This is a genomic window from Nocardia sp. MH4 (genome assembly GCF_019266065.1).
Lineage (GTDB): Bacteria > Actinomycetota > Actinomycetes > Mycobacteriales > Mycobacteriaceae > Nocardia > Nocardia canadensis.
In genome coordinates, this window is record NZ_LPNR01000130.1 from 1 (window position 1) to 54,911 (window position 54,911).

The window sequence follows — 54,911 nt, forward strand, 5'->3', positions numbered from 1 at the left end:
GTGCGGCGGGGACCGGGGCCTGGTGGGGTGGGCGCCACGGGGGCTGGGGCGCGGGAGGGATCGGCTGGGCCGGGTTGGGGCCGTAGCCGGGGGCGTGCGGGGGGTAGGGGCCCACGGGGGCGGGTGGGTAGAAGGCGGGCGTGTTGGCCGGGGGCCGGGGCAGGGCGGGCGGGGTGTTGGAGGTCAGGGCCTGGCGGGCGGCTTTGGCGAAGGCGGCGCACGAATCGAAGCGGGCCGCGGGGTGTTTGGCCATGGCGGCGGCGAGGACGGCGTCCAGGGCGGGGGGCAGGCCCTGGCGGCGCAGGGCCAGAGGCGGCGGGTTGAGGTAGAGGGTGCCGCGGATGATCTCGTTCGGGTCCGGCGAGTCGAACGGGGCGATGCCGGTGAACAGCCAGTAGAGAGCGCAGGCCAGGGAGTACTGGTCGGAGCGGTGGTCGAGTTCGGCGCCGGTCATCTGTTCGGGCGAGGCGTAGGCCAGGGTCGCGGTGAACATGCCCTGCTGGGTCAGGTGGGTGGAATCGGCGCGCAGGCGGGCGATACCGAAGTCGGTCAGGAACATCCGCTCGCCCTGACCGCCGCCGGAGCGGGCCAACAGGATGTTGGCCGGCTTCACGTCCCGGTGCAGCACTCCCCTGCTGTGCGCGTAATCCAGTGCGTCGGCGACCCCTTCGACGATCTGCACGGCCCGTTCCGGCGGCAGTGTCATGGGATCGACGGTCGCCGCGTCGATCCCGTCGACATACTGCATGCTGATCCACAGCTGCTCGCCCTCGGTGCCGCGGTCGAAGACGGTGACGATGCCGGGATGATCGAGCCCGGCCGCCAGATCCGCTTCCCGTTCGAAGCGGGCGCGCACCCGTTCGTCGGCGAACAGATCGCGGTTGAGCAGCTTGAGCGCGGTCAACCGGTCCAGCCGCGGATGCCGCGCCAGATACACCGTGCCCATGCCGCCCTGGCCGAGCATCCGCTCGATGGTGAACCCGGCGAACACCTCACCGATGTCGAGCACTGCGACCCCCTTCCGGCGCCTGTGGCGGACCAGCATGGCACCCGCGCAGCGGTGTGACCACGTTCATTCGAATTCTCGCCGAAAATCGGTGAAACTTGCTAACGGTCGTCCGGTATTGTCCGGGCGCGCTCGACGAGTAGTTTGCACCGCCGGAGCAGGGCGCCGACGCGCAGTGGGTGGTGGGGAGGATTCGGTGGTGAAGTCGACCGGAAAGGCGGCTGCCTGTCGCAGGCTGCTGCAGTGTGTGGTGCTGGCATCGGCCGCGCTGTCCGCCTCGTGTGCCCTGCCGGGTACCCCGACCGCCGTGAGCGCGCCCACGGTCACGGTGAACAGCGAAGACGCCTGGCACCCCGGCCTGTCCATCATGCTGCCCGATTCGCTGGCCGCGGAGTTCACCCAGCTGCAGGCGCAACTGCCGGGCCAGGTCGGCATGGCGCTGATGCCGGTCGGCGGCGGCCGGATGACGATCTACGGCGACTGGACCACCGGCATCGCCTGGTCGACGATCAAGGTCCCGTTGGCGGTAGCCGCGCTGCGCCACGATCAGGACCAGTCCATCTTCGAGATGGTGCAGGCCGCGATCACGGTGTCGGACAACGACGCCGCCGAGGGCCTGTGGCAATCCCTGGGCGACGGCGAGGAAGCCGCCGAGGCCGTGCAGGAGGTCCTCGACGAGGCGGGCGACATCTCCACCGGCAAGGAGAATCTGCGCACCGAACTCGACTACACGTCCTTCGGCGGCACCGAATGGTCGCTGGCCAATCAGGTCCGCTTCGCCTCGCGCCTGCCCTGCCTGCCGCACACCGAGCTGGTCCGGCAGCTGATGGGCGAGATCACCCCCGAGCAGGGCTGGGGGCTGGGTCAGCTCGACGGCACCGAGTTCAAGGGTGGCTGGGGCCCCGACGACGACACCGGCGTCTACACGGTGCGCCAGTTCGGGCTGGTGCCGGTCGGCAGCGGCCTGCTGGCGGTCGCTCTTGCCGCGCAAGCGGATTCGGGCACCTTCGACGACACCACCGCGCTGCTGGACCGGATGGCGCTGCTGCTGTCGCGGCACCTGCCGGAGCTGCGCGGCGGCGTCTGCCCGCGCTGAGCGCACCGGCTCAGCCGGGGACGACCAGGCCGGATTCATAGGCCAGCACCACCGCCTGCGCCCGGTCGCGCAGGCCGAGCTTCGAGAAGACCTTGGAGACATGGGTTTTCACGGTCTGCTCGGCGACGAACAGCGCCTCGGCGATCTCGGTGTTGGACAGGCCCTTGGCCACCAGCTCGAGCACTTCGCGTTCGCGCGGGGTCAGCGAGGTGAGCGCGGGGGCGGCGGGCGTGCGCACGGTGTTGCGCCTGCGGGTGACATCGGCGATCAGGCGACGGGTGATGGTCGGCGCGAGCAGCGCCTCACCGTCGGCGACGACGCGGACCGCGCGCACCAGTTCCTCGGCGGGCGCGTCCTTGAGCAGGAACCCGCTCGCGCCCAAGCTCAGCGCCTCGTAGACGTAGTCGTCGATGTCGAAGGTGGTCAGCATCAGCACCCGCACCGGCGGATCGAAGCCGGCGGCGAGGATGGCCCGGGCGGCGTCGAGACCGTTCATCTCCGGCATGCGCACATCCATGAGCACCACGTCGGGGCGCAACCGCTTGGCCTCGGCCACCGCGACCCGGCCATCCGGCGCGTCACCGATGACGCTGATGTCGGGCTGGGCGGCCAGCAGCGCGCCGAAACCCTGCCGCACCATCGCCTGGTCGTCGGCGATCAAAACGGTAATAGCCACTCGACCACCCTAATGGGCGCGCGGACGAGGCGAAGGGGCCTACGGTGTGGGCAGTTTCGCCGAGACCTCGAACCCGCCGTCCGGAGTGGGTCCGGCCGCCAGCTCGCCGCCGACCGCCTCGACCCTGGTCCGCATGCCGTCGATCCCGTGTCCGCCGCCCGCGCCGGGCCCGCCGACGGCCGCCGCGGCCGCGTTGCGCACGGTCACCATCACCATCCCGGGATCGACCGCGACGGCGACGTGCACCGGCGCGCCCGGCGCGTGCCTGGCCGAGTTCGCCATCGACTCCTGCACCACCCGGTAGACGGTCAGCCCGGTCGTCTCCGGCACCGCCGCCAGCTCACCGCGCACACTCCACTCGACCGGCAGACCCGCCCGCTGGGCCGAGGCGCACAGCTCGGGCACGTCGGCCGCACGCGGCTGCGGCGCGTGCTCGGGCAGCTGACCGTCGCTGCGCAGCACCCCGAGCAGCCCGCGGATCTCGTTGAGCGCGGTGCGCGCGGTGGCGCCGATGGACTCGAATTCCGCGCGCGCGGCCGGGTCGAGATCGTCGATCCGGTAGGGCGCGGTCTGCGCCTGCACCACCACCATGGACATGTGATGGGCGACCACGTCGTGCAGGTCACGGGCGATGCGCGCCTTCTCCTCCAGGATCGCCCTGCGCGCGCGTTCGAGCTCGGTGACCTCTTCCTGGCGCTCCAGCTTGCGGCGCGAGGCGACCACGGTGCGCAGCAGGTACCCGAACAGCGCGAGCGCGCCGAAGCCGACCACCCAGCCCCACAGCGGCCCGTCGGCGGATCCGGGCATGGTGGTGGCGAACAGCATCGACTGGGCCGCCCAGGCCACCACGATGATCGGTACCGCCGCCCGCAGCGCCACCGCGAACAGCAGCACGAACAGCACGATGACGTGCACGACCTGGAACGGCAGGTCGTTGTCGGGCAGCGGCGTCATGGCGATCGAGAACAGCAGCGCCGCGCCCGCCGAGATCGCCCAGCCCAGGGCCGGGTTGACCCGCACGAACAGGATCGGGAACACCGCCATCGCCGCCAGCAGCGGGGCCAGGCCCGCGGGCACGTCGTGGGTGACGAACAGGGTGGGCCAGGCCACGCTGTACAGGATCAGCGCGACCGCGACCGTCGCGAGGTCGAACCACGTGCGAGCGGTGATGCGGCGCGCGACGGGGCGCAGTTGTCCGGGCATGGCTCGAGCCTACGAACCGTCCGGTCAGCGGACCTCATACCCACGAACGATTTCGGACCCCCTACCCTGGTGTGACCCCGGCGCCGGGTCACCCGCCCGCGCGCCCCGAGAACCGGTCCACAGCGGGATGCCCGCCACCGGACCCGCTCCTTATCGTCGGAGGCCATGAACACCCCGCTTCGCCAGGTACCCGCCGCTCGCCGTGCCCGTACCGCCGTCTCCGCCGCCTCGTCGAACACCGGTACCCCGGCCGAAGCCGCGCATCGCCGCCGCAGCGGTGTCGCCCTGTGTACCGCGGGCCTGGCCATGGCCGCCGCCGTCGTCATGTCCGCGCCCGGCGCCATGGGCACCACGCCCGGTGGCGGCACCGAGAACGCGGCCGCGGCCGCGGTGGTGCGCGCGCTCACCGACGACGACCCCGACGCCACCGCGCTGATCCCGCGCGACTTCGGCTACAAGTTCGGCTACGACCCGGCCCAGCAGGACGGCCTGCTGGTCAACCCGAACGGTAGCTGCTCGTCCCCGGTGACGCTGCCCGCCGAGTTCGGCCCCGCCTGCAAGGCCCACGACCTGGGCTACGACATGCTGCGCTACGCCGAACGGGTCGACGAGCCGCTGGGCCCGTGGGCGCGGCGCGCGGTGGACGCGGCGCTGAACCGGCGCATCCACACGGCCTGCGAGTCGCGCGACGACGAGTTCTCCCGGGCCCGCTGCGGGGTGATGGCCGATATCGCCTTCACCGCGGTCGACGTGAACTCGCGCAGGCAGGAGTACGGCGCCCCGGTGGTGGAGAACGTCTTCGCCACGACCGACCCGGCCGACCGCCCGAACCTGTGGCCGCTGGCCCGGACCGTGCTCGGCCTGTTCGCGGTGACGGCGGCCTCGGCGGTGATCATCGACGCCCTGCGCAAGCGCAGGCGGCGGCTGGTCTGACCCGGTTGCCGAAAACTAGAACATGTCCTAGTTTTTCCGCATGGCCCTCACTATCGACGAAACGATCGAGATCGACGCCCCCGCCGAGACGGTGTGGCGGGTGCTCACCGATTTCGACCGCTACGGCGAATGGAACACCTTCTGTTACGAGGCGGCGACCACGCTGGAACCCGGCTCGCCCATCGACATGCGGGTGCAACTCGGCCCCAACCGGCGCCCGCAGCGGGAGTGGATCCGCAGCCACACCCCGGGCACCGAGTTCAGCTACACGATGAAGCCGGTGCCGCTGGGCGCCCTGCACAGCCTGCGCTCGCACACCGTGGTCGCGCTCGGCCCCAACCGCACCCGCTACGAGTCGCGGTTCACCCTGGCCGGCTGGCTCAGCCCCGTCGTCGAACTCGCCCTCGGCAAGCATCTGCGCGCCGGTTTCGCCGCGATGACCGCCGGCGTCGGCAAGCGCGCGACCGAAATCTGAAAAACGGGGTGCGCCAGGCCGATTCGGCCCAGCGCACCCGCTCGGTTCCGACGCTAGAGGCCCGCGGGCGCGGGCAGCGCGCCGCGCGCCGCCTCGTAGGCCGCGCCCACCCGGTACAGGCGATCGTCGGCCAGCGCGGGGGCCATGATCTGCAGGCCCACCGGCAGGTTGTCGTCGGCCGACAGGCCCGACGGCACCGACATGCCGCAGTGCCCGGCCAGGTTGGTCGGCAGCGTGCACAGGTCCGACAGGTACATGGCCAGCGGGTCGTCGACCTTCTCGCCCAGCTTCCACGGGGTGAACGGGCTGGTCGGCGAGACCAGCACGTCGACCTGCTCGTAGGCGGCGTCGAAGTCGCGCGCGATCATCGTGCGGACCTTGAGCGCCTGACCGTAGTAGGCGTCGTAGTAGCCGGCCGAGAGCGCGTAGGTGCCGATGATGATGCGGCGCTTCACCTCGGGACCGAAACCGGCCTCGCGGGTCAGCGACATCACCTGGTCGGCGCTGTGGCTGCCGTCGTCACCGACGCGCAGGCCGTAGCGCATGGCGTCGAAGCGCGCCAGGTTCGACGACACCTCCGACGGCATCACCAGGTAGTACGACGACAGCGCGTATTCGAAGTTCGGGCACGACACCTCGATCACCTCGGCGCCCAGTTCCTTCAGCACCGCGACCGCGGCGTCGAAGGAAGCGAGCACGCCGGGCTGGTAACTGTCGGAATGCAATTCGCGCACCACGCCGACGCGCACGCCGGTCAGGTCGCCGTTGGCGCCCTGCTCGGCCGCGGCGACCACCGGGGCCACCGGCACGTCACGGGAGGTGGAGTCACGCGGGTCGTAGCCGGCGATCACCTCGTGCAGCAGCGCGGTGTCGAGCACCGTGCGACCGCACGGACCGCCCTGGTCCAGCGACGACGCGCAGGCGACCAGGCCGTAGCGCGAGACGGTGCCGTAGGTGGGCTTCACGCCGACCGTCGCGGTGACCGCGGCGGGCTGACGGATGGAGCCGCCGGTGTCGGTGCCGATCGCCAGCGGCGCCTGGAACGAGGCCAGCGCCGCCGCCGAACCTCCGCCGGAACCACCCGGGATGCGGGTGGTGTCCCACGGGTTGCGGGTCGGGCCGTAGGCCGAGTTCTCGGTGGAGGAGCCCATCGCGAACTCGTCCATGTTGGTCTTGCCCAGGATCGGGATGCCCGCGGCGCGCAGCCGCGAGGTGACCGTCGCGTCGTAGGGCGACATCCACCCCTCCAGCACCTTCGAGGCGCAGGTGGTCGGCATGTCCGTGGTGGTGAAAACGTCCTTGAGCGCCAACGGAACTCCCGCCAGCGGCGAGGCGGGCGTCTCGCCGGCGGCCAGCGCGGCGTCGACCACGGCGGCCGCGGCCAGCGCCTCGTCCCCCGCGACGTGCAGGAACGCGTTGAGCTCACCGTCGACCGCGGCGATCCGATCCAGGTGCGCGCGGGTGACCTCGGTGGAGGACACCTCGCCGCCGTGGATCTTGGCCGCCAGCTCGGCGGCCGACAGCTGGGTCAACTCGCTCATTCGCCCTCTCCCAGGATCTGCGGGACCAGGAAACGCTGTTCTTCCACGGCGGGCGCCTGGTCCAGCGCCTGCTCGGGAGTCAGACCGGGTACGACCACATCGGGCCTGGTCACATTGGTCGTCGGGTTCGGCGACGCGGTGGCGGGGACGTCGGCGGCGACCTCGGAGATGGTCCGCACGTGGCTGAGGATCGAATCCAGCTGACCGGCGAACTGGTCGAGTTCGGCGTCGGTCAACGCCAGCCGGGACAGCCGGGCGAGGTGAGCGACCTCGTCACGGGAGATTGCGGGCACCGCGGGACCCCTTTCGGCTTAGGTATGGGAACTAGTTGCCCACAGCCTATCGAGGGCGGGTGACGGGGCCGGACGCACCCGCCTCGCGCGAAAGTTCGCGCATGTCGCGCCCAGGGGCGCATACTTCGACTCGATAGCCCGCGCTCGGGGGTGTAAGTATTGCGTCACCGGGTATTCGTGTCGAACAGCCCCGGCCGCCTAGGAAAGGAACGCACGTGTCATACCTGCTCCGCGTGCAACTTCCGGATCGACCGGGAAGCCTCGGCTCCCTGGCACTCGCCCTCGGCGGGGTCGGCGCGGACATCCTCTCGCTCGACGTCGTGGAGCGTGGCGCCGGTTTCGCCATCGACGATCTGGTGGTCGAGGTGCCCACCGGCGCGCTGCCCGACACCCTCATCACCGCCGCGGAGTCCGTGCACGACGTGAGCGTCGACTCGATCCGGCCCTACTCCGGCGTCCTGGACACCCACCGCGAGCTCGAGCTGATCGATCAGGTCGCCAGTGCGCGGGACGATCGCCTGCAGGTGCTCGTCGACGGTGTGCCGCGGGTCCTGCGGGTGGGCTGGTCCACGATCATCGGCATGAGCCCCGGCGGCGCCTACCGCGTGGTCGGCAGCCCGAGTGCCCCTGAGACGCAAGCGGGTTCGGCACCGTGGATGCCACTGGAGAAGCCGTCGTGGCTCGACGGCGAAGCCGACTGGGTACCGCAGATCTGGCGCGACATGGACACCAAGCTGGCCGCCGCCCCGCTGGGCAACACCGGCAAGTCGCTGCTGCTCGGTCGTCCGGGCGGCCCGGATTTCCGCCCGTCGGAAGTGGCGCGGCTGGGCTATCTGGCCGGCATCGTCGCGACCGTGCTCAGCTGAGCGCGAGCCGCATCACATACAGCTGCAGTCCGTCGTGGGTCGACCAATTACGTTCCGGCACACCGACGAACCCCAACCGCTCGTAGATCCGGTGCGCGTCCACCATCGTGCCCATGGTGGTCAGCGCCACCGCCTCGTAGCCGCCGGCACGCGCCTGGTCGATCACGGTGCGCACCAACGCCGTGCCCACGCCGAGGCCACGCGCGTCCTTGGCCACCGCGAGCATCCGGAACTCCAGTTCGCCCGGTAACGCGATCTCCGCGTACGGCGTGCCCGGCTTCGCGACGGTGAGCGACCCGGCGACCTTGCCGTCGTACACGGCGACCAGCACCTCGGCCTCGGCGGCCCGGTGCGCGACGTCGCCCAGCTCCCGGACGTAGCCGTCGTCCTCGTCGACGTAGCCGTCGCCCACATACACCTGCACGGTCAGCGCGGAGATAGCGGCGAATTCCTCGGGGCGGGCGGTCCGGATCCGGAGGCCGCTCCCGGGGGTCTGATGGTCGTTACCCTGCATCCGGGCATGATCCCACCCGGCCCGCTGTGATCTGAAACTCACCCATGTCTCACCGGGATGGTGAGCTCAGGACCCCAGGTAGGACCGCAGACCGGGATGCTGGGCCACCCAGTTGTCGGGGTTGCGCGGCGAGTAGACGACCAGCAGCTGGTCGCCGATCGACGGCCACTGCGCGGCGTCCCAGGCGAAGCGCCGATACACCACCACGCCGGGCACCGACGGGCCGATGAGGGTGCCGGTGATGGTCACGTAGTGCTCGCCGGTCATCGCGGGCAGCGGGCTGACTCCGGTGATGTAGAGCGAGCCCTGTTCCTGGTTCGCGCCCCCGCCGCGGCCGATCCGGTGGGCGGCCACGGCGCCGATCGTCACGACCAGCATCGTCACCATGGCCGCGGCCATCACCACTTCGAGCATGCCGCCCATGGTAGGCCCCGCGGGAATGTCACAGCGGCGTGAGCTCGCTGACGCCCTGTTCCCGGCGCAGCTGCCAGACCGCGGCCCTGGTGCGCTGCGAGCGGCCGTTGCCCCGGTCGATCAGCGCGCGCTGGGCGGTGGTGTAGATCAGTTGCGCGCCACGCGCGTTGGTCTCCGGGTTCTGGAACAGCTGCACGAGCCGGTCGGTCTCCTCCACCGGCAGGCCCGCGCCGAGATCGTCGACCGCGAGCACCTGGCCGGTGTCGAGCGCCTCGAGCATGGCGGGCAGCACCCGCAGCAGCGATCGAGTGGCAGTGGATTCGTCGGCGAGCTCGAACGGCACGTCGATGCCCTCGTGCACCAGGCTCAACCCGGCCCCGCGCCGGTCCACCATCCGCCGGTACAGCGCGTCGCGGGCAGCGCGCAGGGTGCTCAGTTCCCGTTCCAGCAGGATCGGCTCGGCGCCGCCGTGGTCGAGTCGGGCTGCCAGCGCGCCGATCTCGGCGTCGAGGTCGCGCAGATAGTCCGCGTACATCGGATCGTGTTCGGCGACGAGCAGATCCTCGATGCCCAGATCCGCTGTCCGCAACAGCATCAGCAGCCGCGCCGCGTTGTCGGGCGAGCGCGAGATGTGGCTGCCCAGATCGTGCGCGAGCTCCTCGACGCCCGCCTCGCCCTGCTGCACCCGCAGGTTCGCCGCGAACCAGCGATAGGCAGGCACCAGCGCCTCGGCGTACATCTGCCCCGCCAGGCTCAGCAGCAACGCGTTCGGCCGCACCAGCGGCACCAGCGCCGCCACGCCGTAGCGGGCCGCCTCGAACATCGGGCCGATCTTGACCTGGTCACCGTTGCGCTCGAACACGATCCGCTTGCGCGAGCGCGGATGCGTGTACAGCCACTCCGCGATCACATCGGCGTTGTCGAGCCGGAACCCGTAGGTATAGGGCACCCCCTCGGCCACGAACCCCGCCACGAATTCGGTGGGCCGGTCCGCGAATCCGAGATGCGGCCTGCGCACCGGCCCCGCGTAGGGGTCCCACCCGCTCACCGAATGCAACACCGCGTCCCGCATCTGTGCGAGCGCGTCGACCAGGCTCGTCTTCCCCGACGCCGCCACTCCGTACACCGCGGTCACCGGCACCGCGACCGGACTGCCGCCGCCTTTGCTCGACCGCAACTGCTGCGCCTCGGCCAGCGATCGGTGATTGGTCACCTGAAAACTACGCAGCAAGGGTCGTCCGCCTCTCCGAGATCCTTCGCAAGACTAGGCGACGGCGGACCCGTGCACGCGGTAGGCGTCGACGACGGCGGGTGTCGGGTCCGTGGCGGATCGGCCGTGGCCGGGCGTGTCCGGCCTGGACGCATTAGCATGCTGGGCACCGCGACCGCCCGGTCCGCGGGGCTGAGTCGGACGAGGATGGGTGCGCGGGATGGCTGTTCGGATGATGGTTCGCGGAGTTGTCGTCGCCGCGGTGACCGCGGGCGCCGTGGTGCCGGTGGTGCTGAGCGCGCCGAGCGCGGTGGCCGATCCGTGCCCGAACGGGACCGCGCGCGTGTTCCTCGGGAACGAGACGAATTCCTGTCAGGGCGCCGGGTCGGTGTCCTACACCGACGGCCCGGTGTCGAAGGTGTGCTCGATGTCGGGGACGCACGTGGCCGTCGACATCCAGACCAACATCAAGAAGCGGCCGACGCGCCATGTCGAGATCAGCAACGGGCAGTGCTCGAGCTTCGACATGAAGACCCAGATCGGCAACACCGTCACCGTCACGCCGCACTGAGCGCGGACACCGCGGTGATCCGCCGTACCGCGGCGGACCCCGAGCCGGCGGCTACTCGTCCTCGGTGAGCTCCGGCGCGGGGGTGACCGCGGCGGGTCCGAACTCGAGCAGGAGCCGGAAGCCGTCCTCGTCGAGGATGGGGACGCCGAGTTCCTCGGCCTTGGCCGCCTTCGAGCCGGGCGCCTCGCCGATCACCACGAACGCGGTCTTCTTCGAGACCGAGCCCGCCGCCTTACCGCCGCGCAGCAGGATCGCCTCCTTGGCGCCGTCGCGGGTGAAGGTTTGCAGTGAGCCGGTGACGACGATGGACAGGCCGTCGAGAGTGCGCTCGATGGAATCGTCGCGTTCGTCTTCCATCCGTACGCCGGCCGCACGCCACTTGTCGACGATGGCGCGGTGCCAGTCGACGGTGAACCATTCGACGACGGCGGCCGCGATGGTCGGGCCGACACCGTCGGTGGCCGCGAGTTCCTCCCCGGTCGCCGCTTCGATGCGGTCCAGGCTCCCGAATTCGGCGGCCAGCGCGCGGGCCGCGGTCGGGCCGACGTGCCGGATCGACAGTGCGACCAGTACTCGCCACAGCGGCGTGTCCTTGGCCCCGTTCAGATTCTCCAGCAGGCGCGCGCCGTTGGCGGACAGCGTCCCGTCCTGTTTGGTGAACAGCGGAACCCCGAGCAGGGCCTGCTCGTCGAGGGTGAACACATCGCCCTCGTCGGTGATGGCACCCGAGGTGAGCAGCGCGTTGGCGGCCTCGTAGCCGAGGGCTTCGATGTCGAAGGCGCCGCGGCCGGCCAGGTGGAAGACGCGTTCGCGCAGCTGTGCCGGGCAGTGCCGCTGATTGGGGCAGCGGATGTCGGCGTCGCCCTCCTTGGCCGGAGCGAGTTCGGTGCCGCAGGCCGGGCAGTGGGTCGGCATCACGAACTCGCGTTCGTCGCCGGTGCGGGCGTCGACGACCGGGCCGAGGACCTCGGGGATCACATCGCCGGCCTTGCGGATGGTGACGGTGTCGCCGATCAGCACGCCCTTGCGCTTCACCTCGGAGGCGTTGTGCAGGGTGGCCATGGCGACGGTCGAGCCGGCGATGGAGACCGGGGCCATCACCGCGAACGGGGTGACCCGGCCGGTGCGCCCGACGTTGACCTCGATGTCGAGCAGCGTGGTCGTGGCCTCTTCGGGCGGGTACTTGTAGGCGATGGCCCAGCGCGGGGCGCGGGAGGTGGAGCCGAGGCGGCGCTGCAACGCCGTCTCGTCGATCTTGATCACCTGGCCGTCGATCTCGTGTTCGATGTCGTGGCGGTGCTCGCCCCAGTAGGCGACCCGCTCGATGACCGCGTCGATGCCCTCGACCAGGCGGGTGTGCTCGGAGACCGGCAGACCCCAGGCCGCCAGCGCCCGATAGGCCTCGTGCTGGGACGCGGGCCGGTAGCCCTCGATGCGGCCGAAGCCGTGACAGATCATCCGCAGCCTGCGCTGCGCGGTGATCGCCGGGTTCTTCTGGCGCAGTGAGCCGGCGGCGGTGTTGCGCGGGTTCGCGTACGGCGGTTTGCCTTCGGCGACGATCTGGGCGTTGAGGGTCTCGAAATCCGCGAGCCGGAAATAGACCTCGCCGCGCACCTCCAGCAGCTCCGGGATCGGGAAGTCCGCGCTGGGGGTGAGTTCGGCGGGGATGTCCTCGATGGTGCGCGCGTTGAGCGTGACGTCCTCGCCGGTGCGGCCGTCGCCGCGGGTCGCGCCGCGCACCAGTCTGCCGTTCTCGTACACCAGGTTCAGCGCGACGCCGTCGATCTTGACCTCGCACAGGTAGTGCAGGCCGGGCCCGGTCTCGGCTTCCACCCGGCTCGCCCAGGCGCGCAGCTCGTCGTAGTCGAAGACGTTGTCGAGCGAGAGCATCCGTTCGAGATGGTCGACCGCGGTGAACTCGGTGGCGAAACCGCCGCCCACGAGCTGGGTCGGCGAATCGGGGGTGCGCAGATCGGGATGCGCGTCCTCGAGTTCCTGCAACTGCCGCAGCAGGGTGTCGAACTCACCGTCGGAGATGATCGGCGCGTCACGCACGTAGTAGCGGAACTGGTGCTCACGCACTTCGTCCGCCAGCCGCTGCCACTGCACCCGCTGCTCGGGGGTCGCGCCCACCGGCTCGGCGCCCACGGAAACCACGCTGTCACTCACCCGTCGAAGAGTAGTCGAGCCCACCGACACTTCCGGCCATCGTTCCCGCACGTCGCGGGCTCATTCCGGGGCGCTCACCGGCAGACGGACACGCGATCCCCGCGCGTGCCGGCCCGCGACTCAGTCGAGCGAGATCGACTCCGGTTCCTCGGCGAAGGCGCGGGCGACCTCACCGGTGAGGGTGAGGGCCGTGCGAGCCCAGGGCAGCGGTGCGCCGGCCAGGCCGCACGCGGGGGTGACCAGGATCTGCTCGGCCAGCACCCGCCGCGCGAAACCGAGCCGGTCGATCAAGCGGACGCCGGGTTCGGCGATAGTGCGCCAGGTGGGTGGCGCCGCCGGGGCCGTGGTCGGGGTCAGGCCCAGGGCGATCTTCTTGCCGGAGTCGAGGATCTCGCCGAGGGCGTCGAGATCGGTCGTGGTGATCGTGGCCGCGTCGAAGGAGATCGCGGCGGCGGCGGTGCGGCCCAGCGTGGTGAGAGCGGGCCGGGCGGCGCAGGTGTGCACCAGCACCGCCGCGGACTGCGCGGCGATCACCGTATCGAGGATGTGCAGCGCCTCGGGTTCGGGCAGGGCGCGGATGGTGTTGAGGATGCTGGGGCCCCGCAGGGAGCCGTCGAGCACCGTGGTGAGCCGGGGCTCGTCGAGCTGGACGACCACCTGGGCCCCGAGCCGGCGGGCGACCTCGGCGGCGTGCCGGGCCAGCCCTTCGGCAAGCGACTCCGAAAGATCACGCACCGCACCGGAATCGGTGAGGATGCGGTGCCCGCCGGGCAGCTCGACCTCGGCGGCGAGGGTGAGCGGGCCCGCCGACTGGATCTTCACCACGCGGCCCGCGCCGACCAGACCCGCTGTCTCCCAGGCCTCTTCGATGGCGTCGAGATCTTCGTGCAGCAGATCCCTGGCGCGGCGCGACACCGCGCCTGGACGGGCGGCCAGGCGATAGCCGCGGGTGGTGGAATCGAAGCGCAGGTCGACGAGCAGTGCCGAGACCCGGCCGATCATGTCGGCGCCGACCCCGCGATCGGGCAGCTCGACCAGGTGCGGGAGATCGGGGAGTTCGCCGATGATCGTCGCGGCCGCTTCGCGCGGATCGGTGCCGGGCCACGAGCCGATGGCTGTGGCGGTGCCGCCGGACAGCGGGACGACCGGCTCCGGTGCGGCGGTCTCCTGCGAGTTCTCGCTGCGCCACAATGTCACGCGCTCAACACCTTTCGATTCATCGAACGCCGTCGCCACCGAGCCGGTGCGAACATCACGCGCCACGGACCGCACCGCACCGATTCGTGCGACGCACGGACCGCCGGTCACCATCCTGCCCCGCGCCACCGCGACGACCGCTGTCGGCCCCGAGGACCCCTACTCACCGAGACGACCGCGTCCCGGCGCGGCACGCGGCGATCAGACCGAAGCGTCGGCCGCGTCCGCCGCGACACCCGCACGGTCGGTGCCGTTGATGGTGCCGCTGCCGACCACGGTGTCCCCGCCTTCGGCATCGGGTAGATACAGCACGATCGCCTGGCCCTTGGCGACACCGGTGAGCGGTTCACGCAGGCGGGCGACGAAACCGTCGCCCTCGGGGGTGACGACGGCGGGCGCGGTGCCACCGTGCGCACGCACCTGCACGACGCACTCGACCGGCGCGTCCGGCCGCACGCCGGAAGTCCAGACGGCGCGATCGGCGGTGACGACGTCCACCTGGAGGTCCGCCACCGACCCCACCCTGACCGTGCCGGAATCGGGATCGATGCCGGTGACATAGCGGGGCTTGCCGTCGGCGGCGGTGTGGGTCAGGCCCAGGCCCTTGCGCTGGCCGACGGTGAAGCCGTGCACGCCTTCGTGCTCGCCCAGGACGGTGCCGTCGGAGTCGACGAGCGCGCCCGGCCGGATGCCGATCTTGGCGCCGAGGAAGGCGCGGGTGTCGCCGGAGGGGATGAAACAGATGTCGTGGCTGTCGGGCTTGTCGGCCACGGCCAGGCCGCGCTCGGCGGCTTCCTCGCGGATCCGCGGCTTCGGGGTGTCCCCGACCGGGAACATCGCGCGCGACAGCTGTTCGGCGGTGAGGACCGCGAGCACGTAGGACTGGTCCTTGTCGGCGTCGACCGCGCGGCGCAGCACGCCGTCGTCGAGCCGGGCGTAGTGCCCGGTGACCACCGCGTCGAAGCCCAGCGCCTGCGCGCGGTCGGCCAGGGCGGAGAACTTGATCTTCTCGTTGCAGCGCAGGCACGGGTTGGGGGTCTCGCCCGCGGCGTAGGCGGCGACGAAGTCGTCGATTACGTCCTCTTTGAAGCGGTCGGCGAAGTCCCAGACGTAGAACGGGATGCCGAGCACGTCGGCGGCGCGACGCGCGTCACCGGCGTCCTCCTTGGAGCAGCAACCGCGTGATCCGGTGCGCAGCGTGCCCGGCGTCGCGGACAACGCCAGGTGCACCCCGACCACCTCGTGGCCGGCGTCGACGGCCCGCGCCGCGGCCACCGCCGAATCGACGCCACCACTCATCGCGGCGAGTACTCGCATCAGGCACCTCCTCTAGCGCCGGCCAGGCCCGCGGCTCTGGCCCGTTCGATGACCTGCGGCAGAACGGTCAACAATGTCTCGATATCGGCCCCGGTCGAGGTGTGACCGAGCGAGAACCGCAGCGAACTGCGGGCCTGCCAGGGCTCGACGCCCATCGCGATCAGCACATGACTGGGTGAGGCCACGCCCGCGTTGCAGGCCGACCCGGTGGAGCATTCGACGCCGGCGGCGTCGAGCAGCATGAGCAGCGAGTCGCCCTCGCAGCCGGGGAAGGTGAAGTGGGCGTTGCCGGGCAGGCGGCGCTCGCCGGCCGGTCCGTTGAGGACCGCCTCGGGCGCCACGTCCCGCACGCCCGCGATCAGCTGTTCGCGCAGCGCGCGCAGGTGCTCGGCGCGGGCGGGCAGCTCACCCACCGCGTCGCGCAGCGCCGCGGCCAAGCCGACCGCCGCGGCCACGTCGGAGGTGCCCGAGCGCAGGTCGCGCTCGTGGCCACCGCCGTGGACCAGTGGCACACAGGGCACCTGCCTGCCGAGCAGCAGCACGCCGATGCCGTGCGGGCCACCGACCTTGTGTCCGGCGACACTGAGCGCGGCCAGGCCGCTCGCGCCGAAATCGACGGGGATCTGGGCCACCGCCTGGATCGCGTCGCTGTGCATCGGGACGCCGAATTCCTCGGCGACAGCTGCCAATTCGGTGATCGGCTGGATCGTGCCGACCTCGTTGTTGGCCCACATGACGCTGACCAGCGCGACCTCGTCGGCGTACTCGGCGAGCACCTCGCGCAGCGCCTGCGGCGACACCACGCCCTCGGCGTCCACGGGCAGCCAGCTGACCCGCGCGCCCTCGTGCTTCTCCAGCCACTCGACCGCGTCGAGGACCGCGTGATGCTCGACGGAGCTGGTGACGATCCTGGTGCGCCGCGGATCGCCCGCCCTGCGCCCCCAGAAGATGCCCTTGAGGGCCAGATTGTCGCTCTCGGTCCCCCCGGAGGTGAAGATCACCTCGGACGGCCGGGCACCGAGCTCGGCCGCGATCGACTCGCGCGCCTCCTCCAGCGCCCGCCGCGCGGCCCGGCCCGATCCGTGCAGCGACGAGGCATTACCCACCGTCGTCAGCGCGGCCGTCATCGCCTCGACGGCGGCCGACAGCATCGGAGTGGTGGCCGCGTGGTCGAGGTAGACCGTCTTGGGCGCACCGTTGACCGGACCCGTGTAAGCCGACTTCATGACCGACAAAGCCTATACCACCGCTGACCTGGTCATCTTCGGGGTCCACCCCTGCCTTCTACGATTTTTCTACGATTTACCCAGGATTTTCAACACGTGTATCACCTATCTGATTCCCGAGTCGGCGGGTGAGAAGCCCGTGAGACGGTCGAGCCGACTCGGCTGAGAAGGATGGCAACCGGCGTAGGACCCGCAGCTCCGGACCGAGGACCAAGAGCACGAGAGACAACAGAGCATCAAAAGATCGTCGACTTCAAGGACGACCGACCACCATATGCAAGTGGCCGACCTGAGCGGACCGGAGAAGACGTCATCCGCCAGCAGCGTGGCGCGGTCGCCCGGCCACCCGGAACCCGGAAAATGGCCGCTATCGCCGCCACCATCCGGCCAACACCCGGGATCTGGCATCGTTAATCCCCCTGCCCGAACGGTACGCGGACGTTGCGTGTTCGAGATCGATGCAGTGTCCGTCATTTCACTGGAAAGGGTATGGAGCTGTCCCAGGATGTGCGCCGGTGGTCCGGAGTACCGTCATAGCCCGGGGGCACGGACGCGTCCTTTCCGGAGCGTTCGGAAACGACGACCGTTTCTCGAACGCGGGCAGGTGTGGACGACGTATAGATGCACCGTGCCGGGCGGGAGTGGCAGGATCGCGGGTATGGATCCGATTACGGCAGTGGTGGTTTCGGCGATCGCGGCGGGCGCGGTCGCGGGGGTGAGCGATACCGCGACGCAGGTGGTCAAGGATGCCTACGCTGGGTTGAAGAGTCTGCTCTCACGCAAGTACACCGATGTTGATGTCTCAGCGGTGGAGAAGAAGCCGACCTCGCAACCGAAGAAGGACTCGCTGGCCGAAGACCTCGACGAAGCCGGCGCCGCGAGCGATACCGAGCTCGGGCAGGCCGCGGCCGCGGTACTGCAGGCCGTGCGCGAGCATGCCCCGCAGGTCGTGGTCGGTCTTGATATCGACAACTTGGTGGCCGATGCACTCACGGTCACCGACATCGAGTCCGCCGGTGACGGGGTACGTGTCCGTAACACCACGATCGCCGGGGCCGCGGAGTTCTCCAAAGTGCGGGTGGGTTTCCCGGAGTCGCCGGACCCCACCACCGCGCGGGACTGAATCCCGGCACCCCCGCGCCCCCGACCCCCGTCGTCGGGAACCTCCTGTCCGGGAACACCATCGGCACGCTCAATCTCGGTGAACAAGGCTCGATGCCGGTGCGGACGGTGCGGGAGTTGGTACGGGTCTACGGGATCGAGGATCTGCCCACGATCGCCGATCTCGACCCGTACCGGTTGGGGTCGACGAGTTCGGTATTCGGCCGTTCAGGCGAGTACGGGTTGCGCGACGCCTACCTGCCCCGCACCGCCCACGACGTCGACACCCGCCTGGCCGAAGCCCTCACCGGTGAGGGGTTGGTGGTCGTGGTCGGGCCTTCGAAGGCGGGCAAGACCCGCACCCTGTTCGAAGCCGTACGCGTGCACGATCCCGGGGCGCGGGTGGTGTGGCCGGTCACCGACGGGGTCGGTGAGCTCGCCGCCCATCCACGGATCGCCACCAGCACCGACCCGCTGGTGGTGTGGTTCGATGATCTGCACGAATACCTCACCGGTACGACCGGGTTGACTCCGGCGGTGCTGGCCCGGCTCTCGGCGCGGCCGGGGTCGACGGTGGTGGTGGCGACATTGCGTTCGGAGATGCGCGCCCAGTTACGTGGTGGTGGTGAATTGGGACAGGACACCCGGATGCTGCTCGAGCAAGCCGTGACCATAGACCTGGCCTCCACCAGCGACGACGCTGACGAATGCGAGGCCGCCGATCGTGCGTATCCGGGGTATGGCGGGGAGCGGTACGGGCTGGGTGAGGGACTGGCTGGGGCGCCGGAATTGCTGGCTCGTTACGACGACGCCCGGGCCGCCGACCCCGCGATGTTCACGGTGATCGCGATCGCAGTGGACTGGGCCCGCATCGGACGCCCCGAACCCATCCCCGAACCCGTCCTCACCGACCTGGCTCTACGCGAGCTACGCGCAACCCACGCCTATCTCGACGCCACCACCGCAAGTCTGCACACCGCGATCCAGGAAGCCCGTACACCACCCCCCGGCGCCGGCCGCACCGCTGCGCTGCACACCAGCTTCCTCGACGACGACACCCGCGGTTACCGGGCTTTCGACTACCTCACCGCAGCCGACGACGGACAACACCACCGAACACCACGCCTCATCCCCAACACCTACTGGCACGACGCGACCCACGAATGCGACACCAACACCCTGCTCGCAGTCGGTGTCGCCGCATACCGCCGCGACAACACACCCGTCGCGGCAATACTGTTCCGCACGGCTGCCGAGGCCGGGAACAGCGCCGCGATGCGCAATCTCGGGATCCTGCTCGAACAGCGTGGTGATCTAGCCGAGGCCGAGTCCTGGTTCCGCAAGGCCATCGAGGCCGGGAACAACGCCGCGGCGGACAATCTCGGGATCCTGCTCGCCTATCGCGACAGAGAGTGACGGCTCGACCATCTCCGCTGATCGGAAATCGAACTTGGTCTCAACCGGTCAGCGCATCGTTGGCCGTCAGAATAGCGGCGAGTACCTCCACGCGTAAGCGCACTACGCGGCATGCGCGTGCACTGGCTGGCCGAGCCCGTGGCGGCTCCAGAACGCCCGCGTCGCGGCATTTCCGTATGGTTGGCGTCCGATCGGCTTCCGATCTAGGTTCGGCACATGGACACCGTGGTCGAGTCTGCTCCCTACCCGGAGGACTGCATCACGTGTGGAACACTTGCCGACGCCACCGTGGTCGAGATTCTCGCGGGCGGGAGACATGAGTGGGATCTTCACGGAGCCTGCCCGAGCTGTGGAAATGAGTGGTACGAGTGTGATTTCGGGCCGCCGCCATCCAGTGTTCGCGCGGCGATCCTGGCGGCCAACGGCCCCAGCGTGCTCGACCTAGCGGCCGCGAGCGTCCCGCCAGCCGCGGTAATGCGCGTGCTGCCCAGGTCCAGTCACTCTCGCTGCCGCAAGCGCGGGCCATGGCCGATAACCTTCTGCGCATTGGACTTCGAGGGACTCTAGTGGAGATGGAGTCTCTCGCACGCCCGCTTCGTGCGGCTGGTGCTGTCGTCAGGATTGGTCTAGCAGCGCAAATGACCTTTGAGGCCACGCCTTATCGGTTACTCGGAACGCATCCTAACGCGGTTGGCAGATCGTGGTGGCCGCGCGAAGGTCATCGGTCCTCTCGCGGAGCCGGGCCGGGTGAGCGTCGCGGCCGCCGACCAGGCCGCCGAGGAGCTCGGTGTCACTCAACGACAGGTGTATGCGCTGGCAACGGGGTGGCGTCGGACTTGTTGCCGCGCCGCTCATCCGGCGGCGCGCGGCTGCCCGAGCCGGTCAAAGAAATCATCCACAAGGTCCTGCGAGCCCGGTATTTGACCAGGCAGAAGCGATTTGACCAGCAGAAGCGGTCGGGTGACCGTGATCTGCCGCGAGATCACCCGGGAATGCCGGATCGCTGGACGAAAGCCGCCGTCGTGGTCGGCGGTCACGAGCCGAATCCGGCGGCTGGACCCAGTCAGGCCACCGCCGCACGCCAGGGCACCTACGCGGGCAAGAAGAAGGGGCAGCACCCCTCACCGGCCACCGTCTTGCGGCTGCTGCGCGATCACGACGTCGCCGCCACGGCGGCATCCTCGCCGCCGGGGACCTGAATGCGACGGAAGTAGCACCGGACAGGCCGTGAAAGGGAGCAGCTGGTCATTCAGGTTACTTCCGCTTGTCGTGCAGGTCAGTCCAGCGCTCGGGAGTGAACCAAGGCCGGTCCAGCCGGTATTCCTCGTCGAGGGCCTTGCGGATGCGTCGAGCTTCCGATCCCGTGTAGTAGGACTGGAAGTCGAATGTGTCGATCCCTGCGCGCTGGGCGACCGCATCAGCCAGGATGCCGTTGCGGAACTCGACGCTGCGGTCCCAGTCGACCGCGATGTGGGGCCCCGCAGTGCCGTCGGCCGCCGCGACTTCGAGCGCTATGAACATCCGCGGGACGGTCGGGATGGTGGTCAGGATAGATCGCCAGCGCGGTAGCCGTAGTCCATGACCCAGACCTTCGCGTTGCCCTCCTGGTTGAAGTAGTCCTTCAACGCCTTCCGGTACGAAGTGCCGGTGGCGAGATAGAGCCGGCCACGCGGTGGAAGTTGGGGCAGTTCACGCATCGGTGCCCCCTCGTCGATCGCTGCCGCTCATGTAGTTCCAGATTGCCGCATCGAGGGCCCCTGCACTGCAACCCAATTCGCTGGCAGCTTGGGTAATCAGGGCATTGATCGCACGGTAGTCACCACCCGGGACACCGGCGGCGCGAACGAAGCCGACGATGTGGGTGTCGACAGCGACATGCCCGGTCGAGCCGGTCAAGATCGCGATGTAGTCGACGGTCTTGGGCCCGACACCGTTGACCTGGCGCAGAGCGCGCCGCGTCGACTGTTCACGGTCACCCCCGTCGTAGCAGGCGGCCAACTCCTGCACCGTCTCGATCCCCATTGCTTGCAGCGCCGAGGTGAGGCCGGTGACGACGGTGAGCTTGCGTGATGTCGGGCGCCAGCCGAGAAATTCTGACAGGACATCGGATTCCAGTCGGCGCCGAAAGCCCGACAGCACAGCCGCGTCCGGCCACTGCGCGATCACCTTGCGAACCCGTGGGAGGACCACGGTTTTGTACTTCGTCCGTGGCTGCAGCGCGGCATCGACGATCACACCGCCGACATGGTCCCATCGGCGCTCAGCCTCGCGCGGTTCGAGACCGAGCGAGTTGGCGTATTCCACAACCTTGCAGAGATCATCCGGTCTGGTCAACATAGGCATGACATCGCCGCGCCGCGCCGAAGAGTTAGCGCCCATCCGACACCTGTTCGTCCTAGACAAGCTTCTCGGCTGAAACTACTGGAGGGTGTGGCTGATAACCCGTTCCCGGAGTCGACAGAGCGCGCCCTGCACGAGCAGCGCGCACCGCCGCCATGTGCTCGCTCGCCGCGTCGCCGCCCAATCACGCGAGCGCTAGTTGTCCGGATCGTCCGACAGCAATCCGTTTTCGGCGAGGATCCACATCAGCAGATCGCCCAGACGGGTGAAGACGTAGTCCCGGGCGAAGTCCGGGATCGGGTGGGTGTCCGACTCGAAGTGCCGGATCTGGAATTGATTGCCTATGTCGGTGAGCGTGCGCATCTCCGCCTCTACGAGGGCGCGCAGCTCTGGCGGTTTGATCACCTCGATCAGTGCGGCGATCCCCCGCCTCTTATCAGGCTTCTTGTCGGGCTTCCTGTCGGGATCGCTCACGGATTTAAGACGTTCGTAGCCGTCCCACAGCTTTTCCAGCCCGGCCTGGCGCTGCTGAGGATCCTTCGAGGTGTAGAATTCGAGGGCGTTGCGGATCAGATCATCCAGATCCTCGTCACCGGTGTCTGGACGAAGCTTTTGAACGAGGCGACGCACCGGCGCAGACCCTATCCGGACGATGCGCCCGTCGGTGTCCATTTCGTAGTTCGCGCGGCCACGGGACAGGATGAGGTTGACCCGTTTGCGGAACTCGGAGAGCGCTGATTTGCGATCGAAGCTCAGTTCCCAGTGCTTGTAGTAGCCGTGTTCTTTGACGCGTTTCGGTTTGGAGATGTGCTGGTAGGCGTACTCGAGCAGGTCGAACGCCTGCATGTCGCTCATATGGTCGGCGTTCAGCTGCTGCAATGGGATGCCGGGAATGAGCGCACGGATATCGGTGAGCAGGTTCCCGGTCAGTGTGCCGCAGATGTTGTTGCCGTCTGGGCATTCCTCGGGAAAGCGCTCGGCGAACCAATGCTCATTGATCAATCCGATGACCACGTTGATCAGCCCGTTGCGGGTGTCTTCGGATAGTTCGTCCCGATCGCGCGGCTTTGGCCCCTGCACACGATCGCTGTAGAAATCCTGATCCGCCACGCCCCAGATCATGTCACCTCCGACCTGTCGACGCTCCTTCATTTCCACTCTGACGAACCTGAACACCACGGGCATCACCGAGTAGCCAGGCGCGAGATCTGCACACGCTCAGGCGGTTCCGCCGGTGTCGGCGCCCGCCGCCGGATCAGCGCGGCGGTTGCGCGGAGGCGTCGGCCAGCGGAGCGGCTTGGCTTGGCGAGCAGGCTCGGGCGCTCGGCCGCGCAGGTACGCATCACCCAGCACCCGGCGCGCGTCACGGCGCCGGACCGGATCCTAGTGGAAGTTCAATCTCGGCGTTCTGCTCGATGATCGCGACAGAGGGTGACGGCTCGACTTCACCACTGCACCAACGCTGACGGCATCCGCTCCAATGATCAGGAACTCCACTTCAAGTACCGGCACAACGACCGTGAAGTCCGCGCGATGATCGTGTGTGTCATCACCAACCACCTCCGCCCCGAGGCCGCATACTGGTGGCCAGCAGGCGATTTCGGCTTCCGCACGGCTCACCGTAAACGTCGCCTTGAGCGGAACCAACTCCGCCGAGACCACCGGCCATATTCAGCAAGGCGACCTTCATCGTCGCCGCCTAGTTCGACGAGGCGGTCTAGACCGTTGCACCGCTCGCGCAGCCACCAGATTGGCACGAACCAGATCTGTATGGGGGTGGTCGGGGCCCAGGATCCGCTCGCAGTCGGTAAGGGTTCGTTCGAAGAGCGGAATCGCCTCGCGGAGCCGGCCCGCCATTCCATACGCCTTTGCTAAATTATTGCGGGAGTTCGGGATGCGGGGGTGGTCGGGGCCCAGGATCCGCTCGCAACCGGTGAGGGTTCGTTCATAGAGCGGGATCGCCTCGCGGAGCCGACCCGCCGCCTGGTAGACCTCGGCAAGATTGTTACAGGAGGCCAGAGTGTGAGGGTGGTCGGAGCCCAGGATTCGCTCGGAGTCGGCGAGGACTCGTTCATGGAGCGAGATTGCCTCGGCGGTCCGGCCCGCCGCCCGGTAGGCATTTGCTAGATTATTTCGTGAGGTCAGGGTGTCAGGGTGGTCAGAACCTATGATCCGCTCGCGGTCAATGAGGGTTCGTTCGTGGAGCGAGATTGCCTCGATGATCCGGCCCGCCGCCCGGTAGGCATTTGCTAGATTACTTCGTGAGGTCAGGGTGTCAGGGTGGTCAGAACCTATGATCCGCTCGCGGTCAATGAGGGTTCGTTCGTGGAGCGAGATTGCCTCGATGATCCGGCCCGCCGCTCCGTAGTCATTCGCTAGATTGCTTCGGTAGTTCAGGGTATCGGGGTGGTCGGGGCCCAGCACCCGCTCACAGTCGGTCAGAGTTCGTTCGTGGAATGGGATCGCCTCGGCAAACCGGCCCACTGCTCCGTAGGATCCGGCGAGATTGTTGCGTGAGGTCAGGGTGTCGGGGTGGTCGGGGCCCAGCACCCGCTCACAGTCGGTCAGAGTTCGTTCGTGGAGGGGGATTGCCTCGACAACCCGGCCCGCCGCCCGGTATGCCTCGGCGAGATTGTTGCGTGAGGCTAAGGTGCGTGGGTGGTCGGGGCCCAGCACCCGCTCGCGGTCGATGAGAGTTCGTTCGTGGAGCGGGATTACCTCGGCCACCCGGCCCGCCGCCCCGTAGACATTTGCTAGATTATTGCGCGAATTCAGGGTGTCAGGGTGGTCGGGGCCCAGCACCCGCTCACAGTCAGCGAGGGTTCGTTCGTGGAGCGGGATCGCCTCGATGGTCCGACCCGCCTCTTGGTAGGCGCTCGCGAGGTTGTTGCGGGAGATCAGGGTGCGTGGGTGGTCAGGGCCCAGGACCCGCTCGCGGTCGATGAGAGTTCGTTCGTGGAGGGGGATTGTCTCGGCAGTCCGGCCCGCCGCTCGGTAAGCCTCGGCAAGGTTGTTGCGGTAGTTCAGGGTGTCAGGGTGGTCGGGGCCCAGCGCCCGCTCGGAGTCGGTGAAGGTTCGTTCGTGGAGGTGGACTGCCTCGGCAGTCCGGCCCGCCGCTCGGTAGGCGTTGGCGAGGTTGCTGCGGGAGGCCAGCGTGTCGGGGTGGTCGGGGCCCAGCACCCGCTCGCGATAGGTCAGAGTTCGTTCGTGGAGTGGAATTGCCTCGGCGACCCGGCCCGCCGCTCGGTAAGCCTCCGCGAGGTTGCTGCGGGAGGCCAGAGTGCCCAGGTCGTCGGGGCCCAGGATCCGCTCGCAGTCGGTGAAGGCTCGGTGAAGGTGAGCTATTGCTCTGGAATGCAGGCCCTGGTCGAGCAGGAACAACCCGGCGGTGCTGCAGATCGCCGCGATTCTGGTTCCGGTGGACTCTTTACGGGTGGTGTGTTCAGTCAGTGCGTCGATGTGGGGCAGCAGGGCTCGCCAGGTCGGCCAAGTAACAGGGTTCTCCCTGTCGGGCAGGTCGGCATACAAGGTCTCGATCGCATGGGTACGGGCTCGTGCGATCGCTTTGCGATCACGGTGGGGATCGGTGGGATCGGGAGTACGAGAAACGGCTTGGACCAACCGGTGGATCGACAACCCGGCGCCACCGAGGTCGGGGGTGATCATGCTGTAGGCCGCCAGGATCCCGAGTGCGGCATCGACCGCGGGTCGATCTGTGGGCGAGTCGGCCAGGTTCCGGCACAGGGTGAGGGGAATGGCATCGGGGCCAAACCAAGCCAGTGCACGCAAGATCTCTGCCGCAGTGGGGTCGATGGTGGTGATGCGGTCGAGAGTGATCTTCCAGATCCGGGCGATGGTGCGTTCGGGATCGGCGCCGATCTCAGTCTGCCGGTAGGTGTAAGCGGGGTTGTCGGTGAGCATTTGCAGGTAGGCGCGGGGGGTGGTGAACGGGTTCTGTGCCAGAAACGCCCCGGCCTGCTCGACTGCCAGTGGCAGGTGCCCGAGCTCGGCGCACAACTCGACAGCACCTTCGGTATCACGCGGTCCGGTCGTGGTGAGGATGCTGGTGAGCAGTCTGAGACTTTCGTCGGGTTCGAGCACACCAAGGCGGATCACCGCGGTGCCGGGTCGCCAGCCGGTGGCGCGTCGGCTGGTAATCACGATGCGACCGGTGGTGGCGCGGGCGATCACCTCGGCGGTGTCGGTGAGGTTGTCGACGTTGTCGAGAACCAACAGCCAACCGGTGTGGGCGGCCAGCCACTGCAGAGCGCGTTCGGCCAACTGCTCGACCCGCAACACGTGTTCCAGTGTGGGCTGCAGCGCCGCAGCGAAATCGGCCAGCCCCTGCTTGATATCGACGGCGGTCTCGGCGGTGATCCACACGACGGGGTAGTGCCCGTGGGGTCGGGTAGCGGCCCATTGCGCAACGAGTGTGGTTTTCCCGATCCCGCCCAAACCGTGGACGGCTTGCACCACGACCTGTCCCGGGCGGGACAGTATCGTGTCGAGCTTATCGAGTTCGGTTTGCCGACCGACGAACTCTCCTGGTAACGGAGGCAGGTTGTTGATCCCTGGTGGAGCGTCGATCTCGCTGATCGGCCGAAAGGCCTCCGGCGGCAACAGAATCGCTCGGGCATCGTCACCGGTTTGGATCAGGTGGGTGGTGTCGCCGACTTCGGTGTGGTGGATGGTGATGCCACCAGTTTCGACATGTACCTGGTCGAAGTCATAGACGGGCCCTCGGCCCGGAGCAACACGTGGCCGACGCCACCACCGCTTGCTGGCATTGTGTTCACTCATGGGTGTGGAGGGACGTCGCTGTGGCCGGCCCGGATGTTCTTGAACACCAACCCGTCACCGAAGCGCCCTTTCTCGATCTTGATCGCGGTGCCCGTGGACTGAACCCCCTCGGCGTTCATTCCTCCCGGTGTTTTCACGTCCGACAGGTCGATTCCCACAGCAGGTTCGGGCGTACGAACAGGGGGCGCGGACGGAGATTGGCTGTGATGTAGCCACAACGACACTGCGAACGTCGCGACGGTTAATGCCGCTACCGCTACCCACGCCCACACCGAATGCTCGCCATCGGTCGCGATATTCGCCACCACCGCCGACGCTGTTGCCAACACCGCTGCCGCCCCGGTGGGCACCACTACTCGCCAAACCGCCATATCGACCTCCTGATAGGAAACACCGAGATATTGGAAACACCGAGTCCGATCTTCACAGCCCGACACCACGAAGACCAGCCCTTTCGCAAGATACCGTTGTCTGTCGCCCACTCGTTACTGCGTTGGGGCGCACAATCTTTCGCATCCCGGTCGGTCGCTCAACACACCACAACGGCAGCGCGGTCTTGGCCTCAGTTCCGATACATCCTGGGATAGATAGGCAGTCTCCGGTCTGCCAAAGGGACGAGTCTGCGTGGGGTTCTGCCCTGACGGTGCGCTATTCGCGGCCGGCAGCGATCACATCGTGCGCCTTGCGGAGAGCGCGTACCCGACTCCCCACAAAAACGAGTTCAACGACATCGACAGATGCACAATCTCGGTGGCCTTCAGCCCCGATAGCGCCTGCCGGCGGTCAGCAGCAACTCCGACATCTATTTCGAACCTCATGCAGCAAGGACGAGGATGGGCCATGGCTATGGGAGCTGACGCGGTTGGACCGGCAGCCGTAGACGTTGGTCGTCCGGGATGGCTCTAGGGCGCTGCCGAATAGCGCCATGAAGCCGGTGATCAGGCTTGACACAATTCTCAGCGGAAGCGCCTGACCACCTGGGTGTGCCTCAGATAGGCATCCGACGCGAATCTCCCCTGTTATCGGTCGCCCAGCTCGGATGCAAGGACGTGCAGTGCGGATCTATCGACCATACGCAGCGCCGATATCGGGATCTCCCAGTTTGCAATCGACCAGGCAAGCGCCAGAAGATGCTTGCTCCGCCGCCCGGGTAGAGTCTCGGCGCAGTGGAGATCGGTGGCCGCGACCGCGACCGCCACCCGGGCGAGTGCGTTGGCCTGTTGCTGCGGGTCGGTGATGGTGCGGGCGAGAGATTCGGCGCGACCGGGATCGGTGGCCGCGACCGCGACCGCCACTTCGGTGAGTGCTTTGGCCTGTAGCCGCGGGTTGGTGATGGTGCGGGCGAGAGATTCGGCGCGATCGGGATCGGTGGCCGCGACCGCGACCGCCACCCGAACGAGTGCACTGGCCTGTTGCCGCGGGTCGGTGATGGTGCGGGCGAGAGATTCGGCGCGACCGGTGATTCGACCGGCGAGATCGGGATCGGTGGCCGCGACCGCGACCGCCACCCGGACGAGTGCACTGGCCTGTTGCCGCGGGTTGGTGATGGTGCGGGCGAGAGATTCGGCGCGACCGGCGATTCGACCGGCGCGATCAGGATCGGTGGCCGCGACCGCAGCAGCCACCTCGGTGAGTGCTTTGACCTGTAGCCGCGGGTCGGTGATGGTGCGGGCGAGAGATTCGGCGCGACCGGCGATTCGACCGGCGCGATCAGGATCGGTGGCCGCGACCGCAGCAGCCACCCGGGCGAGTGCGTTGGCCTGTTGCTGCGGGTTGGTGATGGTGCGGGCCAGAGTTTCGGCGCGCCCGGGATCAGTGGCCGCGACCGCTGCCGCCACCCCGGCGAGTGCGTTGGCCTGTTGCTGCGGGTCGGTGATGGTGCGGGCCAGAGTCTCAGCGCGATCGGGATCAGTGGCCGCGACCGCGACCGCGACCTCGGTGAGTGCTTTGGCCTGTTGCTGCGGGTTGGTGATGGTGCGGGCGAGAGATTCGGCGCGACCGGCGATTCGACCGGCGCGATCAGGATCGGTGGCCGCGACCGCAGCAGCCACCTCGGTGAGTGCTTTGGCCTGTAGCCGCGGGTCGGAGATGGTGCGTGCGACAGATTCGGCGCGACCGGCGATTCGACTAGCCCGATCGGGATCGGTGGCCGCGACCGCGACCGCCACCCGGACGAGTGCGTTCGCCTGTTGCCGCAGGTCGGTGATGGTGCGGGCCAGAGTTTCGGCACGATCGGGATCGGTGGCCGCGACCGCGACCGTCACCCGGGCGAGTGCGTTGGCCTGTTGCTGCGGGTCGGTGATGGTGTGGGCGAGAGATTCGGCGCGATCGGTGATTCGACCGGCGCGATCGGGATCGGTGGCCGCGACCGCGACCGCCACCCGGGCGAGTGCGTTGGCCTGTTGCTGCGGGTCGGTGATGGTGCGGGCCAGAGTTTCGGCACGATCGGGATCGGTGGCCGCGACCGCTGCCGCCACCCCGGCGAGTGCGTTGGCCTGTTGCTGCGGGTCGGTGATGGTGCGAGCGAGAGATTCGGCGCGACCGGCGATTCGACCGGCGCGGTCAGGATTGGTGTCTGTGACCGCGGCAGCCACCTCGATGAGCGCGTTGGCTTGTAGCCGTCGGTTGGTGATGGTGCGGGCCAGAGTCTCAGCGCGACCGGGATCAGTGGCCGCGACCACGACCGCCACCCCGCTGAGCGCGTCGGCCTGTCGCCACGGGTTGGTAATGCTGCGGGCCAGAGTCTCAGCGCGACCGGGATCAGTGGCCGCGACCACGACCGCCACCCCGCTGAGCGCGTCGGCCTGTCGCCACGGGTCGGTAATGATGCGGGCCAGAGTCTCAGCGCGACCGGGATCAGTGGCCGCGACCACGACCGCCACCCCGGCGAGTGCGCCGGCCTGTAGCTGCGGGTCGGTGATGGTGCGGGCCAGAGTCTCAGCGCGGTCGGGTTGGCCGAGGCTCGCCCATACAGCTGGCAGCTCTGCAGGGATGTTGGCGTTGCGGGTGTGGAGGTTGTCGCGGTGGCGGGCCAGGCGTGCGGTGGTGAGCAGGTCGGGATCAGGTTGCTCGCAAATGATCTGCTGTACGGTGCGGATCTCGCTGAGCGCGGTCACATCGCCGCCGGTATGTGCGCGCATCCGGTCGTGACGAACGACATCGAGGGCCAGCGCCGCCATCCGCGGGAAGTCGTCGTGCTTGTCCAGGACCGGGAAGTAGCGGCGTAGCAGGAAGTCCGGTGTCTGCGCGGGCCAGCCCAAGTCACGGTAACGCTCGCCCCAGACGCGCAACTGTTCCAGGCACCTATCGATGTAAGTGCGACCGAGTTCGCTTTCGGCGGTACGTTGCAGGGTTTCGTGGGCCAGCACATACACCGGATCCCCCTTACCATCCGGACCGGACAGCGCCGAGCGTGTACGCAGGCTACGTCCAGCGACCGCGTGTAGCAGCTCATGAATCTCGTACGGCGCCATACCCGTGAGATCGGTGAGTTCGGAAACGGTCAGACCGTTGGCGGCGGTGATCAACGCGAGCAGGTCACGATGGGCACCCGACCCACGCAACAAGACGCCGAGCTCGGCAAGGGCTTTCGCCCGGACATCAGCGGCGAACCGGGAGGATGTGAGCAGGTAAGGCTTGGTATCGGCCAGCCGATGACCGGACGGGATCGGCAGGGCGGGGCCGTGGCGGCTGGCGACGACTACCCGCAGGTTCGGACTCGGGCGGGAAGGCAGCAAACTCACGATCGGTGGTGTGTTGGTGTCCTCGTCCAGGCCGTCGACCACCAACACCAGTCGGCGTCCTGCCTCGGCTTCACGCTGAGCAGTGAGGGTGAGCAGCTCATTACGCAGCCCGTCACGGTTAATCGTGGCGGCCGCGATCAACGCTCGATGATCCGGCAACAACACTGCGAGTTGATCCAGGACCGCGTTCGTGAACGCGGTGTGGTCGTTCTGATCGGCGAGACGGTCGGTGATGAAAAACCCGATCACCGTCATGTCCTTGGGCGGGAACAGCATGAACCATGACAGCAACGCCGACTTTCCCGCCCACGGTTTCGCCTTGATCCACATATACGGTTGTTCACCGCGGCAGAACGCGGCCACATCATCGAGTTCGCGGGCCCTGTCCCGCAATCCGTCGACTGGGGCCAAGAACTCACGCACTTGGGACACATACAGCGACCTCCCCGACAGCAACGCAGCGTCGGAGACCACACCGACCTCGGTGTGGTGAATGGTGATGCCGCCTCCTTTCACACGGACCTGGTCGAAGTCATAGACCGGGCTCCGACCCGGATCAACGCGCGGCCGGCGCCACCACCGTTTGCCAGCCTTACCTTCACTCATGGGTGTGGGGGGACGTCACCATGACCGGCCCGGATGTTCTTGAAGACCAGCCCACCGCCGAAACGTCCTTTGTCGATCTTGACTGCGGTTCCTGTGGAATGAACCCCTTCGGCGCTCATTCCTCCCGGTGTTTGCAGGTCCGACAGATCGATTCCCAAAGCAGGCTCCGGTGCCGGAGCAGCAGGCACGGCGGAGGACTGGTTGTGATGTAGCCACAACGACACCACGAACACGCCAACGGTTAACACCGCCACTGCCACCCACGCCCACACCGAATGACCGCCACCGGTCGCGACATTGATCGCTACGGCGAGCGCCGTCGACAAACCTGCGGTCGCCGCCGTAGGCACCACCACCCGCCACACCGACTGTCCTGACGCCATACCAACCTCTTTCAGAGAGACTGAGACCGATTTTTACAGCCCCGCACCGCGAACACCCACCACTTCACCACATGTCGTCCGCCGCCGCCGAAGTGCTACACCATGTTGCGGCACAACCTCTTTCGCATTCCGGTCGGTCGCTCAACAAGCCACCATGAAAGTGGTACCACCCAAGCGGCATAAGGGCTGCTGCAGGGGTAGGTGCCACTGTCGCCCGATCCTGCAGCAGCCCCCAGCGTGAAGTCCTCCGCAACAGGGCCTTCCGCTCCGGCGACCACCCTGACCCCGGTGAATGGCACGATCTCGAGCGCCGTGAAATGGCTCGGCGCGTTAACGAGTACACCGCTGACCTCGTCAGCGCTCGCCCGCAGCGCTTCGGCAATTTCGCAACCGTCCCGCTGCCCGACGTCGAAGGCGCCGTCGCGGAGATCGACTACGCCCTCGACGAGCTTCAGGCTGACGGCATCGTTCTGCTGTCGAACTACGAGGGCATCTACCTCGGCAACAATCGGTACGATCCCGTGTGGGACACCCTCGACCGCCACCATGCGGTCGTCTTCATCCATCCCGGCCACCCCATGATGCCGGTACTGCCCGACGTTCCGGGTCCGATCGTCGACTACCCCTTCGACACCACCCGCAATGCCGTCCACATGGTCTACAACGGCATCACCACGCGCTTCCCCCGCACCCGGATCATCCTCTCTCACGCAGGCGGCTTCGTCCCCTACGCCGCACTTCGCTTCTCCCTTGCACGGGCGGCGTTCGATCCCCACGGCCCCACGGGTGAGGAACTGCTGACACAGCTACGTAGCTTCTACTTCGACACCGCACTCTCGTCCGGCGAGTACGCAATCACGGCGCTCGGCAAGTTTGCAGAACCGTCACGGATCCTCTTCGGCAGCGATTTTCCCTACGCCCCGCGCGCGGTGGCCACGAGCCTCACCGAGATCCTCGACTCCGGCTCTGGCCTGGCGGTCGAGCAGTCCACTGCCATCAACACCACGAACGCGATTCCGCTCTTTCCCCGGTTAGGTTGACCGAGCGATACATCGGATCGCGTGCGAACGTGACTTCGGTAGTCGAGCATCAGACCCGAGACGGCGCAGATTCCCAGGTAGGGGGCGCGCTCGGAGCGTCACCGACCAGCCGCAACCCGGCCGCGGCTTGCCGGTAGTCCAGCAGCCCGCGCCGAAGCGCTTGTCCGATGGTCTGCGCCGTGTCCCGCTGCCCGTCCACCAGGTGGGTGTAGATATCGAGGGTGGTGGTGTTGTTCTTGTGTCGCATGCGGCGGGTGACGTCGGCCAGGCTGTAGGCCCCGTCGGCCAAAAGGGATCCGTACAGGTGCCTAAGCGAGTGAAAGCCCATCTGCTGACGCATCTTTCCGTCGGGTCCCCAGGGCACCAGTCGTGCGGGTTCCCCACCGAGCTCCGACACGGCGGCGTAGACACGGCTCCGCAAAGCCTTCTGCGACATTCGACCGCCACTACGACTCGCTTCGAACTGGATGAACTTGCCGGTCGTGCGTCCGTCGAGCAGGCTGACCAGCCAGTCCACGACCCATGGGTCGACCGGGATCTGCGTCCCCGATGTTTCGGTCTTCAAGGGGCCGTCGTGGCTGCCGATCTTCTTGCCGTCGACTCGGCGAGATGGCTTGTATTGAGTGACAGGCTGATACGTGCACGCCTCGACGTCGAGGTCTTCGATGTTCGCGCCGAGGGCTTCACTGAGGCGAAGCCCGACGCCGACACCGAGCGCGACCGCGATGTGGGTCTCTTCCGGCATCAGGTGGAAAAAGGTCCAGAACTCTTCGATGGTCGGGCAGTAGGGGGCGATCTTCGGACGTTCCCGGTTCGGTTTGGCGTAGGTCTCGATCGAGCATGGCATCACTGTGGTGAGTTCAGCCCGTTTCGCCGCGGCCATGATCCGGGTGAGCAGGCGGTGGATGTCTACTCGGTAGTCGAACGAGTAGCCTGCTCGATGCAGCCCGGTCATCAATTTCAGCACGTGCGGCTCACGCACTTCGTGGACGGCTAGGCGATCGAGATATTTGAGGATGAGCTTGATCTTGCTCTGGTAGCCGCCAAAAGTGCCTCGATCGATTGCCTGGAGATCTAGCCATTCCCAGCACCATTCGGTCATCATGACCCGAGCGGCATCTTTGGTGATGTGCTGCCCGGCCTTGATCGCGGATACTTGATTTTGCGCCCACGTTTCGGCTGCTTTGGAGGTGTCGAATCCGCGCGTGTGGGGAGTGTGACGGATCCCGTCCTGGTATGCGCCCCTCCATTGCCTACCTTTTCCGTAGCTGGACGATTTCACCTTGCGGCCGTTGGCGTCTCGCCCCTGGCGATGCCAGGTGTCGTACGCCCGCAACGCGCGCAAGGCAGGGACAGGATTCCGCTGCAGCACCGACTATTCCCTCACCGTGCATCCGCCGATCTCAGCCGACGAATATGTACAGACAGTCCCGAATGCGAGGAAGCGATCTCCGCCGCTTCCATCACGCGGCATCTCGGCGCTCGATCTCGTCCAGAGAATGGCCGCCACCCTGCTCGAGCATCATCTGCTCCCAGGCAATCAACTCGTCCAATGGATATCGACGATGACGGCCGATGCGAGCGAATCGGGGCCCCTTACCGGCGGAAGCCCAGTTGGCTAACGTCTTCGGCGGTATCTTCAATCGGCGGGCGACGTCATCAGTTGTCAGCCACCCAGAGAAATGATCGACCATGCCGGTTCCTTTCAATATCGAAGTGTGTTCAGCAGAATTCCCGAATCGATTGATTGCGAATATCAACTACCTGCTATATCAACGCACCAAACACAACGAGCTGTCAAGCGCCGCAATAGAGTTCGGCTACGACACTGCACCTACGGCTAGTAGACGGTTACTTCGACCGAAGCTTTCTCCCGTGCTGAATACAGATCTTCGGTTTCAGGCTGAGCGATTATCGAAGATCACCTCGACCTACTGGACGACTCCGTACTTCGTCGCTGCCGAGCGGTCGTAGGAGTGCCGGTGTGGCCGATGCCGTCTGGTTGGTGAGCGTGGGCGAGGACCCGGCAGAGTCGATATCGATGTCGGTGTCGGGCTCATCGGTGGTGGAGGCAAGTTCGCCGGGATCGGTGGTGATAAGTGCGTTCTCGGTGTGTGAAGCCAGTGACCCGAACACTGCGCGGTCGGTGCCGCCGATCGTGAGTAGCCCCGATCCGCGTGCGGCCGAGAGCAGGAACTGTTGCTCACCGTCGGAGAGATGGAACGCAGTAGCGACCTCGTCGATGGCCTGGGGAGCCTGGCGGAGCAGGATCTGGGTCGCGGCGTTGGACACGATCGCGCGGCCCAGCTCGGTCGAGCAGACATCCGCGCAATCCTGGGTGGCGACGGTGAGCCCAGCCCAGTGCTTGCGGAAACTCTTCGCGGCCCGGAACAGGAACGCTGCTCCGGCGGGCTCGCGCATGAGCAGCCACGCCTCATCCACGGTGATCATTCGGGGTCGCCGCCGGCCAGGATTCGCCACCCGCCGCCAGGTCGCGTCCAGCACGAGCAGGGTGCCGATGGTTTTCAGCTCGTCGGGCAGCTCCCGCAGGGAGAACACGATCAGCCCACCCTCGGATTCGGTGGTGGTGGGTCCGTCGATCAGCCCGGCATAGGCTCCCTGCCCGGTGTAGGGGTGCAGCCCGGCGGCCAGCTCGGTCCCAGCGGGTGTGCCGAGCTGACCGAGCTGGTCACGCAGTCCGCTCAGCGTGGGCGCAGGCCGGGTCCAGGTGGATGGGTCGTCGCTAATCCCAGCGGCGGCGTAGGCGGCTGCCAGCGCGGCGTCCAGGGCCGCCCGCTGTACGGCGGTCTGGTTCCCCAGCAGCACCTGGACCAGAGTGTGCAGGAACAGCTTCCGCCGGGTGAGTGCTTCGGTCGGGGCGCTGCGGCGGCCGTCGGGTCTGGTGTGGACTTCCAGATCGAAGGGGTTGAGCCGGACCCCGGGTGCACCGAGGCGGATGTGCGTGCCACCCACGGACTCGGCGAGGCGGCGGTATTCGTCTTCGGGGTCGATCACGACCTGCTCGATCCCGCGATACAACGCTCGCAGGATTTCGGTTTTGACCAGATAGGACTTGCCCGCGCCGCTGCGGCCTAGCACGACGAGGTTGTGGTTGTGCGCCTCAGGCCCGAAACGGTCCACGAACAGCAACCCCGACGCGGCGTCGCGGCCGTAGAGAACGCCCTGGGGTCGCGCGGCCTGGGCGGGATCGGTTGCAGGGAGTTGGGGCGAGTCGAAGGGGAATGCCGCGGCGAGGGCGGTGGTGTCAAAGGTTCGCTGGACCCGGATCAGGTCGAGTCCGAGGGGCAGAGTTGTCATCCAGGCTTGGGCTGCTCGGTAGGACAGGGTGCAGGTGTCCACGAGCAGGCTCGCCGCCAGTGCCCGCACGGCGGCCACCTCGTCGGCCAGTTCGGTCCTTGTCTCGGCGTGGACGGTGAGATACACCCCGACCCGGAACAGGCGTGCCTCTGCGCGAGCGACACGGGCCGAGAGGTCGGCGGCGTCCTCGACGGCGACGTCGACCTGCGGGTCGGTCAGGCGGCCCCGGCCGAGATCGTGCATTCGGGAGGATTCGAGGCGGGCCTGCTGGCGGCGCAACCGGGTAGCTGCGGTGGCCGGGTCGACCGGCTCGACGTGGACCGCGACCTCGACTCGACCGGGGTGCGACAACAGGGGCGCGAGCCAGCCGGCCGTCACCTCACGCGGGTATCCGGTGACCGCGAGGGTGGAACTCCAGTTGGATCCGATTTCGAGGTGCCGGGTGCCGATGGTGACCGAGTCTGGGGCGAACCGGTCGAGCCCGTCCCCGGCGAATGGGTCTGGAATTCGGGCATCAGGGTCGGTGGTGATGACCGTGTCTGCGGGAGTGATGTCGGCGGCGGCCGACACCCGGCCCTCGGGGTTGGTGCAGCTGGCCAACACGGCAGCCGCGGCGTCGTGGTCTAGGGCGGTCACCGAGATCCCCAGCGGAGACAGCACATCGGCGGCCTCGTTCATCCGGCGTAGCAGCCGGGACTCGGCCGCTCGGCGCGCACCACCCGAGAGCGTGCGCCAGGCCCGGCGCTGTCCGGGTAGGCGGGCATGCAGCCCGCTGGTCGGCAGGGCTTCGGTGCGCTCACGCCACACGAGCAGCACCTGCCGGTGCACCGGATCTTCGCGGGCGGCCAACTCGGCAAGGTGGTCGGCGTGATCGAGGGCTGCCGCGGCGAGGTCGGCCGACATCTGGGTCGCGGCGCCGTGCAGGCCGGTGATGTGTTCGGTCAAGTCCAGACGGGCCGAACGGATGAGGATCTGCACGGGCTGGCGCAGGGTGTGCAGCCAGCCCGCGAGCTGCCCGACCAGGCTGTCCTGTTCGGCCGGAGTCCGCAACGACAGGTTCAGCGTTCCAGCGACCGCGATGGCGGCGAGGCCGTCGGCGCCGAGGTCGATCACCCCGACCCTGCCGCTGCTGCTGCTCGACACCGACTCGGGCAAGCGAGCCTGATTCGCCGACAGTTCCGAGGGCACCGGTAGCCGGGGACGGCGACCTTTGACTCGGGATGTCATCCAGCGCGGTGCCCGTGCCTGAGTACCGCCGTGTGATCGGGCGAGGTGGCGTGGGCGCAGTCGGTGACGGACTGCGGCGACGAGCAGCAAATCGGCCGACAGGCCGTCGCGGCGGGTCAGCACCGCGACCGCGACAACGACGAACACCAGCACAGCGGCGACGGTGAACACCGGCAAAGGCAACAGGGAACGCATGGCGGCCCAGGTCGAGTACAGCAGGACGGCGGTGGTGGCCAGGACGGCGAGTTGGCGGGCGGTGAAGGGCCCCAGCAGCCGGTCGGAGCGGTCGACGTCGGTGGGGATGCGCACGATGGTGCTCACTGGAGGGTTCCTCCTCTCGGGGCGCGCGGAGCGCGGCGGCGCACGGGCAGATCGGGCATGGGCAGGTGCAGCTGCCGCCCCGCCGGACGCGCTGGTGCCGGTGCGGGTCGTTGTGGTGGGTGCGGCGGTGGTGCAACGGGTTTGACCCGGGTGACGGGGAACGGGAGTGGGTACTGGCCGCTGCGGTTCGGGCGAAGACGCGCGTACGGGTCGGGCGGGGTGGGTTCGGTGAAGTCGAAGGCGAGCTGTTCGTTCCGCCGCCGGGGGGCGGGGCGTTCTGGTAGCGGGGTCGCTGGTGTCGTGCGGACGCGACGCACGGCGATCGGGAGCGGGTACTGTCCCCCGGCCCCAGCCCGGATGCCTCGATACGGGTCCGGCGGGGTGAAGTCGAACGCGAGCTGGCGCCCCCTCGCCGAACGGTTCGGGCGCGGCGGTGGCATGCTACTCGCCTGGGCCGGTGCCGGGCTGGGTTGCCGGGCGACGCGGCGGACTCCTTCCAGGGGCAGCATGAGCTGCCCGTCGCGCGTCGAACGCACCCGCGCGTAGGGATCGGGCGACCCACTGCTGGCGGCGGTGCGAGGTGCTCGTGGGGCGCGGGCAGGGCGTGGAGCTCGTCGTGCCGATGCCCCCGTCGCGGCAGTGCGAGAGGTGCTCGAGGTGGCGCCTTTGAGCATCCCGAGGGTTTTGTAGGCGATGAAGCCACGCACGATCGAGCCGAGGAAGCTGCGGCCTTGCCCGATCTTGAGGACCGACAACAGCCACATCGGGGTTTTGATCAACACGAACATCAACGCCAAAGCGACCGTGAGGTCGGCGATCTCGTTGGCGTCCGGACCGAACAGATGCCACCCGCCGGGAGCCAGCAGTACCCGCAAGACGGTCACGAGCGTCAGTGATTGCACCACCTGGATCGCCAGGCACGCGGCGAAGCTACGCCACCACCAACGGGCGACACCGTCCAGGCCGGGCAACCCATGACACATCAACGCCAAGGGTGCGCCGACGATCAGCAGGATCGTGATGGTGACTCGGACGACGTAGGAGATGAGCAGCACGAGCAGCATCATCGACAGGGCCAACTGGAGCAGGATGAACACGCCCCGGGACTGGTTGCTGGTGACGGCGAGTTCGGTCAGGGCGTCGGCGGCCGAGCCGGAGTCGACGCCGTCTCCGGCCAGGGCACCGGCGAGGGCGTTGGCGAAACCGATTCCGGCGGTGGCGATCATCATGCTCAATCCCCCGGCCGCGAACCCGATCACCAGCCGGGGCGCGAGCTCACGGATCGACCATTGGGTTTGGACGGTCTCGCGCATCATCAGCAGCACGCCTGCGGCCATGACGACCAGGACGTAGAGGGCGAGCACGATCTGCCAGGACTGGTTCCACAGCGCCCCGATCTCCGGTATCTGCCCGGGTTCGGGTGTGGTGAGCAGGGTTTTCGACAGCAACTCGAGCAGCGGGTTGAGCGAGGTCTCCACGATGCGCTGGAAGAACCCGTCGACGGCGTTCTCCACACACCCGTTGATGTTGGTGACCCCGCACTCCGCCGACCCCGACCCCGAACCGGAGCCGGGTGCCGTTGTCGTGCCGGGCGCGGTCGTCGTCGGCGGGGCGGTGGTCGAGGGCGGCGTCACCCATCGGCGCGGGGTAGTCGTGGGCGGTGGAGTGGTTGTCGTGTCCGGGGTGGCGGGTGCGGTGGTCACCGGCGGAGTCGGTGTCGGGGTGGCGGGTTGGGCGGCGGCTCCGGCGGAACTGGTGAGCACGATCAGGATCGCGGCGGGCACGGCCGCTGCGGTGGCGGCGGCGGTGCGCGTTGTCCGCGAGAGCCGCGCGGGTGCGGGTGGTGCCTGGGCCGAGGTGGTCACGGTCAGGCTCCGATGATGGATTTGAGCACGGCGACGATGACCGGTGCCAGCATCGCCAGCGCGTAGCCGATGCAGGCGGCGCGGAAGGCGGTTTTGGCCTTCTCGATCTCGCTGGGGTCGCCGCCGCCGAGCAGGTAGCGGGCTCCGGCGATGGTCAAGAACAAGGTCGCCAGCCCGGCCAGGATGCCGACCAACCAGTTACGGGCGTTGTCGATCACCTCGCCCAACGACGAGGCGATGGCCAGGACCTCGGTGTGTGGCGGTGCCGCCGAGGCAGATCCGGCGATCAACAACAGGACTGCGCTCGTGGCCGCGACCGCGAGCACCCGCAGCCAACGCCGTCCATGCTGCCGAGCCGACCCTGGCGTGGTCTGGTTGACGTGTCCCCGGTTGGTGTTCATGCCGCCACCTGCCCGTGCTCGGTGCTCGACAGCGCCGGGACCGCTGAGGGCGGGTTCGGCCGGCGACCTCGCCGCGGTGACCGATCCGGCGGCGCGAGGGCGGTCACCGCCTCGGCTTCGACCGGGCCGCTGCGATCGGGATCGAAGTCTCGGACGCGGTCGTTCAGCCACGCGAGTAGGGCGCGTTCGGCGCGGGGGCGCTGTTTGCGCAACTTCCACAGCGACACACCACGTTCGGCCGCCAGCGCGGTGAGCGACCGGCCCTCCCACCGTGACGCGGCGATGAGTTCGGCAGCGTCGGCGGAGATCACTCCAGCGGCCACGGCATCGGCCAGCACCGTCTCGGGATGCCCCGGACCCGAGACCATCGCCTGGCCCCGCTCCCCCAGCGAAGCCAGGTCACGGTCGAGGTCGCCAACGACAGTTGCGCCGGTTCGCTGACTGGTTGCCGCCGCGAGCGCCGCGCGGTAAGCGCCCCACCGCAATCGGTGCCAGACTCCTGGCTCCTCCAGTCCCACGCGCGGGAGGTGGGCCAGGAACGCGGTCAGGATTTCGGACTCGATGTCGTGGCGGGCCGGGTGGTTGGAGGGGACGCACTCGCTGGCGGTCCGCGACAGCATCGGCGCGGCGAGCCCGGAGCAGACGAGCATCGCGTTGGTGTCGTTGGCGCGGACTCGTTGCAGCAGCCACACCCAGATCGCGTCGACCTCTCCCATCGGGGTGGCCGGATGCCACAGCCGCTCACGCAACTGCCCCCACGTCCGCGCCGGGTCAGCGGGGTCGGGGGGTGCTGGCGTCGGGTGCGGGTCGGTGGGCATGGTTTCGGCGGCCATCCGGTCGAAGCCCGCCCACACGACTGCCAGCGGCGAGCCCGGCTTTGCGCCCGGTCCCGCATATGTCGCGACGCGTGAATTCGTCACTACAGATCTCCTTGTTCGGTCGAGAAATTCCGACCTCGCAAGGACACCTCGCGGCCATATCCGAAACCTATCCAAACTCTATCCGGACAACACCCAAACCATATCTGAAACATATCCAAGTCATATCCTGGGCGAGTTGGCGAATATTTCGCTATCGCTCGCCGCGCCGCCGCTGGGCCGCTGGATATCCGCGCGCATATAGGCATCCAACTGGGCTTGTGAAGTCGCGGATATTTCCAGGATATGAACCGGATATGTTTCAGATAGGATCTGGATAGGGCCATCGAACAGTGCCGGCAACCCGGCGAAAAATACTTGAAAAAAGTTTCCGACCGACAGGGTGGACGACTGTCCCGGTGGGCAGGATTTTCTGACTCAGGAAATTCTCAGAAAATTTATCGGGTGACCGTGTCCCGATTTTTGCTTTTTGGCGGAAGTAAGCGAGTACACACCGCTCTCTCGCTCAGGAGGCCACAATGCCCGCCACATCCCGACCCCGTTCCAGCTCCGCCGCCGTGCGCGTCCCCTCGACCTTGTGGGCGGTCGGGTCCGAGCCGCTGGACCCCGACGACCGTTGGCCCGACCAGGCTCTGGTCCACACGATCACCGAGTTCTCCGCGCCCGGCGCGCGGGTGATGCTGCTGGGTTGGCCCGCCCCCGGCGCCCGGGGCGCGTTGCGGATCATCGAGCCCGACACCGCCGCCGCGCTGTCCACGATCGGGGATCTGGGCCGTCACGGACTCGATGCCCCCACTGACCGGACCTGGTGCGGTGAGCCGGTGGATCTGGTCGTCGCGAGCCTGCTCGCCGATCATCTCGACCCGATCGCCGCCGCCGAGCACATCACCGCGCTCGCGACCGAAGTCCTCGCGAGGTGTGGGTTGCTGGTCGTTTTCTCCCGCTGCCGCCACAGCGACTCCGGGGTCCTGTTGGACCCGGCTGGATCGGTCGTGGCCGCCGCCCAAGCCGCCGATCTGCTCTATCTCCAGCACATCATTGCCGCCCCAATCTCCGGGCAGGCCGTCACCGCGACTCCCGCCCCGGCTCCCTCGCACAACGCGCGCCACACGGTCGCGCACACCGACGTCTTCGTCTTCCTCCAGCCCGCCCATGGCTGAGCTCGCACACCCGCTGGCCCGCCGCAACTCTCACGCGAAGGACACCCGAATGACGCTCGACCCGACCACCACCACCGCCGCCGACATCGACTCCGGCACCCTCGCGCAGACCGCCTCGGTCGTCGCGCCGGTGTCGGTGTGGGCTACCGCGCAGACCGCACCCACCGCGCAGCGGCGGGGCCGCTACCACCCCGACAGTGTCCAGCACCCGGCGAAAATGTTCCCCGCCATCGTCGCCCACGCCGTGAACACCTACACCCGTCCCGGAGACCTCGTGCTGGATCCGATGTGCGGGATCGGCACCACCCTGGTCGAGTCGCTGCACTTGGGCCGCCGAGCGGTCGGGGTGGAGTACGAGGGTCGGTGGGCGGAGCTGGCGCGCACCAACCTCGAGCTCGCTCACGAGGCCGGAATCGATCTCGCCGCCGACGTCTTCCACGGCGACGCCCGCAAACTCGGGGATCTGATCCCGGCAGACCTACGCGGTCAGGCGCGCCTGGTCATCACCTCCCCGCCCTACGGCGACTCGGTGCACGGGCACGTCAAGACTTCCACGACCGAGAAGCTGCGGAAGAAGAACCAGCGCTACGGCGCGGTCCTGGACCGGGGCAACCTCGCCAACGTCGGGATCGGCCGCCTGCTGTCGGGGTTCACCAAGATCCTGGCCGGTGCCGCCGAATACCTCGCTCCCGGTGGGTATGTGGTGATCACCGCGCGGCCGTGGCGTCAGCACGCCGAACTCGTGCCGCTGCCCGCGCACCTCTACACCTGCGGCGAGCTGGCCGGGCTGGTTCCGGTGGAGCGGTGCGTGGCGCTGCTCGGGCGTCTCACCGAGGGCGAACTCGTCGCACGGTCGAGCTTCTTCCAGCGCGACTTCATCGTCAAGCAGCGCGCGGCCGGGCTGCCGATGCACCTCATCGCCCACGAGGACGTCATCATCTTGCGCAAGCCCGACGCCGACGAGGCGACCGAACGTCGCCGCGCGGCGGGCCGGTTCCCGTTCGGCAGCGCGGCGACGCTGCCGAACACCGAGACCGGCCCGGGGTCGGTGGCCGCGTGAATCCCGAGCAGGGATGGCTCGGCCGGGCGCTTCTCGCGCCCGGCCGGGCCCTGGCCGACCTCCGCGAAGCCCTCGAACACACACTCGTGTCCACCGATGGCCTGTTCGTCGTCGCGGCTGGTCTCGCGGTGCTCGCCGCGGTGCGGCTCGCGGTTCGGTGGCGGCGGGGCCGGCTGAGTGCACGCGCCCGCCAGATCACCGTGCTCACCCCACCCGAGGTCGATGCAAAAGGCGCCCTGAGCTTCTGGGCCCACCTCATAGGACAACTCCGACCAGCCTGGGCGAGAACCGTTCTGGGACAACCGCATCTCGGGTTCGAGTACACCGTCACCCCGGAGGAAGGCGCGGCGATCCGGCTCTGGGTGCCCGGAGCGATCCCGCCCGGGCTCATCGAACGCGCCATCGCCTCCGCCTGGCCCGGCGCACACACCGACACCGTCGAACCCGCCCGGCCCCCGCTGCCGACCACGGTGAAAGGCGTGCGGCGGATCGTGGCCGGAGGGGAGTTGCGCCTCGGGCGCCGTGAGGGACTCCCGCTCAGTACCGACCACTCCGGTGACTTGGTGCGCAACGTGATCACCGCCGCCGACGATCTGGCCCCCGGCCAGGCCACCTGCGTGCAGATCCTCGCCCGCCCGGTCACCGGCCGCCGCGTCGCCCGAGCCACCCGCGCAGCGGCGAGCACCAGCAACCGGGCCGGGGTGGTGACGGGTGTGCTGCGTGAGGCGTTGAACCTGTTCACGCCCGGCTCGTCCGCGACCCGTGTCTCCCCCACCGCCGGAGGTGGGACGGGGAACGGAAGGGCCACCGACCGGCAGATGTCGCTGGAGTACAGCGCCGCTGCCCGCGCGGCAGCGGCCAAAGCCCGAGGCGCGCACTGGGAGACGATCGTCCGCTATGCCGCCTCGATCCCGATCTCCACCGACCCCGACGAAAGCAACTCGACCGGCGAAGCGCGAGCGGTGGCGCGCGGGCGCGCCGACGCTCTCGCCACCGTGTTCGGGGCCTGCACCGACCACAACTACTACCGGCGACGCCGTCAGCCCTTCCGCCTGGAGCGGTTGATCCGGCAGCGGCAGCTCGGGCGCGGAGACGTGCTCTCGGTGCCCGAGCTGGCCACGATCGCGCATCTGCCCACCGACGACGGACTACCCGGCCTGCAGCGCGCCGGAGCCCGAGCCTTGTCCCCAGCTCCGGAGATCCCCGTCGGCGGGCAACACACGAAACCGTTGGGCATGGCCGACACCGGAACCCGCCGCCCGGTCGCGGTCAAGGTCTCCGATGCGCGTCATCACCTGCACATCCTCGGCCCGACCGGTGTCGGCAAGTCCACGTTGTTGGCGCGCACCATCCTCGATGACGCCGAGGCAGAGCGTGGGGTGATCGTCATCGACCCCAAAGGCGACCTCGTCACCGACGTCCTCTCGCGGCTGCCGTCCCGCATGGCCGATCGCGTGGTGCTCTTCGACGCCGACTCCTCCGCCCCGCCGCCGTGCGTGAACCCCCTCGATATCGGCCGGATCGGGCGCGCGGGAACCGATCTCGCCGTCGACAACCTCGTCACCGTGTTCCACCGCATCTTTCACCAGTGGTGGGGACCACGCACCGACGACATCATGCGCGCAAGCCTGCTCACCCTCTGCGCACAACCAGGCACCGCCACCCTGGCCGACCTACCCCGACTGCTCACCGAGTCCGCGTTCCGGTCCCGGATCACCCGCACCACCAAAGACCCCGTGCTGCGCGGGTTCTGGGACGCCTACGAACAGCTCTCCGACACCGGCCGCGCTCAACTCACCGGCCCACTGCTGAACAAACTGAGAGCGTTCCTACTGCGCCCGTTCGTGCGGTCGGCCATCGCGGGCGGCCCCTCCACGGTCGAGTTCGCCGACATCCTCGACAACGGCGGCATCTGCCTCGCCAGACTGCCAAAAGGCTCACTCGGAGAAGAAACCTCACGCCTGGTCGGGTCACTGCTGGTGGCACGGACCTGGCAAGCCGTGACCGCACGGGCAAGGGTGGCTTCTGCCGATCGGCCTGACGCGGCGCTTGTGCTCGACGAGGCACAGAACTTCCTCAACCTGTCCACACCGATCGAGGACATGCTCGCCGAAGCCCGAGGACTGCGCCTGTCGCTGCTGCTGGCGCACCAGAACCTGGGCCAGCTCTCGCGCGAACTGCGCGACGGCATCTCGGCCAACGCGCGCAACAAGCTCATCTTCGCCGTCTCGCCCGACGACGCCCGGGACCTGGCCCGTCACACCGATCCGTGGCTGTCCGAGCACGACCTGTCGCACCTGGACGCCTTCCACGCCGCCGCCCGCTTGCTGGTCGACGGCCGCAACGCGCGCCCGTTCACCCTCACCACCCGCCCGCTCGACCCGTCGATCCCGGGCCGCGCTCGTGAGATCGCCGCCGCCGCCCGTGCCCGCCTGGCCGCCCCAGCGTCCACGCCTGCCCCAGGCCCCACCGAGTAACTCGGCCTTTCCGCCGCCCAACCCTCGCCGGTCCAACCTGACCACCCGAGAAAGGCAGTGCCACACATGCTTTCCCGCCCCGCCCAGCAAGCCGACAGCCGCCGACCCCGACCCGATTCCCGGCCCCGACCCCGACCGCTCGACCTGACCGCGCTCGTCGGGAAGTTGACCGAGCGGGACCGGTGGCTCCTGCGGATGTTGCACGAGCACCGCGTCCTGACCACCAACCAGCTCTCAGCACTCGCCTTCCCTACCCCTGCCAAGGCGTTGCGGCGGCTGACTCTGCTGCACCGCTACGGCGTGGTGGATCGGTTCCGGCCGTTGCGGACTCGGGGAAGCGCGCCGATGCACTGGGTCCTGGCCCCGGCCGGGGCCGGGGTGCTCGCCGCGGAAGCCGGGATCACGGTGCGCGAGCTGGGCTACAACCACCAGCGCGCCCTGGCCGTCTCCCACAGCCTGCACCTGGCCCACACCCTCGGCGTGGCCGACTGGTTCACCGCCCTGATCGCCCACCCCGACCACGACCAGCGCGGCGAACCCTCCCGAGTGCGGGCGTGGTGGTCCCAGACCCGCTGCGAACGCCTCTGGGGAGACCTCGCCCACCCCGACGCCTTCGGCCGCTACACCTACGCCGAGACCACCCTGGACTTCTTCCTCGAATACGACCTCGACACCACCCGAGGGCTGTCCAAGGTCGCGGCCAAACTGAACGGCTTCGCCGAACTGGCCCGCACCACCGGCCTCATCACCCCGGTCCTGTTCTGGGTACCGAGCATCGCCCGCGAGACCAGAACACGTGCGGCGCTCCACCGGACGTGGGAGCGGCTCCCCGACCCGGAGGCCGTGCCCGTGGCCACCGCCGCCGCCGAACTCCTCTCCTCCGGCGCGCAGGCCAGTCCCGCCGAGCAGGTGTGGCTGTCGCTGGGCCCCGACAGCAAACGCAAACGCCTGCACCACCTCGCCGCCGTGTGGCCCCGACGCACGCCACCGGCCGAGGAGATCGACCCGGAACCGACCGCGCTAGGCGGCATCATCACCCTCTCCCCGCCGCCACCCCAGCCGCCACGCTCCGAGTCGTGGTGAAGCTCTGATACTGGTCAAGACCCTGGGGGCGGGATTCGCGGGATTCGTGTTCCTCACCGTCGTCATCGCGACCGTCGTCAGCGCCGTCGTCGTGTTCGACCACACGCTCGCACCCGCCCCAGGGGGCTCGATCGGCACCGGCTCGACCCCGAGCACCGAAGCACAGCAAGACATCCCGGCCGAGATGCTCGTGCTCTATCAAGCCGCCGCCGGGGACTGCCCCGGCCTGGACTGGTCGGTGCTCGCCGCGATCGGCAAGATCGAGACCGAACACGGACGCTCCACCCTGCCCGGAGTGTCCTCCGGCGAGAACAGCTCCGGAGCCGGCGGGCCGATGCAGTTCCTCGCCCCCACCTTCGACTCCGTCGTCGCCCTGCATCCCCTGCCCGCCGGTGGCGCGAACCCGCCCTCGCGCTACAACCCCTCCGACGCCATCCACGCCGCCGCGTTCTACCTGTGCGACTCCGGTGCACCCGGGGACATGTACTTTGCGATCTTCGCTTACAACCACGCCGACTGGTACGTCGACCAGGTCCTCGACCAAGCCGCCCGCTACCGAGCCATCACACCCGACACCTCCGGCGGCGACTGCTCTACTGCCTCACCGCCGAACCCGACAGCCGCACAGGTGATTTCGTTTGCCTGCGCTCAACTGGGACTCCCGTACGTGTGGGGCGGCAACGGGCCCGAGGTGAACGGCGGCTGGGACTGCTCCGGACTCACCCAAGCCGCCTACCGCGCCGCTGGGATCTCCATCCCGCGCACCACCTACGACCAAGTTCACACCGGCACACCGGTGTCCGAGGACCAGCTCGCCCCCGGCGACCTCGTCTTCTACAGCACAGGCGGCGACGTCCACCACGTCGGCATCTACCTCGGCGCAGGCCAGATGGTGCACGCACCCACCTTCAACGAACCCGTCCAGGTCTCGCCCTACCGGTGGCCCGGAGACGACTACTACACCGCCACCCGACCCACCCCCGCCCACAACAACAACTCTCCCGCTGCCCCCTGAACACCAACTCCCGAACGGAGAACCTCTATGCGCCACAACCACTCGCGAACTATCCGCGTCGCCCTGTGCGCGGCCGTCACCGCAACCACCGTGACGACCGGTGTCGCCGCCGCAGAACCCACACCCGACCGCACCGGTTCCCAGTGCCCGCGCTGGACCGCGCTGCTGGCACCAGGCACCTACGAGACAACCTCGACCGTCGGACAGGCCACACCCGGTCAGATCCTCACCCAGCTCGGGGAATCGCTGACCACCCGCTACGGCACCGATATCGAGGTCCGTACACTCGCGCCATCCGCCGGTGCGGGGTCGGTGAGCGGAGTCGACCTCACCGCGGCGGTGAAAGGGCTGTGCTCGGACACGCGAGTGATTTTGGCCGGCTACGGCCAGGGCGCCGAGGTCGCCGGCGACCTCGCCACCACCCTCGGCAACCGAGGCGGCCCGATCCCGGCCGCTCGGATCGTCGCTGTCGCACTCGTCTCGGACCCTCGCCGCGATGCCGCCACCGCCCAGCTCGGTACCCCGGTCTCCGGCCAGGGTGTCACCGGGCCACGCTCGCAGGGCTTCGGCGAGCTGACCGATCGGGTCCGCACGCTGTGCCTCGAAGGTGACAGCTACTGCTCGACCACCGCCGATTCCTCGCCCGTCCTCGCCGCGGTGAGCCGCGCCCTCGCCACCGCCAACACCACCTCCGGCTCAGCTCCGACCAGCACCACCAAACCCACCACCACCACGACTAAAGCCCCCACCACCACGACGAGCACACCGATCATCAGCCTCGGGTCGGACTCGACCGGGCAGATCAGCGTGTCCCAGGTCCTGGGCCAAGTCGTCACCGTAGTGAACGGGCTCGCCAGCTTCACCGCGAACGTGCCCGCGATCATCAACGACCTCGCCCAGCTGCCCGGGCTGGTCACCTCTGGAGACGTGCGCGGCGTGCACCGCGTCTCCGGCGACCTGAACAACCAGTTCGCCCCGCTGGTCGAGCTTGCCGATGGACTCGACCTGCGCCTGGTAGCGCAGGCGCTGGCGTTGGCCGCGCCGCTGGACACCACCGGGGTCGCCACGATCGCCGCCGAGATCGTCGGTGTCCTGGCCGGACTCGACATCTCGCGTATCGCCACCGATGTCGGCCGCGCGCAGGAGATCGCGTGGACCGCTGTGGAATTCCTTGCCGATGGCGACCCGGTGGCGGCGGTGCTGACGCTGACCGGGCTGGCACCGGTCGCCGCCGATCTCGTCTCGGCCACCGCCGCAGCGTTCACCGGCGGGCAGTTCCCCACCCTGACCAACACCTACACCGCCACCACCACAGGGACGGACGCGGCGGGCACCGCTACGCGCACCGCCGTTCCGGCCGCCCAGGACGGCCACACGGCCCCGTTCGACGCCACCGGCTACAACACCGCCGCCCCCGTGCTGACCGACTGGATCACCCAGGCCATCGACCGCAGCGAATAGCCCGCGCCGTCCACGTACAGCGCACAAGAAACGGCCCGTGGTGCCGAGCGGAATGCTCGGCACCACGGGCCGTTTCAGCGGGTAGGCGGGTCAGGAGATGAGTGGCGGCACCGCGCGCAGGCCCGGCGCGGCCGGGCCCCTGTCGTTGCGGAACCGCCACGACGGCAACGCCCTGTACACGGTCACGGTCTGCTCGTCACCGTCGTTGCCGCCGTCGCTGGTGTCCCCGCTGTCCTGTTTGGGCAGCTGCTCCAGGGTTGCCGCGACCACCTCGCGGGCGGCGGTTTCGAGGTCGCTGTAGAGGGTGCCGGTCAACGGGCCGCTCATGACACGCACCGCACCGGAGTGCGGGAAGAACTCACCGTCGGTGGTCACCTGCTCGTATCGCAACGCGATCGGCACCCACGGCACCAGCGCGGCCAACACGGGCATCTGCAGCTCCCGCACCGCCGTCTCGGCGATGGAGATCCACAGCTCGAGGCCGTCGGGTGCCTGGCTGGAGTCGGCGTACACCCGGTACAGGGCCGATCCCAGGATGGCGGGGGTTGGGGTGGAGTACATAGTCGAGCACCTTTCTCAAAGGTTAGATTGAGAGGGCGGTGTCGGACCCCCCGGAGCTATCTCCTCCGGGGATTCCGGCATCGCCCAGTTTCAGGACGCGAGGGTGAATTTCTTAGGGGCCGTGCCGGTCTGGCGCGCGGTCCCGCCATCGGTCAACTTGACCAGGGCGTTGTGGACCGCGCCGCTGGAGCGGGCCAGGGCTTTGCCGATCTGGTGTGGGGTGAACTCCTTTCCGGGGTTTTCGTGCAGGAAGTCCTCGACCTGTCCGCGCAGCGCACCGGCGGGCAGGCGTTCGACCGTTGACTCCGCGTCGCCCGCAGCGCCGTTGTGGGCCGCCGCCGGGGGTTGCGGGGCCACGGTGGCGGTTTCGTCGCCCGTGGGGGCGGCTGCCGCCGTCTCCGGGGTGGTGTCGGGCGCGGGGTCGGCCGGGGCCGCCTGTTCGGCGGGGGTGGCCGGTTCGGGCGCGGTGGGTTCGGCCACAACGGGTTCCGGAGTAACGGGGTCGGCCGGTGCGGGCTCCGGTTCGGCGGGTGTGGTAGTCGCCGCGTCCGGCGCGGCCGGGGCCGGGGACGGTTCGGGTTTCGCTCCGGCGGTCCAGCTCTTCCCGGCCCGAGGCTTGCCCGGATCGGTGGCCGCCCACACGGCCCCGGCGAGTTCCCATTCCGTCAGCAGATGCCGCGCCGCGATGGTCTCGATGGCCGCAATTTCCGCCAGATCTGCGGTAGTGCTGCCGGGGTGGGTTTTCAGCGCCTTCCACAGCGCCCGAGCTTCGGCGCTGTGCAACGCGGGCACCTCCGCCGCCGACACGGTGGCGGATTCGGGTGCGGGCTCGCTGGTTTCGGGCGACGATCCGACCGGTTCGGCCGTCTCAGGAGACACCGCGCTCGGATCGGTGGGTTCGGCCGGGCCCGGGTCGGTGGGTTCGAGCGGGCCCGGATCGGTGGGGGCGGGGTCCGGTTCGATGGTGGCGGGTGTGCCTGTGCCCTGGGTCCAGGTCTTGGCCGCGCGGGGTGATGCGAAGTCGGTGTGCGATTGGGCGCACCCGGCGGTTTCCCACTGGGTTAGCAGCCGCCGCGCGGTGGACTGGCCGATCCCGGCGATGTCGGCCAGCGCGGCGGTGGTGTTGTCAGGGTGGGCGCGCAGCGCCGCCCACAACGCCCGGGTGCTGTCGCGGCGCGGCACCGGCACCGACCGCGATCCGTTTTCCGGGGTGGGTGCGGCCGTTTCCGTGGCCACGGCGGCGTTCTTGGTTTTCGACATGGGGGTTCCTTCCAACAAATGGGTTTGGTGAATTCGGTGATGTCCCCGGGTGGGGACGGAATGCGCACCGATCGGGGCAATTTCCCCGGGCGGTCGGTGCCCTTCCGGTTTCCATGACCGCTCGATAGGGCGTGTGATGTCAAGCGGAATGTGGAAATTAGTTCCGGTCGCGAATTCCTCTCGTCTGATTCCGTAATGGCCTCGGCGCGAGCGGAATTCGAGTCCCCGGTGTTGACTCAGGGATGGCGAGGCGACTCACGCCGGCGGCCTCGCCGCGGGCGCGTGGCACGCGAGCCGCGGACTCGACGCACGAGACGGTCACGGGTGCGCCAGAGGCGAGTCGACCGTGTCGGTGCCGGGCTCGCCGGAGTCGGCCTCGGCAGGTTCTGTGTTGCCGGTGGCGGGCTGGGTGCCGAGTGCCTGGCGAAGTCGTCGCCCGCCGCCGGTCAGCTCGTAGTCCACTTCGTGGTCGAGTTCCCAGCTTTCGGCGCACTCGACGCAAATGGTGCGGCCGTGCGCGCAGCGCCACGTTTTGCCTACCAACAGGATTCGGCCGGGCGGGTCGTCGCTGTCGCGCGGCCTGACCACGACGTAGGCGTTGCCGCTGAGTTTGGCTCCCGGTTTGATGACGCCGTCCTCGTCGTGGGTGCGAGTGTCTTTCACGGTGTGCTCCTGTTCGGGTTCGGTTGGAGTGCTGGCGGGTTCACCGGGCGAGGCGCGTGCGCAGGGGGCCGGTGGTGCGGTCGAGCCACACCGTCGCCGCGTGCCCGTGCGAGCCCCGACGCAACCTCTCGGCGGCCCCGGCGGCGTAGGCGGCGATGTCGTCGGGGTGCACGAGGTGGATACGCGGGGCGGCATAGCAGCCCGTGCCGCCGGTCACGTGCGCCACGGTGAACATGCCGCGCTCGTCGTGCGGGCCCGAGGCGTAGATGACGAACTGGTCGCCGGTGATGGCGTTGGCGATCACGTAGATCGCGTCGAGTGCTGTTGTGGTGGGAATCGCGGGATCGATCACGGTGTCTCCTTGGTTGCCGTCCCGGGTGCGGGGCGGGATGGGGGGTGATGGTTGGGCCGCACCGGTGGCCGATGTCGGCCCGGTCCGGGTGCCCCGGGGCGTACTGCACTCCCAGGGCACCCGGTGTTCAGGCGGCGGGTTCGAGTCGACTCAGCGGGTCGACTCGCCCGCGCGTGTGCCATCGGTCAACCTCTGGCCGGTTGCGTCGAAGGCGAGGTATTGCCCGATCTCCGCCGGTGTGAGCAGGCCGCTGTCGATGAGGCTCTGCCGGGTTTCGGCGAGGTGGCCGAGACCGTCATCGATGTCGGTTCCCTCGTGCTCGATGGGGTCCTCGGCGTCAGGGTCGCGGAAACGGCCCGCGCGCAGCGTGGCCGCGATCTCGGTCAGGCGCTGGGCGAGGGTTTCCGCCGCTTCGGCGAATTCGTCCTGGTCACTGCGCAGCCGGGCGAGCGCTTCGTCGCGTTTGGTGTCCCGGTAGGCGCGCATCCGGTCGAGCCACTGCGCCGAGGGGTCCTGATGTGCAGGCACCAGCGCCCACGGTGCGGCGAAACCTCTCCCGCCGGTGGCGGTTTCGATCACGCACTCGGGAACGTGGTAGTCGAAAACCTGGAGCACAACACCGCGCCAAGTGCGGTTGTGGAGGCCGGTTACCTCGTCGCCGACCTCGATCGGGCAGATCACCTCGCCGCGGGTGTCGGTGTCGGTGTCGATGGGAGTCTGGTCGGTAGCGGGGGTGTCGGTCATGGTGAGTCTCCTGTTGTTGCCGCCCCGGGCCGGGGCGGGTAGGGGTGTTGGTGGGTGATGGCAGGGCCGCGCCGTGACCGGTAGCGGCCCGGTCCCGGGGCCCCGGGCGCGGTGTGCGCCCCGGGGCCCCGGGGGCTAGGCGGCGCGCACGGCGGCAGTGATGGCGCGGGCGATCGCGGTGGCGGTGGTGGCCGGGTCGGAGACCGTGTGCACGGTCGCCCCGTTCAGCGGAGTCGGGGCTCCCGGGCGGCCGGGGCGTCTGCCGGTGTTCGGTGCCAGCCACAGCACCGCGCACCCCGCCGCGCGTACGGCGTCGAGTCGGCGCTGGGCGGCCTCGCGTTCGTAGTCTCGGTAGATGCCGTCGGAGATGATCACCAGTAGCCGGGTCGCGCCGGGCCGTGACAGGCCGAGGGCCCCGTCGAGTGCGACCGTGGCGGCACCGAGGGCGTGGTATTTGTCCGGGCAACCGAACTCGCTGACGTGGGCGGGGGCGGTGCCCGGGTAGGTGATGGGGGCCACCGTCGCCCCGAACGTCACGGTCGCGGTGGTGGCGGGCAGCGCGGCCAGCTCGGCGGCACGGGCGATGATCCACGCGGCCGAGGACACCGGCGCGGCGAACGCGCGCATCGAGGAGGACACATCGCAGGCGATGCCGACTCGCAGCGGCGGGTGCGGGCTGTTCTTTCGGGTGGTGCGGGTGAACGGTTCGGCGGTCGGGATGGCACCGGCGGCGAGCTGGGCTTGGCGAGCCAGCACACCGCGCATCCGCACCCGCCCGGGCGGCACCACGGAGGTCGTTTTCACCGTGGCGCGTTCGCGGGCGGCGGCGGTGTCCAGCGCGCGGGCCAGCACCCGCGCGGCGCTGTGTTCTGTGGTCAGCGGGGTGCGGGTGCGGGCCACGGTGCGGGAGCGGGCCGGTGTCTTACCGTCGCCGAACACGTGCTCGGCCATCCGCTGTGCCTCTTCGGCAGTGGCGGCGGCAGCCTCGCGTGCGGCAGCGGCGGACTCGGCCGGGTCGGCGGGAACCGGGTTCGCCGCGACCTCGGCGGCGATGGCGGCGGCGGTGGCCTCGATGGCCGCGCCCAACAGTGAGGCCGGTATCGGTGTGGCGTGCGGTTCGGGGCCCACGATGTCGAACCAGCGCCGTCCGAGTTCGAGCATGGCGGCGGTGTCGGTATCGGCCACGGTGTGTGCCTCGCGCCAGATCGCGCGCAATTTGGTGAGGGTGTCGGTGCCGAGGATGGACTCGATCTCGCGCACCAGTGGCGCGCATTCGGACTCGGTCAGTACCCCGGCGTCGATCCGGCCGAGCACGAGGGCGGCGTTGTGCGCGGCGGCGTAGGCGGTGCGTGGGAGATGGGCGGCGGCGGTTTGGCCGCCGTTGTCGCCGATCACGATCTCGGTGGCGCTGGCGCGCAACCAATGCCGATCGTCGGGGCGGCGGCGAATCTGGGCGGCCTCGATGCGTGACTCTTCGAGCAGTTTCGCCGCTTTCGCCACCTCGGGGTGTGCCAGCAGCGGGGCCCGCCATACCGTGTGTTTGGCGTGCGCGCACTCGTGCACGAGCGCGCCCCACACGGCCGGGTAGTTGTTGCGGTCACTGTTGCGGGCCGGGCGCGCGGTGGCCGGGTCGATCTTGAGTCGGGCCCCGTCGAGTTCGATGGCGGCCAGTGCGGGCACGAACACCGCCGGGTGTCCGAACGCGGCACCGGGGGCGATGCTCACAGTCAGGTCGTCGCGGTCGGCGATCGGCGGAACCTCGGCGGTCATGGCAGCCGAGAGGGTGGCCCATCCCCCGGTGACGGGCACCGAGGCCGGGGCGGGGGTCGCAGGCGTGGCGGCGGGGGCCGCCCCTGCCCCGGCGGGGGCCGGGGTGGAAGCGGTGCCGGTGCCCGGGGTGGCGGGCGCGGCGGGGCTAGCGGGGGCGGGGGTGGTGATCACGTGGCCGGTCATGGCGGGCAGTACCTTTCGGGCGTGCGGGCGGCGGGGGTGGTGGTTAGAGGCGGGGGCCGAGGGCGAGCGGGGTGTGGGTGGTGCCGCACACGGTTTTCATCACGGCGGCCACTACGTCGCGGTCCTCTTCGGGGGCGGCCCCGAGGAGGTTGGCCATGGCGGTGTCGGGGTCGGTGGCGGCGGCGATCTTGCGGAACGCCAGCAGCTCGCGCAATTGCGGGGCCCACCCGACCTCGCCCTTGGCCTGCCGGGCGGCCAGCTCGCGCGCCACTTTCACCGCGCGGCGTTCCACCCCGAGCTGGGTGGCCAGGTCGAGGTCGCTGACCACCTGCACCTGGAACGCGAACCGGGAACTCAGCGCGTCGGACAGGATGGCTCCGTGCACGCCGGGGTTGTGGCCTGCCACCACGAAGAATCCGGGCTCGGCCTTGACCACTGCGCCGGTTGCTTTGACCACCAGCTCTTTTCGGCCGTCCATCGCGGGATACACCGCCGCGAGCACGGTCGGCGAGATCAGGGTCGCGTCGTCGATGAACAACACCCGGCCCTCTTTCATCGCGCGAACGAGGGGCCCGTCCACGAACACGAAACGGCCATCGGGGGTTTGGGTGTACTCGCCCACGAAATCGGCGACCGTGGTGTCCCCGTCGCCCTGCACTGTGAGCAGGTCGCCGTAGGCGGCCTCGATGAGCGAGGTCTTGCCGGTGCCGGGCGGCCCGTACAGCAGCACCGGCACCTCGGCGGTGCGCATGGTCTGCAACACCTCCACGTCGGCGCGTCCGGCGAGCTTGCGCAGGTGGTAGTCCTGCCCGTTCGGCCGGGCCACCGTGTTACCCGTGCGGGCCGGGGCCGCCGAGGCGGCGGGCGCGGCCGGGGCCGGGGTGGCGGTTTTCTTAATGCGGCGGGCCGGTTTCGGCTTGCTGGGGGCCGGGGCCGCCGGGGTGGCAGGCGCGGCCGGAGCCGGGGCGGTAGCGGC

The 54,911-nt window shown here is 68.8% G+C and carries 48 protein-coding genes; 15 read left to right on the plus strand and 33 right to left on the minus strand.

Annotation, left to right across the window (positions count from 1 at the left end; all coding sequences use genetic code 11):
- Positions 1-1,009, minus strand: a 1,009-nt coding sequence (locus ATM97_RS31770) for a serine/threonine-protein kinase (protein ID WP_218721904.1), incomplete at its 3' end; no start/stop codon positions are given.
- A gap of 196 nt (positions 1,010-1,205) precedes the next feature.
- Between ATM97_RS31770 and ATM97_RS31775 the strand changes: the two genes are divergently transcribed.
- Positions 1,206-2,102: a hypothetical protein gene (locus ATM97_RS31775; protein ID WP_218721906.1), complete on the plus strand. Its 897-nt coding sequence runs from the start codon at positions 1,206-1,208 to the stop codon at positions 2,100-2,102.
- 10 nt (positions 2,103-2,112) lie between these two features.
- Here ATM97_RS31775 and ATM97_RS31780 read toward each other — a convergent pair whose 3' ends face one another.
- A complete protein-coding gene (locus ATM97_RS31780) occupies positions 2,113-2,778 on the minus strand; it encodes a response regulator transcription factor (protein ID WP_218721908.1) in 666 nt (221 codons plus the stop codon).
- A 39-nt stretch (positions 2,779-2,817) separates the two neighbouring features.
- Positions 2,818-3,981, minus strand: coding sequence for a sensor histidine kinase (locus tag ATM97_RS31785; RefSeq protein ID WP_218721909.1), 1,164 nt, complete (start codon positions 3,979-3,981; stop codon positions 2,818-2,820).
- 165 nt (positions 3,982-4,146) lie between these two features.
- Here ATM97_RS31785 and ATM97_RS31790 point away from each other — a divergent pair, with 165 nt between their 5' ends.
- Complete coding sequence (locus ATM97_RS31790) at positions 4,147-4,914, plus strand: hypothetical protein (RefSeq protein ID WP_218721910.1); 768 nt, start codon at positions 4,147-4,149, stop codon at positions 4,912-4,914.
- A gap of 40 nt (positions 4,915-4,954) precedes the next feature.
- The gene (locus ATM97_RS31795; protein WP_218721911.1) at positions 4,955-5,389 is read left to right on the plus strand and encodes an SRPBCC domain-containing protein; all 435 of its coding nucleotides are present in this window, start codon (positions 4,955-4,957) and stop codon (positions 5,387-5,389) included.
- A 53-nt stretch (positions 5,390-5,442) separates the two neighbouring features.
- On the opposite strand, the gene gatA is transcribed toward ATM97_RS31795, so the two are convergent.
- Positions 5,443-6,930, minus strand: coding sequence for an Asp-tRNA(Asn)/Glu-tRNA(Gln) amidotransferase subunit GatA (gene gatA, locus ATM97_RS31800; RefSeq protein ID WP_218721912.1), 1,488 nt, complete (start codon positions 6,928-6,930; stop codon positions 5,443-5,445).
- Positions 6,927-7,223 (minus strand): Asp-tRNA(Asn)/Glu-tRNA(Gln) amidotransferase subunit GatC, encoded by a 297-nt coding sequence (gatC, locus tag ATM97_RS31805; protein WP_067493225.1) that lies wholly within the window; start codon positions 7,221-7,223, stop codon positions 6,927-6,929. Before gatC ends, gatA begins: the two co-directional genes overlap by 4 nt.
- A 215-nt stretch (positions 7,224-7,438) precedes the next feature.
- Here gatC and ATM97_RS31810 point away from each other — a divergent pair, with 215 nt between their 5' ends.
- The gene (locus tag ATM97_RS31810; RefSeq protein WP_218721913.1) at positions 7,439-8,089 is read left to right on the plus strand and encodes an amino acid-binding protein; all 651 of its coding nucleotides are present in this window, start codon (positions 7,439-7,441) and stop codon (positions 8,087-8,089) included.
- Here ATM97_RS31810 and ATM97_RS31815 read toward each other — a convergent pair.
- The 3 genes from ATM97_RS31815 to ATM97_RS31825 all read right to left on the minus strand — a co-directional run bounded on the left by ATM97_RS31815 (position 8,082) and on the right by ATM97_RS31825 (position 10,230).
- On the minus strand, positions 8,082-8,603 hold the full coding sequence (locus ATM97_RS31815) for a GNAT family N-acetyltransferase (RefSeq protein WP_218721914.1): 522 nt from the start codon (positions 8,601-8,603) through the stop codon (positions 8,082-8,084). The genes ATM97_RS31810 and ATM97_RS31815 overlap by 8 nt on opposite strands.
- A gap of 66 nt (positions 8,604-8,669) precedes the next feature.
- A complete protein-coding gene (locus ATM97_RS31820; RefSeq protein WP_308248693.1) occupies positions 8,670-9,017 on the minus strand; it encodes a hypothetical protein in 348 nt (115 codons plus the stop codon).
- A 28-nt stretch (positions 9,018-9,045) separates the two neighbouring features.
- A complete protein-coding gene (locus tag ATM97_RS31825; RefSeq protein ID WP_308248694.1) occupies positions 9,046-10,230 on the minus strand; it encodes an ATP-binding protein in 1,185 nt (394 codons plus the stop codon).
- Positions 10,231-10,447: 217 nt separating this feature from the next.
- Here ATM97_RS31825 and ATM97_RS31830 point away from each other — a divergent pair, with 217 nt between their 5' ends.
- Positions 10,448-10,798 (plus strand): hypothetical protein, encoded by a 351-nt coding sequence (locus ATM97_RS31830; RefSeq protein ID WP_218721917.1) that lies wholly within the window; start codon positions 10,448-10,450, stop codon positions 10,796-10,798.
- A gap of 51 nt (positions 10,799-10,849) precedes the next feature.
- Here ATM97_RS31830 and ligA read toward each other — a convergent pair whose 3' ends face one another.
- The 4 genes from ligA to ATM97_RS31850 all read right to left on the minus strand — a co-directional run bounded on the left by ligA (position 10,850) and on the right by ATM97_RS31850 (position 16,707).
- On the minus strand, positions 10,850-12,946 hold the full coding sequence (ligA, locus tag ATM97_RS31835) for an NAD-dependent DNA ligase LigA (RefSeq protein WP_218721949.1): 2,097 nt from the start codon (positions 12,944-12,946) through the stop codon (positions 10,850-10,852).
- Positions 12,947-13,087: 141 nt separating this feature from the next.
- On the minus strand, positions 13,088-14,104 hold the full coding sequence (locus ATM97_RS31840; protein ID WP_255588720.1) for a methionine synthase: 1,017 nt from the start codon (positions 14,102-14,104) through the stop codon (positions 13,088-13,090).
- Between the two features lie 261 nt (positions 14,105-14,365).
- The gene (mnmA, locus tag ATM97_RS31845; protein WP_218721919.1) at positions 14,366-15,481 is read right to left on the minus strand and encodes a tRNA 2-thiouridine(34) synthase MnmA; all 1,116 of its coding nucleotides are present in this window, start codon (positions 15,479-15,481) and stop codon (positions 14,366-14,368) included.
- Positions 15,481-16,707, minus strand: coding sequence for a cysteine desulfurase family protein (locus tag ATM97_RS31850; protein ID WP_218721920.1), 1,227 nt, complete (start codon positions 16,705-16,707; stop codon positions 15,481-15,483). The genes mnmA and ATM97_RS31850 overlap by 1 nt, the downstream gene beginning before the upstream one ends.
- A gap of 604 nt (positions 16,708-17,311) precedes the next feature.
- Here ATM97_RS31850 and ATM97_RS31855 point away from each other — a divergent pair.
- From ATM97_RS31855 to ATM97_RS31865, 3 genes are all read left to right on the plus strand, one after another.
- Positions 17,312-17,830 (plus strand): hypothetical protein, encoded by a 519-nt coding sequence (locus tag ATM97_RS31855; protein ID WP_218721921.1) that lies wholly within the window; start codon positions 17,312-17,314, stop codon positions 17,828-17,830.
- Between the two features lie 92 nt (positions 17,831-17,922).
- Positions 17,923-19,224 carry a hypothetical protein gene (locus ATM97_RS31860; RefSeq protein ID WP_218721922.1) on the plus strand — a complete coding sequence of 434 codons (1,302 nt, stop codon included), beginning with the start codon at positions 17,923-17,925 and terminating at the stop codon, positions 19,222-19,224.
- A gap of 992 nt (positions 19,225-20,216) precedes the next feature.
- Positions 20,217-20,423, plus strand: coding sequence for a hypothetical protein (locus ATM97_RS31865; protein ID WP_218721923.1), 207 nt, complete (start codon positions 20,217-20,219; stop codon positions 20,421-20,423).
- A gap of 55 nt (positions 20,424-20,478) precedes the next feature.
- Here ATM97_RS31865 and ATM97_RS31870 read toward each other — a convergent pair whose 3' ends face one another.
- The 8 genes from ATM97_RS31870 to ATM97_RS31905 all read right to left on the minus strand — a co-directional run bounded on the left by ATM97_RS31870 (position 20,479) and on the right by ATM97_RS31905 (position 31,096).
- Positions 20,479-20,745, minus strand: a complete 267-nt coding sequence (locus ATM97_RS31870; RefSeq protein ID WP_218721924.1) for a hypothetical protein — start codon at positions 20,743-20,745, stop codon at positions 20,479-20,481.
- A gap of 23 nt (positions 20,746-20,768) precedes the next feature.
- Positions 20,769-20,921 carry a hypothetical protein gene (locus ATM97_RS31875; protein ID WP_218721925.1) on the minus strand — a complete coding sequence of 51 codons (153 nt, stop codon included), beginning with the start codon at positions 20,919-20,921 and terminating at the stop codon, positions 20,769-20,771.
- Positions 20,914-21,603 carry a hypothetical protein gene (locus ATM97_RS31880; protein ID WP_218721926.1) on the minus strand — a complete coding sequence of 230 codons (690 nt, stop codon included), beginning with the start codon at positions 21,601-21,603 and terminating at the stop codon, positions 20,914-20,916. The genes ATM97_RS31875 and ATM97_RS31880 overlap by 8 nt, the downstream gene beginning before the upstream one ends.
- A 156-nt stretch (positions 21,604-21,759) precedes the next feature.
- Positions 21,760-22,686: an AbiJ-NTD4 domain-containing protein gene (locus ATM97_RS31885; protein WP_218721927.1), complete on the minus strand. Its 927-nt coding sequence runs from the start codon at positions 22,684-22,686 to the stop codon at positions 21,760-21,762.
- 564 nt (positions 22,687-23,250) lie between these two features.
- Positions 23,251-26,364 (minus strand): tetratricopeptide repeat protein, encoded by a 3,114-nt coding sequence (locus ATM97_RS31890; protein ID WP_218721928.1) that lies wholly within the window; start codon positions 26,362-26,364, stop codon positions 23,251-23,253.
- Positions 26,361-26,846, minus strand: coding sequence for a hypothetical protein (locus ATM97_RS31895; protein ID WP_218721929.1), 486 nt, complete (start codon positions 26,844-26,846; stop codon positions 26,361-26,363). Before ATM97_RS31895 ends, ATM97_RS31890 begins: the two co-directional genes overlap by 4 nt.
- A gap of 537 nt (positions 26,847-27,383) precedes the next feature.
- Positions 27,384-30,530: a hypothetical protein gene (locus tag ATM97_RS31900; RefSeq protein ID WP_218721930.1), complete on the minus strand. Its 3,147-nt coding sequence runs from the start codon at positions 30,528-30,530 to the stop codon at positions 27,384-27,386.
- A gap of 179 nt (positions 30,531-30,709) precedes the next feature.
- Entirely contained in the window at positions 30,710-31,096 is a 387-nt protein-coding gene (locus ATM97_RS31905) for a hypothetical protein (RefSeq protein ID WP_218721931.1), read from the minus strand.
- A 317-nt stretch (positions 31,097-31,413) separates the two neighbouring features.
- Here ATM97_RS31905 and ATM97_RS31910 point away from each other — a divergent pair, with 317 nt between their 5' ends.
- On the plus strand, positions 31,414-32,136 hold the full coding sequence (locus ATM97_RS31910; RefSeq protein ID WP_218721932.1) for an amidohydrolase family protein: 723 nt from the start codon (positions 31,414-31,416) through the stop codon (positions 32,134-32,136).
- Between the two features lie 49 nt (positions 32,137-32,185).
- On the opposite strand, the gene ATM97_RS31915 is transcribed toward ATM97_RS31910, so the two are convergent.
- The 6 genes from ATM97_RS31915 to ATM97_RS31940 all read right to left on the minus strand — a co-directional run bounded on the left by ATM97_RS31915 (position 32,186) and on the right by ATM97_RS31940 (position 40,188).
- Positions 32,186-33,508 (minus strand): tyrosine-type recombinase/integrase, encoded by a 1,323-nt coding sequence (locus ATM97_RS31915; RefSeq protein WP_218721933.1) that lies wholly within the window; start codon positions 33,506-33,508, stop codon positions 32,186-32,188.
- Between the two features lie 91 nt (positions 33,509-33,599).
- Complete coding sequence (locus ATM97_RS31920; RefSeq protein ID WP_218721934.1) at positions 33,600-33,830, minus strand: helix-turn-helix domain-containing protein; 231 nt, start codon at positions 33,828-33,830, stop codon at positions 33,600-33,602.
- A 217-nt stretch (positions 33,831-34,047) separates the two neighbouring features.
- Complete coding sequence (locus ATM97_RS34955) at positions 34,048-37,002, minus strand: PrgI family protein (RefSeq protein WP_218721935.1); 2,955 nt, start codon at positions 37,000-37,002, stop codon at positions 34,048-34,050.
- A complete protein-coding gene (locus tag ATM97_RS31930) occupies positions 36,999-38,867 on the minus strand; it encodes a hypothetical protein (RefSeq protein ID WP_218721936.1) in 1,869 nt (622 codons plus the stop codon). Before ATM97_RS31930 ends, ATM97_RS34955 begins: the two co-directional genes overlap by 4 nt.
- Positions 38,868-38,869: 2 nt before the next feature.
- Entirely contained in the window at positions 38,870-39,268 is a 399-nt protein-coding gene (locus ATM97_RS31935; RefSeq protein WP_255588714.1) for a pilin, read from the minus strand.
- Positions 39,265-40,188, minus strand: coding sequence for a hypothetical protein (locus ATM97_RS31940; RefSeq protein ID WP_218721937.1), 924 nt, complete (start codon positions 40,186-40,188; stop codon positions 39,265-39,267). Before ATM97_RS31940 ends, ATM97_RS31935 begins: the two co-directional genes overlap by 4 nt.
- A gap of 476 nt (positions 40,189-40,664) precedes the next feature.
- Between ATM97_RS31940 and ATM97_RS31945 the strand changes: the two genes are divergently transcribed.
- From ATM97_RS31945 to ATM97_RS31970, 6 genes are all read left to right on the plus strand, one after another.
- Positions 40,665-41,306 (plus strand): hypothetical protein, encoded by a 642-nt coding sequence (locus ATM97_RS31945; protein ID WP_218721938.1) that lies wholly within the window; start codon positions 40,665-40,667, stop codon positions 41,304-41,306.
- Between the two features lie 49 nt (positions 41,307-41,355).
- Entirely contained in the window at positions 41,356-42,366 is a 1,011-nt protein-coding gene (locus ATM97_RS31950) for a TRM11 family methyltransferase (protein WP_218721939.1), read from the plus strand.
- Positions 42,363-44,843: a type IV secretory system conjugative DNA transfer family protein gene (locus ATM97_RS31955; protein ID WP_218721940.1), complete on the plus strand. Its 2,481-nt coding sequence runs from the start codon at positions 42,363-42,365 to the stop codon at positions 44,841-44,843. Before ATM97_RS31950 ends, ATM97_RS31955 begins: the two co-directional genes overlap by 4 nt.
- Positions 44,844-45,008: 165 nt before the next feature.
- The gene (locus ATM97_RS31960) at positions 45,009-45,926 is read left to right on the plus strand and encodes a replication-relaxation family protein (RefSeq protein ID WP_218721941.1); all 918 of its coding nucleotides are present in this window, start codon (positions 45,009-45,011) and stop codon (positions 45,924-45,926) included.
- A 46-nt stretch (positions 45,927-45,972) separates the two neighbouring features.
- The gene (locus ATM97_RS31965; protein WP_308248695.1) at positions 45,973-46,941 is read left to right on the plus strand and encodes a bifunctional lytic transglycosylase/C40 family peptidase; all 969 of its coding nucleotides are present in this window, start codon (positions 45,973-45,975) and stop codon (positions 46,939-46,941) included.
- Positions 46,942-46,968: 27 nt separating this feature from the next.
- The gene (locus tag ATM97_RS31970) at positions 46,969-48,402 is read left to right on the plus strand and encodes a cutinase family protein (RefSeq protein WP_218721942.1); all 1,434 of its coding nucleotides are present in this window, start codon (positions 46,969-46,971) and stop codon (positions 48,400-48,402) included.
- Between the two features lie 90 nt (positions 48,403-48,492).
- Here the strand turns inward: ATM97_RS31970 and ATM97_RS31975 are convergent, their stop codons facing one another.
- From ATM97_RS31975 to ATM97_RS32005, 7 genes are all read right to left on the minus strand, one after another.
- On the minus strand, positions 48,493-48,963 hold the full coding sequence (locus ATM97_RS31975; protein ID WP_218721943.1) for a hypothetical protein: 471 nt from the start codon (positions 48,961-48,963) through the stop codon (positions 48,493-48,495).
- Positions 48,964-49,053: 90 nt separating this feature from the next.
- A complete protein-coding gene (locus ATM97_RS31980) occupies positions 49,054-50,223 on the minus strand; it encodes a hypothetical protein (protein ID WP_218721944.1) in 1,170 nt (389 codons plus the stop codon).
- Between the two features lie 318 nt (positions 50,224-50,541).
- Positions 50,542-50,886, minus strand: a complete 345-nt coding sequence (locus ATM97_RS31985) for a hypothetical protein (protein ID WP_218721945.1) — start codon at positions 50,884-50,886, stop codon at positions 50,542-50,544.
- A gap of 40 nt (positions 50,887-50,926) precedes the next feature.
- Entirely contained in the window at positions 50,927-51,238 is a 312-nt protein-coding gene (locus ATM97_RS31990; RefSeq protein ID WP_218721946.1) for a hypothetical protein, read from the minus strand.
- 150 nt (positions 51,239-51,388) lie between these two features.
- Positions 51,389-51,982, minus strand: coding sequence for a hypothetical protein (locus ATM97_RS31995; RefSeq protein WP_218721947.1), 594 nt, complete (start codon positions 51,980-51,982; stop codon positions 51,389-51,391).
- Between the two features lie 135 nt (positions 51,983-52,117).
- A complete protein-coding gene (locus ATM97_RS32000) occupies positions 52,118-53,935 on the minus strand; it encodes a VWA domain-containing protein (RefSeq protein WP_255588715.1) in 1,818 nt (605 codons plus the stop codon).
- A 43-nt stretch (positions 53,936-53,978) separates the two neighbouring features.
- The coding region (locus ATM97_RS32005) for an AAA family ATPase (protein WP_218721948.1) at positions 53,979-54,911 on the minus strand (933 nt) is incomplete at its 5' end.

What these genes read in the sequence shown, in the direction of transcription:
- ATM97_RS31785 (WP_218721909.1), bottom strand. Translation starts at nt 3,981, where the DNA reads ATGCCCGGACAACTGCGCCCCGTCGCGCGCCGCATCACCGCTCGCACG.
- ATM97_RS31790 (WP_218721910.1), top strand. Translation starts at nt 4,147, where the DNA reads ATGAACACCCCGCTTCGCCAGGTACCCGCCGCTCGCCGTGCCCGTACC.
- ATM97_RS31795 (WP_218721911.1), top strand. Translation starts at nt 4,955, where the DNA reads ATGGCCCTCACTATCGACGAAACGATCGAGATCGACGCCCCCGCCGAG.
- gatA (WP_218721912.1), bottom strand. Translation starts at nt 6,930, where the DNA reads ATGAGCGAGTTGACCCAGCTGTCGGCCGCCGAGCTGGCGGCCAAGATC.
- ATM97_RS31815 (WP_218721914.1), bottom strand. Translation starts at nt 8,603, where the DNA reads ATGCAGGGTAACGACCATCAGACCCCCGGGAGCGGCCTCCGGATCCGG.
- ATM97_RS31820 (WP_308248693.1), bottom strand. Translation starts at nt 9,017, where the DNA reads ATGCTCGAAGTGGTGATGGCCGCGGCCATGGTGACGATGCTGGTCGTG.
- ATM97_RS31830 (WP_218721917.1), top strand. Translation starts at nt 10,448, where the DNA reads ATGGCTGTTCGGATGATGGTTCGCGGAGTTGTCGTCGCCGCGGTGACC.
- mnmA (WP_218721919.1), bottom strand. Translation starts at nt 15,481, where the DNA reads ATGCGAGTACTCGCCGCGATGAGTGGTGGCGTCGATTCGGCGGTGGCC.
- ATM97_RS31850 (WP_218721920.1), bottom strand. Translation starts at nt 16,707, where the DNA reads ATGAAGTCGGCTTACACGGGTCCGGTCAACGGTGCGCCCAAGACGGTC.
- ATM97_RS31860 (WP_218721922.1), top strand. Translation starts at nt 17,923, where the DNA reads ATGCCGGTGCGGACGGTGCGGGAGTTGGTACGGGTCTACGGGATCGAG.
- ATM97_RS31865 (WP_218721923.1), top strand. Translation starts at nt 20,217, where the DNA reads ATGCCGGATCGCTGGACGAAAGCCGCCGTCGTGGTCGGCGGTCACGAG.
- ATM97_RS31870 (WP_218721924.1), bottom strand. Translation starts at nt 20,745, where the DNA reads ATGTTCATAGCGCTCGAAGTCGCGGCGGCCGACGGCACTGCGGGGCCC.
- ATM97_RS31875 (WP_218721925.1), bottom strand. Translation starts at nt 20,921, where the DNA reads ATGCGTGAACTGCCCCAACTTCCACCGCGTGGCCGGCTCTATCTCGCC.
- ATM97_RS31880 (WP_218721926.1), bottom strand. Translation starts at nt 21,603, where the DNA reads ATGGGCGCTAACTCTTCGGCGCGGCGCGGCGATGTCATGCCTATGTTG.
- ATM97_RS31885 (WP_218721927.1), bottom strand. Translation starts at nt 22,686, where the DNA reads ATGATCTGGGGCGTGGCGGATCAGGATTTCTACAGCGATCGTGTGCAG.
- ATM97_RS31890 (WP_218721928.1), bottom strand. Translation starts at nt 26,364, where the DNA reads ATGAGTGAACACAATGCCAGCAAGCGGTGGTGGCGTCGGCCACGTGTT.
- ATM97_RS31905 (WP_218721931.1), bottom strand. Translation starts at nt 31,096, where the DNA reads ATGGCGTCAGGACAGTCGGTGTGGCGGGTGGTGGTGCCTACGGCGGCG.
- ATM97_RS31910 (WP_218721932.1), top strand. Translation starts at nt 31,414, where the DNA reads ATGGCTCGGCGCGTTAACGAGTACACCGCTGACCTCGTCAGCGCTCGC.
- ATM97_RS31920 (WP_218721934.1), bottom strand. Translation starts at nt 33,830, where the DNA reads ATGGTCGATCATTTCTCTGGGTGGCTGACAACTGATGACGTCGCCCGC.
- ATM97_RS31935 (WP_255588714.1), bottom strand. Translation starts at nt 39,268, where the DNA reads ATGAACACCAACCGGGGACACGTCAACCAGACCACGCCAGGGTCGGCT.
- ATM97_RS31945 (WP_218721938.1), top strand. Translation starts at nt 40,665, where the DNA reads ATGCCCGCCACATCCCGACCCCGTTCCAGCTCCGCCGCCGTGCGCGTC.
- ATM97_RS31950 (WP_218721939.1), top strand. Translation starts at nt 41,356, where the DNA reads ATGACGCTCGACCCGACCACCACCACCGCCGCCGACATCGACTCCGGC.
- ATM97_RS31970 (WP_218721942.1), top strand. Translation starts at nt 46,969, where the DNA reads ATGCGCCACAACCACTCGCGAACTATCCGCGTCGCCCTGTGCGCGGCC.
- ATM97_RS31975 (WP_218721943.1), bottom strand. Translation starts at nt 48,963, where the DNA reads ATGTACTCCACCCCAACCCCCGCCATCCTGGGATCGGCCCTGTACCGG.
- ATM97_RS31980 (WP_218721944.1), bottom strand. Translation starts at nt 50,223, where the DNA reads ATGTCGAAAACCAAGAACGCCGCCGTGGCCACGGAAACGGCCGCACCC.
- ATM97_RS31995 (WP_218721947.1), bottom strand. Translation starts at nt 51,982, where the DNA reads ATGACCGACACCCCCGCTACCGACCAGACTCCCATCGACACCGACACC.
- ATM97_RS32000 (WP_255588715.1), bottom strand. Translation starts at nt 53,935, where the DNA reads ATGACCGGCCACGTGATCACCACCCCCGCCCCCGCTAGCCCCGCCGCG.